The organism is Acinetobacter sp. 12966 (assembly GCF_031196995.1).
GTDB lineage: Bacteria > Pseudomonadota > Gammaproteobacteria > Pseudomonadales > Moraxellaceae > Acinetobacter > Acinetobacter geminorum.
The window spans coordinates 1-57671 of record NZ_JAVIMC010000051.1 but is presented as its reverse complement, the minus strand read 5'-3'; the positions used below and the strand labels follow the sequence as shown (position 1 = coordinate 57671).

Here is a 57671-nt window from a genome sequence, read left to right as displayed (position 1 = left end):
ACCGCATGAGCCATTGGTGCGCTTTGTTCACCACCTTCGCCGAGACCTAAAGCTAAGGGAACCATCCCCATCACCATAGCGCTTGTTGTCATCAAAATTGGACGTAAACGGGTTTTACCAGCTTGTAAAATAGCATCATAACGGCTGACACCCTGATCCATCGCTTTTTTAATAAAATCGATCAGCAAAATCGCATTTTTAGTGACAAGTCCCATCAGCATAATAATACCAATAATCGAAAACAGATTTAGGGTGCTTTGGAACAAGAATAGGGCAAGAAAAACACCAATCAATGATAAGGGTAAAGAGGCCATAATTGCTGCGGGATGAATAAAGCTATTGAACTGAGAACCTAGCACGATATAAATAAATACAATCGATAGGGTAATGGCTGTTAATGCGTATCCCGCAGATTCAGCCATATCGGCGTTTGCCCCTTGCGTATCGAATGTATAACCTGCAGGTAACTTAAATGACTTTTGCATTTTATCGATATCTTGACCAATATCGCCACTAGGGCGACCTGAGGTATTTGCCTCAATAAGAACCTCACGTTCAAGATCACGTCGGTTAATTTGCGAAGCCCCAAGCTTTTCTTCGGTCGTTGCGACGGCACTCAATGGAACTAATATATTTTGTCCAGCTGCATTGGTTTTATTAGAGTTGATATATAAATTTTGCACATCTTGCGGAAGCATACGTTTATTTTCATTTAAACGTAAATTCACATCATAAGTTTCACCATCACGGTCTTCCCAAGTGGTGACATTATCGCCCGCAATTAATGGTCGAATGGCATTCGCAATTTGGGAAACAGATAAGCCCAAATCACTTGCCAGTACGCGATTAATATGAACACCCAAAGTAGGTTTAGGTTCTTTCAATGAACTTTCTAAATCAACTACGCCTTTAATTTTTTCCATTTCTGCAATAAAGCGATCTGAAATTTTTTGTAGTTCATTTAGGTCAGATCCTTTAATCGAAATCATGATTGGTTTCTGACCGCCAGATACAGAGTCTTGTGCTGCGGCAACAGAAGTCACTCGAATACCGGCTACAGTTTGCAAACGATCACGGAACTCATTATTGAGTGTATTTAGATCTGAGCTACGTTCTTGTTTTGGCTTTAAGGTCACTCCTAAACCGGCATGGTTTTTACCAGAGTCTACTTCACTGTTCACTACACCATAAGTAGAAACGACATCAGGGAATTGTCTAATAATTTGATCGACCTGATGTAATTTTGCTTGGGTATATTCTAAAGAAGAATCTACAGGAGTCTCGAACTGAATGCGCACTTCACCCTTATCTGGTGTAGGTACAAATTCGGTCCCAATCAGTTTCGATAGTCCTAATGCAGCAAATAATGAAGCGATTGCAACAATAACCGTGATTAAACGGAAGCGTAGAGCAAGTTTTAATAGCTTTTCATAAACATGGGTAAGCCGATCTAGTATTTTAGAAATATGGTTAAAAAACCGTTGTAGCCAATTATCTTTTTTCTTTACAGGATCTTTCCAATGAGCAGAAAGCATTGGATCGAGCGTAAAACTAATAAACATTGAAATTAGAACAGCTGTACTGACTGTTACACCGAACTGATAAAAGAAACGTCCAATCAGACCACCCATAAAGGCAACAGGTAGAAATACTGCCACAATGGTAAGTGTAGTTGCGAGTACGGCTAAACCAATTTCTTTTGTCCCTTCAAGAGCAGCAGTCACATGGTCTTTGCCAAGTTCAGTATGTCTGACGATATTTTCCCGAACTACAATTGCATCATCAATGAGTAAACCAATACTGAGCGATAGTGCTAACAGCGTCATCATGTTAATGCTAAACCCAAAAGCCCAGATAAAAGTTAAGGTTCCGAGCAAAGTAATCGGTAAGGTTAGACCGGTAATAACTGTAGAGCGGAAAGAGCCTAGAAAGAGTAAAACAATGAGAACTGCTAAAGCAGCACCTTCAATAATGGTTCGAACAACATCTTTGATTGAAGCGCGAATACCTTTAGAGCTATCAGCTACGACTTTGTAATCTAAACCCGCAGGCATTTGATCTTTTAATTTTTCTAACGTTTGATAAGTCTGATCGACGACTTTAATTACATTGGCATCGGAACTTTTTAAGATATCGACAGAGACCGCAGTTCTTCCATTATAAAAAGCACTCGATTGTAGTTCGGCTTGAGTATCTTCAACAGTTGCCACTTGCTTTAAAAAAATAGGGGAACCATTTTTATTAGCAATAACTAAATCACCAAATCCAAGAGGATGGATGACTTTTGATTGAATCTGTACAACCAGTTCAGAATTCTTTTGTTGTAAGGTTCCTGCAGGTACTTCTATGTTTTCATTTTTTAGCGTGTTAATGACCTGATCAATACCAATACCGTAGCTTTGTAATTGTTCAGGATGAACCTTAATCCGAATTTGACGTTTAGCATCACCTAGTAAATTGACATTACCTACACCAGAAACAGTTTTAAGCTGAGGTACAATTTTTTTGTCTACATAGGAGCTTAATTGAGCCAAACTCATGCTGTTTGATTCAAATACGACTGACATGATTGGGCTAGACGAGGGGTCATAGCGTTGCACAATCGGAGTATCAATTTCGTCACGGAACTGCGCTGTGACGGGTGCAATTTTGTCACGAACATCCTGAGCAGCAATCGCCGAAGAAGTATCAAGATTAAACTCGGCAATCACCATTGAAAGGCCTTCACTTGAGCGTGAAGTAATCTGTTTAATGCCCGAAATAGTATTGATTTGATCTTCAAGTTTTTTTGTTATATCTGACTCAACAGCCTCAGGCGACGCACCCGCATATTGTGTGGTGACTACTACGAATGGGAAATCTATATTTGGAAACTCTTCGACAGTCATACGTTTCCAAGACGCCAACCCGAGTACCATTAAGCTGAGCATCATCATAATGGTAAAAACGGGGTATTTCACACTGATTCGAGTAAACCACATACGCTATTTGCTACCTTATTTATTTTTGTCGGTTGTAACCGTCACTTTTTTATTAATGTCGGAATCTTCAAATTGAATACGGCTGACCAGATCTGTGCTTTGTAAACCTTCGACTAAAGCAATATTGTCGTTATAACGCTGTTCAACCACCCGAATTTTAACTTTTTGAATGGTGTGATTGCGTATCACCCATACAAACGGGTCATGTTGCATATTTTGAATGCTGTCTAAAGGAATCGTTTGGCCTTGATGAGTGTCATTGCGCAAAATATTTCCATTAATAAACGCTCCTATGCTTAACGAATCAATTTTTTCTTTAGGAGCAGCAAAAAACTCAATTTGTCGACTGTCTTGATCGGCGACAGGTGAAATGCGAGTAAGCGTTGCATTTAATTGTTTAGAATTGCCCTGAATCTGATATTGAATATTGCTACCTACTTTAAGCGCAGATTGCTGTTCAATTGGTAACTTGGCCTGTATTTCAAGCTGATCTGGATTTACGATTTCAAATAGTGTTTGTCCAACTGAAACAGTTTGACCTGGTTCTACTTGTCGTTTAGTAATCACACCTGAAATTGGACTGATAATAATTCCGTCCTGATCAGCTTTTTTAGCAATGTCGACATTTGCTTGTTGTGCTTTTACGCTTTCAAGCTGGCCTTTGTAGTCAACCTGACTTTGTTCAAACTCGACACGAGCAATAAAACCTTGATTAAATAATCTTTGTTTCCGGTTCATCAAATTACGTGCAAGTTCAGCTTGTGATTGAGCTGATGCAAGGTTGGCGCGTGCTTGTGCTAAACGTGCAACATTGTCCTGATTATTCAATCTCACCAGCACTTGACCTTTTTGTACCTGTTGACCAACATTGGCAGTGACATTCGTCGCTGTTGCATTCACTTGTGCCTGAATGGAACTTTGCTGAACCGCACGAATTGTTCCTGTAAATGCAGTTTTGGAGTCAAGTGCTCCTTCTTTAACTGCAATAAGGTCTTGAGGAATAAGCTCAATTTTTACAGGAGCTGATTCAGTAGTTTTGGTTGTTTCTTGCTGATTACATGCAGTTAAAATTAAACATAAACTAATAATACTCAGTTTAAAAAAAGTAGAAGGGGTGAGATGCATTGTGTGCATACAGCATCATCCTATAATTCAAATTTTATTTTGCCCCTATTCTTGATAAACCTTTGCCGTTATTCAAGCTTTTTTAAACGTTCGATAATATTTTCATACTCATTATTAGTTCGACTATAGATCTTGGAAAGTGTTTCAATGGTTTGTTTAACCCGATTAATATTATTTAGATTGTTTTCAATCAATGCTTTATGACGCTTAGGAATCGGTTTTCCTTTTCTGAAATACTCCATTTCCTGACGCTTAAATAAAATTTTGTCTTGTTGTAATTGGTTAAGTTGTTCCTGTTGATAATTAATTTGCTTTTTTATAGACACTAATGCCTGATCTCTTTTAATTGAAGCTGTCTTACTATTGCTATAAGCTTTTTTTAATTTGATATCTTGTTCTTTATGTCGTGCTAATAATGCGCGTTGAGTTGATTGATTTAAATCAGCTTCAGCATTATACGAATGGTTTCTTTTTATTACTTGCATATTGCGATCTAGAGCTTCATAACCATAACGAATATGGGCTGGTGTAACCGATGTACTAATATTGGCAATACCATGTTGATCATAATAACGATACCAAACCGCTTTAGGCGTATCGGCAATAGCAATACTAGAGGATAAGAAAAAAAGTGATCCGAAGGAAATAATGCCTATAGATACAGACAAACAGTTCCTGTAAAAGGCATATTTCATTCTGTCATTCATTGAAAATCCCCAAAAAAGATAGCTAAGTCGCTTATTTTTAAATATTTAATCTTCATTATATTAATTATTATTTAGCTGAATAAAAATATAGTCATTATAAAAAAAATGATAATTTTAATTAAAGTGTGATGAGGTTAAAAGTTATTGTTTATAAATGAGAAAGTAGACAAAAATGCCTCATTGAAAATAGAAGGTGAGATATGTTAAAAATGCGTATAAATGTGTAAAAACAAATTTAAGTTAAATTGCATTTATATTTTATTTTTATGGGGATGGAAGATTAAATGGAAGATGCGTTCCAAAATCTGAAAGTAATGGTGATTGATGACTCAAAAACCATTCGCCGTACAGCAGAAACCTTATTACAGCGTGAAGGCTGTGAAGTCATTACTGCTGTGGATGGATTTGAAGCTTTGTCCAAAATTGCAGAAGCAAATCCAGATATTGTTTTTGTCGACATCATGATGCCTCGTTTAGACGGTTATCAAACCTGTGCGCTGATTAAGAACTCTCAAAATTATCAGAACATTCCCGTTATTATGCTCTCTAGTAAAGATGGTCTGTTTGATCAGGCAAAAGGGCGTGTGGTAGGTTCAGATGAATACTTGACGAAACCTTTTAGCAAAGATGAATTGCTAAATGCGATTCGTAATCATGTAAGTTCATAATTAAGTAATTTAAGGGCAAAGAAATGGCACGTATTCTTATTGTAGATGATTCACCAACAGAAACTTTTCGTTTTAAAGAAATTTTAACCAAGCATGGTTATGACGTACTTGAAGCATCTAATGGTGCAGATGGTGTAACTTTGGCAAAAGCAGAGCAACCAGATCTTGTATTGATGGATGTAGTCATGCCAGGTGTAAATGGTTTTCAGGCAACACGCCAGATTACTCGTGATGAAGACACTAAACATATTCCTGTTGTAATTGTGAGTACTAAAGATCAAGCAACCGACCGAGTATGGGGCAAGCGTCAAGGTGCACTTGACTACTTGATTAAGCCAATCGAAGAAAAGCAATTGATCGATGTAATTAAACAATATCTAAATTAACTCATCCAACCATAAAAGCATAAATGGCGGGGTACGCCCGTCTTATAGGATCGAGTATGGCCGCGAACGGATTTATCGAGTTACTTCGTTTGTCTAAACGAGGTAACAAGAATTACGCTTCAGTCCAAAATGAAGCAGAACGGTGGTCAGGAATTGCTTTTGAAATGAGAGGGCAATACTTCGTCGCACCACTTGGGGAAATCTCAGAAGTTATCTATCCACCAAAATATACATCTGTTCCAAATACCCAAAGTTGGGTAAAGGGATTGGCAAATATCAGGGGAAGATTACTTTCAGTTTCTGATTTGGCGCATTTTATTTCAGGGCAACGAAGTTCATTTTCGTCTGCCCAAAAAGTATTATGTATTAGCCATCATGACCAGTATGTGGGGTTGGTTGTTGATCAAGTCTTGGGGATTCAACACTTTAATAAAAAAAGCTTTTTTTCTCAAAGTTTAAACTTGGAGGAAAATCTAAAAGAATATTGCCAAGGGTATTTTCACCAGCACAATCAGCACTGGCATGTCTTTTTATTTAGTCGATTATTGCAAAACCCACATTATATGAATGCATCGACAAAATTTATAAACTAATTTTTATGCTGTTAATAAACAGTATATTTTTCTGGGGAGAAGCTGTATGGGCTTTAAACTTAAAAAGAAAAGTGGCAATCGTAGTGTAAACGAAAAATCGAATGTCAACTTTATTGCGAAAATCCAGTCAGAAATTGAGCAATATGCCAGTTTATTTGGGGAAAGTAAAAAGTCCAAGCCTATCCTTTATGTAGCTTCTGTATGTTTAGTATTAGCTTCAACTTCGCTCACTTATTTATTTTATAGTGTACCTCGTCATAACCAATTGACACGTAGTATGGGTGAGTTGCGCTTACTATCACAAACAATTTCTAGACAGGCTACGGAAGCAACGGCTTCTGGATCGCCTGAAGCGATGAAAGCGTTAATTGAATCACGCCAACTTTTTGCCAAAAATATTAAAAATGTCGAAAACATTTATGGCACATCTTCAAAAGAATACAAAAAAGTAGCCAGTCTGTGGAAATCTTTGTCTTATGACGTTGACTTGATCTCATCACAACAGAGCGTAATTAACCAATTATATAATATGAATATCTCGATTAGTGATTCTATTCCTGAGATTCAAGCTGAATATAACTTGATGGTTGATAAGATGGTTCGCGAAAAAGTATCAAGTAATCAGGTTGTGATTGCTAAAAACCAGGTATTTATTGCGGAACGTATTTTACGATCTATTAACTCCGTTTTCGTTGGTACAGAGAACTCTGAGAACTCAGCACATGACTTTAGTATCGATATCGAGACTTTCGGCGTGTACTTAGAGGCGCAGCTAAACGGAAATGCTGAATTAGGCGTAGCTAAAGTTGATTCTCCTGAAATTCGTGAATCCTTGGAAGGTATTAAAAGTGAGTATGATAAAGTTTTAAAATCTGCGGCGACATCAGTACTTAAAAATACAAACCAGATTGTAAACGTACGTCAATCGTCTAGTGAGATCTTCTCACAGTCTGATGCAATGTTAACTGCATTAGGTGATCTTTCAGAGCAAACACAATATGGTTGGAAGGCTTTTGCATTAGTTGCATTACTCACATTATCACTGCTTGGTTTGATTGGTTCTGTCTTAAAACTTTTATCCCTTCGTAGTAAAGCAGATAAACAACGTGTAGCTACATTACAAGAAGAGTATGATCGTAACCAGAATGCAATTTTACGTTTACTTGACGAAATTGCCGATCTTGCAGATGGTGACTTGCGCTCATATGCAACGGTATCTGAAGACTTTACTGGTGCGATTGCCGACTCGATTAACTTTGCGATTGACCAATTACGAGACCTCGTATCTCGAATTCATGAAACTTCACAAGAAGTTGCTCGTTATACACATAATACTCAGAATATTACTAACCAGTTGGCAGAGGCATCTGAACACCAAGCACAAGAAATTGCAGGTGCATCAACAGCAATGAACGAAATGGCATTGTCTATTGACCAAGTATCATCTAATGCATCTGAATCCGCTAACGTAGCACAACGTTCGGTATATATTGCATCTAATGGTGCACAAGTCGTAAACCGTTCTATTGAGGGTATGGATACGATTCGTGAACAGATTCAGGAAACATCTAAGCGTATTAAACGTTTGGGTGAATCTTCACAAGAAATTGGTAATATCGTATCACTTATTAACGATATTGCAGACCAAACAAACATTCTTGCATTAAATGCAGCAATCCAAGCATCTATGGCCGGTGAAGCGGGGCGTGGTTTCGCCGTGGTTGCCGATGAAGTCCAACGTCTTGCAGAACGTTCTGCTTCAGCGACTAAGCAGATTGAAACGCTTGTTAAGACGATTCAAACGGATACCAACGAAGCCGTTATCTCGATGGAGCAAACGACAACTGAGGTTGTACGTGGTGCTAACTTGGCGAAAGATGCGGGTATTGCACTCGATGAAATTCAAAAAGTATCGGGTGACTTGGCAAACTTAATTGCGAGCATTTCCGATGCTGCAAAACTTCAATCAGCATCTGCAAGTCATATTGCTGCAACCATGACAGTCGTACAAGAAATTACTTCACAAACAACAACGGCAACCTTCGATACTGCTCGTTCCGTGTCGGAATTGGCGAATATGTCGGAATCATTGCGTGAGTCAGTAACGGACTTTAAATTACCTGACTAAATTGGGGGATGAGAATAGCTATTCTTATAATAGCTATTCTTTTAAAAGTATGAGCAGCGCCAAACAAATATTGGGGAAATAGTTATTTTTTTGGTGTTGACTCAGTAGTTTTCCCCACTCAGGGGGTAAGCAAAAGAAGCCTTTGCTATGAAAGAAATATTAAAAACTTTAACTGAAGCAATGATGCTACCTGAAGATAGCTATTCTGAACAAGATGCTGAGTTTCTTGAGATTTTCGTCGAAGAAATTGAAGAAATTTTTGTTGATTTGCAACCATTACTAAATGAATGGATGCAGTCCGAGAATATTGCTACGCTCACTGAAATTCGCCGTCATTTCCATACCTTAAAAGGTTCTGGGAGAATGATTGGCGCTAAATCTTCAGCTGAGCTTGCTTGGACAGTTGAAGATACGCTCAATCGAGTAATCAATCAAAGCCTTAAGTTGACTCCAGCTATCCAGAGTTATGTTCAGTTAGTGTTTAAGTTCTATTTCCTTAAATTAGTAGATAACTTTAAGCAAAAAAGAGCACATGCAGTAGATTTTAGACCGCTTATTTTATTGGGACAACAATTACAACAACAGCAAAGTTTAGAACCTGCTTTAGAAGAGCTTTTACAGCTTTCAAATATGCTTACTGCCGAAACAATGACTGGGCTTGAGCTAGACTATATTGAGCAAGATTCATTGGCTGGGCCAACTGTTGAAGATGTACATACTGAACTAAATGAAACTTTAGCCTTGTTTATGGAGGAGGCAGAAGAGCATTTATCGACAATTCATCAGTTCTTAAATCAAGAACTACATCAGTATGATAGCTACAATGCTTTAATACGTGCGCTACATACTTTGCGTGGCAGTTCTGCAATGGCACAGGTCGAAACAATTTTTGAAGCCAGTACTAAAGTTGAGCACTTATTTAAAATCTTATTGCAAGAAGAACTCTCTTCTAACTCAGATGAAATTTTATTACTACAAGAATATCGTGATTTTATTAGAGAGAGCTTAGAACTGCTATCTAGCAATAGTTCAGGTGAACAGCTTGAAGCGAGATTAGCGCAGTTTAATCAGTCATGGGATGCTTACGTTGAGCAACATGGTGATCGAACAGATCCATTAACGCCTTCACATGGTTTAGTATCGCAATTATTGTTATTAGATGTTTCTGAGCTACTCGATGCAGAATTAGATTTTGAGAAAGGGATTCGTAACGAGTTTCCTGGTTATCTTGAACGTCTAAGTGAACAGGCTAATTTGTTGCTACAGCATACCCACTCTCAAGCAATGCTTGGTTTGCATGAATATACGAGCCAATTGAAAGACAGCTACAATGTATTGCTTGATAAACCTGTGTTATTGCAATCGGACTATATTTTTGAAATTTATCAAAAAGCGCATCAACAACTTATTCAATTGTTCGATGCTTTAGCTGCTGGCCAGCGAGTCGGTATTGTTAAGCAACATCAAAGTATTCTAGAAGAATTAAAACTTTATACGCTACATACACCGAGTATTCAAAACGATTTATCTCAGCAGAATTTTACTTTTGATGAGTCACTATTCAATATTGAACTAGAGTCTGAAGTTCCAGAAGTTATTAGAGTAGAGAATTTATCAGACTCTGCTGACTGGACCCTATTAAGCCAAAGTGTACAGCAAGATCGTCAATATATTTCCTCTACACAGATAAATCGAAACTTTGATCCAGATCTATTAGACATTTTCCTCGAAGAAGCTGATGAGTTGCTTGAAGGAATGGATACAGATCTTAATATTTGGATTAATGATCAAGAGAACTTTGCGGCTCTCAATAATTTGATGCGTTATTTGCACACCTTAAAAGGTGGAGCAAATATGATCCAAGCAACTTATATTGGCTTAATTGCACATGAATTGGAAAGTATTTATGAGCGCTTAATTCAAAGGCAGCTAATTGCTTCATCAGCTCTCATTGATTTTATACGTCTGGTTCAAGATGACTTGGCTGACCGTTTACAAATCATGCGTGAAAAACAGCTAGATTATGAAGCTTATTACACAATTAACGCATTGAAAAGAGCAGGTCAAAACTCTAACTTCCAATCTGTACCTGAGATTGAAGCATCTGATATTGAACGTGAGATATTCTCTGAACAAGAGGTGATATCTGAAGTATTAATAGATGAAGTACCGGCAGAAATTGAAGCTGTTATTGAAGAATTAGAAGCTCATCACGATCAAGTATTCGATGCAGTTGTTACTGAATTGGCTGCGCCAGTGGAAGCAATAGCATTAGTTGTATCGTCGCAAGAGAATGACGCTCTGGTTGATGAAGAGGACATTACTGCTGTTGTTGAGCAGACATTCCTCGAAGAAGCTGCTGAATTGTTAGAAATGGCTGATATGCTATTGAAACAATGGTTTGATCAGCGTACGAATCGTAGTATCTTGCTTCAATTACAAAGGGCCGTGCACAGCTTGAAGGGTGGTGCACGAATGGTTGGTTTAGAAGCCGTGTATGCGATTGCCTATCAACTGGAAAATACTTTTGAACAATTTGCACTACATCACTTCAACTCGAATATTTATGACCATTTGCTCGAAAGTTCAATTGCATGGCTAAAAGACGCAATTTTCAAGTACAACTACCAGCATTTCGATGGACTACAACAAAGTTTAGAAAATATTCAATTCTTTGAAACGAATATCCAAATTCCAGCTAAGTTAAGTAAAGCTGATTTGTTTAGCTCAGAACCTGTGATGACCTTTATACAAGGTGATGGTACAGAACCACCGCCAATGATGGGAGCATGGGAACAAACTCAACGGCTCGATCAAAATAATGAGATGATCCGAGTTTCGGCAGATTTAATTGAAAAAATGATTGATCTGTCGGGTGAAAATTCGATTAACCGTTCGCGAATTGAAATGGATTTAAGCCAATTTGGACATACGCTAGCGGAAATGGAATTGGCCATTCAGCGACTTGCAGATCAGTTGCGTCGAATGGAAGGTGAATTGGAAACCCAAATTATTGCAAAACACGGTATTGAGCACTCTCGCTATACGGAGTTTGATCCGTTAGAGATGGACCGATATTCGTCTTTAAATCAATTATCAAAATCTCTTGCTGAATCTGCATCGGATTTGGTCGACTTTAAAAATACATTATCTGACAAGATCAGAGATACAGAAAGCTTACTTTTACAACAGTCGAGGATTCAAGCAGAAATTCAAGAAGGTTTGATGCGAACGCGATTAGTACCTTTCTCTCGATTACTGCCGCGTTTACAGCGAATTGTCCGTCAGACATCTACAGCGTTGAATAGACCAGCAGAACTTTTTGTAAATAATACTGAAGGTGAGTTAGACCGTAATATTTTAGAACGATTAGTGACCCCGCTTGAGCATATGCTCAGAAATGCAATTGACCATGGTCTAGAAGACCGTGTGCAACGTGAACAAACACAAAAACCGGAAACTGGACGTATTGAACTCAATATCCATCGTCAAGGTACAGATGTTGTTGTCACATTTAAGGATGATGGAAGAGGGATTGATATTGAGAAGGTCCGTCAAAAGGCCTTAATGTCTGGTTTAATTAATGCTGAACAAGTATTAGAACATCACGATATTTTACAGTTAATTTTCCACCCTGGTTTAAGCACAGCTGATCAAGTCACCCAGATTTCAGGTCGTGGTGTAGGACTGGATGTAGTACAAAGTGATATTAAGGCCTTGGGTGGTCACGTGAGTGTCGACTCTGTATATGGGCAGGGAACTGTCTTTACCATACGTGTTCCAACTACAGTAGCTGTCAGTGATGCTTTAATGGTTAAAGTTGCTGATCAGCAATTTGCAATCCCATTAGCTCAAATTGATCGAATTGTACGAGTTTCACCGACATCATTAGAGCAGTATTTTGGAAGTACACAAGAATTCTTTGAATTTGAAAACAAACACTATCCATTACGCTACTTATCTGAGTTCGTTGGCAATCAGCCAATTCCACGTTTAAGTGGAATGATGTATTCATTACCTGTATTAATGATTAAAGCAAATAATGGACAAACGGTTGCGTTATTAGTTGATCAGCTTATTGGCTCACGTGCACAAATTGTGGTCAAACCAATTGGACAACAATTCTCTAGTATTGGTGCAATTGCAGGAGCAACTATTCTAGGTGATGGTCAAGTTTGTCTAATTTTAGATGGACAAAATATTGCTCGCCAAATTCAGGCTAGTCGCCGAAATAAGCTGATTAATGACACTATTTATAGACAACGAGAGTCTGATGAACGACGTCTCATCATGATTGTAGATGACTCGGTAACAGTACGTAAGGTGACGTCTCGATTACTCGAACGTCAGGGCTATGATGTAGTCACAGCTAAAGATGGGATCGATGCGATTGAGCAGCTAGAAAATATTAAACCCGATCTAATGTTACTTGATATCGAAATGCCACGAATGGATGGTTTTGAGGTACTCAACCTGGTTCGACATCATGATCTCCATCAAAATATGCCAGTGATTATGATTACATCTAGAACTGGTGAAAAACACCGTGAACGAGCATTTACTTTAGGCGTTAACCAATACATGGGCAAACCTTTCCAGGAAGAAGATTTACTTCACAATATTGATGCATTATTCATGACATGTGAAGGGGGACTTGCATAATGAAAAGTAATATAAGTACATCCTTAATTAATGAAATGGATCAGCAAGAACTCCAGCATTTAATTACTGTTTCAACAGGCTTTATTGATGCATATATTATTGAATGCGATCAGCAAGTACCAATGCTATTGCCACAAAATATAGTGTTATCAGCTATGGATGTTAAAAATGGTATAAAGTATATTGAATGGCATGATGTAAAACTCCCTGTTTATTCGGTTCATAATGAAACTGATTTACGAGCAGTAGCATTAGTAATTGAAAGTGAAGATATTAGTCAACGGTTTGCACTCATATGTAAATCGATGCCAGTCTCAGTTCGTTTGCGTATTTCTGAAGTCGTAGATGAGAATGATGATATACAAGATTCTTTGCAGCACCCTAGTGTATTTAAATATGTGCGTATGGAGAATCAACGTTTCCACGTTCCAAATTTACAATATATCCAAAACTCACTTTAGTTATAAAAAAAGGAACTCATTTTGAGTTCTTTTTTTATAAAAACTAAACAGTTTGTAAAAAAGTAAGTTAATGTTTTTTATAAATATATAAATCGTTCGATCTAGATTTTGTGTAAGAAATGCAGAATTTTTAATCCAGCTTAAGCTAATAAGGCTGTAGAAATTTTATGCTAGAGGAGAAGATAACTGAACTAATTGCATGAACCAATATATTCAAATATAATATATTTTTAAATATATTAAAAAGATGTAGTGACTATGGATATCGCCGCAATTAAAAAATTCATACAGAAAAATAAAGTTAGACATTTATCAAATAAAGTTTTGCATACTCATCCTTCACCTAAAATGTGGAAAACGGATTTAAAAGAGGAAGAAAATAACTATTTGCTAAAAAATACAGAAGCTAAGTATAAATCTATAAATTTATATTTAGGTATTCCATATTGCATTCCTACTAATCCACCTCATTGTGGATTTTGTCTTTTCCCTACTCAAGACTACAAAGGAAAAAAAGAGATCGATTATTATCTAGATTTTTTAAATAGGGAGGCGCATTTATATAAAGAATTTTATCATGGCGCTAAACTAGAGAGTCTATATGTCGGAGGAGGTACTCCTAATTTACTTCAACCTCATGATTATATAAAACTGACTAATATTGTATCTTCTCTTTTTCCTAACATAGGGTTATCTAAACCGATAGAAATGACTTTAGAAGGTATTCCTCAACTTTTTAACGAAGATAAAATAAGAGCAATTAGAGAAGCTGGTTTCAATCGTGTCAGTATGGGGGTACAACAGGTTAATGATGAGTTGATCGCTGCAAGTGGTCGAAAACAAACAAGAAAGCAGGTTTTTGATGCAATTGAATTGTTTCATAAGTATTCTCTATCTTGCAATGTTGATCTGATCTATGGCTGGCCAAACCAATCTATTGAAGCAATGCTAGGAGATTTAGAAAGTATTGTTCAATCAGGAATAAAACATATTACTCATTATGAGCTTAATATTGCTGGTCATTCTGATTTTGCGACAAAACAAAAGCAGAATACGCCATCTATTGAGAGAAAAATTGAAATGTATAACATTGCAAAACAATTCTTAATAAGTAAAGGTTATAAACAGAAAACAATGTATGACTGGGAAAAACCAAATGATAATCATCTGATCTCAGAAAAATATTTATATGAAGATAATCTCAGAGACTGTTTACATGAAAATGGTCAAAGTAAAATGACAACAATGAGCGGATTAGGTTATGCAGCGGTTAATATGAGATTACAGCCTAACTCATCAGAAATTAAGTCTGTTTCAGCAATGAACCACCGAAACCTAAATGAATATTATAATGCGATATCTTTGAATAAGCTTCCTATTGAACGTATGTTTGTTCATGATACTGAAGATGTAAAGCTAATCTGGATATTCCAAGCATTACAAGAAATGAAAATTAATACTAAAAAATATGAGAAAATTTTTAATAGTGATATTAAACTCGACTATAAGCTTATATGGGATGCTTTAGTTGAAGAAGGCTGGGTAGAGTATAGAGACGACTATATTAAACTTATTAATGAAGGTGAGTTTTATACTCCACTTATTCAGTCGTTATTAAGTCAACCTAGAATAAAGTCTTTGCAAAAGTAGAAACAGTAAATGTCAATTCATAAAGAACTACATATTTTAAAGACAGATGATCATGGCGAATTTGCTTTATGGGAAATTTCTAAAAGAAATAATTCTCCAATAAAAAAAGAAGCAATTTTCTTATCTCATGGTGCTTTTTCGGATAAAACTGTTTGCATAGGCGTTGCAGATTATTTGGCAAATCATGGTTATATTTGTTTTATTTTAGAGTGGCGAGGGCATGGTACTAGCCCAAAAACAGATATACCATTTAATTTTGAAACTATTGCATTATATGAATATAAAACTGCATTTCACTATATTCACCATCATTTTAATATAACCTCCTTGCACTGTGTAACACACAGTGGTGGAGGTTTATGCTTAACCATGTTCTTAATTAATTATCCTGAATATTTAAAAAATATTCAAAGTATTACTTTTATTGCTTGCCAAGCATTTGGAGCAGTAAATAATTCCTTTGATTTTATTAAATTGTTTTCTGCAAAATTAGTTGTAAAAGGTCTAGGTCAGATTCCTGCTAATAAATTTAAGTTGGGACGAATAAATGAAACTTACTACACGATGCGTCCATGGTTTAATTGGAACTTAAAGGAAAATTTTATAAGTGAATTTAAAGATATAGATTATAAAAAATTTATGAGCTCTATTAGAGTTCCAATATATTCTATTTGCGGGGCTGGCGATAAATTTATTGCCCCTGCTAAAGGATGCTATAAATATTTGCAAGCTTTTGAAAATGAAAATAATATATTTCGAGAATTTGGTCATTCCAATAATAACTTAGAAAATTATTCTCATAGTCGAATTGTACTTAGCCAAAATGCTGCTAAAGAAGTCTGGCCAACTATATTGCAATGGATAGATAAGAATTCAAAAGCAGCTTTTTAAGCCATTTATATTAAAACTAATTTTCTAATTTATTGAATTGAAAAAGCGCCCCAAAAAGGGCGCTTTTTCAATTCATCAGATCTTAACTTTTACTTAGCTAACAAATTTTCTAAAATTTGCTCATAAATATCAGTTAGTGGATCAAGGTCTTGTACATCAACGTGTTCGTTAATTTGATGAATTGTTGCGTTCAGAACACCTAGCTCTAATACCTGTGCGCCTGTTGGAGCAATAAAACGGCCATCAGAAGTACCACCACTTGTTGAAAGCTCAGTTTCAGTACCCGTTACGTTCAAAATAGCAGTTTGCGCTGCATTAACGAGTTCACCCACGGGTGTTAGGAATGGTAAACCAGAAAGATTCCAGATGATTTCATACTGTAAACCGTGTTTATCTAAAGTCTCATGCACACGTTGTTTAAGCTGTTCTGCGGTCACTTCTGTTGAATAACGGAAGTTAAAAGTAACTTCTAGTGCGCCCGGAATAACATTTGTTGCGCCAGTGCCAGCATGAATATTTGAAATCTGAAATGATGTTGCTGGGAAATATTCATTTCCATTATCCCAAACAGTTTGGCATAGTTCTGCTAAAGCTGGCGATGCTTCATGAATCGGATTACGCGCTAGGTGTGGGTAAGCCACATGACCTTGCTTACCTTGAACTTTTAATACGGCATTGAGTGAACCACGACGACCATTTTTAACAATGTCACCCAATTTATGAGTACTTGAAGGTTCGCCTACCAAACACCATGTCATCTTTTCGTTACGTTTTTCAAGAGTCTCAATCACTTTAACCGTACCGTTAATAGCAGGGCCTTCTTCATCAGAAGTAATTAAAAAAGCAATTGAACCTTTATGATCAGGATGTTTTGCGACAAAACGCTCAGATGCAACGACCATGGCTGCAAGTGCTGTTTTCATATCGGCCGAACCACGACCATATAATTTTCCATCACGAATTTCAGGTGCAAACGGATCTGAATTCCATGCTTCTAACTTACCTGTCGGAACTACGTCAGTATGACCGGCAAAACAAAATACAGGTTCTTCAGTTCCACGACGTGCCCAAAGATTGTCAACTTCACCAAAACGCATCGGTTCAATATGAAAACCAATTTTGGCTAAACGGTCTGCCATGATGGTTTGGCATGTATGATCAATAGGAGTAACAGAAGGTTGTTGTAACAGTTCTAAGCTAAGCGAGAGAGTATCTGAATGGTTCATACCGAAAATTGCGTGCTGATCAGGTGAAATATAGTTCGATATAATAGGCGAATCTCTATGGGATGGGTACGTAAAAATAAAAAAACCTTATCGGAACGATAAGGTTTTGACGTAATAACTCTAACTTACATTTTATCTTGTGTTTTTTCAGCAGTATTTGTTACAGCATCACCTGCTTTAGAAACATCTTGCCCAAAACCTTTAAATGTATTACACCCTGTTAAAATCACAGCAACCATTACAGACGCAGCTAAAACTTTTTTCATCATTTTCTCCGTTTAAATTTAATAATGAAGTAAATTTAGATTAAAAAACAAACGGGAAAAGAAACATGACTGTTTAATAGTAAAAACGTTATAAAATGTTTCTAGAAGCTTAAAACTTATTGTTAATTAGCTTAATTTTTGCAGGTGAGGCTTGATGTTTAAGTAGGAAGGATGTCTAAACATATAAAACAAAATCTCTTCACTATTTTTACAATATAAACCGTCTGTCCACCAATGTGCTGAATTCGAACTAGGTTGTTTATTTGGACACAACCATTCGTGTCTTTCCAATCGATAAAAAGAAGAGTGTGGAATGCTAGTGCCCCAATATCCCAATCGACGCTTTAAATTTATCCAGTCTGGTAATGATTGTTGCAAATTTAATTGTAAAGGAAGATAGAGCTGTCCTTTTAAAACAGCAAAACGTTGTTGAATCTTAAAATTTAATGCTTCAGGGAACTGAAATTGTTTGTTAGTAAAATGATAAAGTTTTTTGCTTAAAGTATCCTGACGATTCAATCCAATCCATTGTTCTAAATCTAAATTTGCTTCACCTAGATAGTATTTTAATGCGACCTCCCAATGTTCAATTTGTTGAGTTTCTTTATTCAAAATTAAAAAATCTAACTCACCTAAAGTTCTTGCCCCATCAATTTTTTGAATACTATGACCCAATAATTGGTAAGGATGATAACTATCTTCTTGTAACCAAAACCAAAGTAAATTTTCAAAACGTAAACCTAAACGTGTGCTTTTAAGTTGAGACATAAACTGAAGTAAAGGTTGAGGTGCTTCATCGAGCTGCTTTAAACGTGGTAGATAGTTCTGAAAATGTTGTTCCCAAATCTGATCAGTATGTAATTGGAAACTATGTTGAATAGATAGAGTTTGGGGAAGGTGACAAAGTAGATTCGCACTAGCAATCGTAAACGCTAATTGTCTGACCATTGGGTGGTTAAATTGCAACCATGGCTCAAAATAGGATGCTTGAACTGAGGCAATATTCATACGTTTAATACTCGCAATAATTCATCCTAATTTCATGGTTGATCAACAAAACAATACCAGAAAAACACTTTATACTATGACCAACAATAGCTTAAGGTTTCTATATGCAAACATTGTTTTGGCGAACGCTGGTCGTGATTTTTATCACGCTTGGTATTATCGGAGCAATTTTACCAGGCATGCCTACAACAGTGTTTCTTATTCTGGCTGCTTGGGCCGCATCAAAGGGATGGCCTCAGATGGATGCATGGTTGTTAAATCATCCGAAATATGGACCAACCCTACGTGACTGGCGAGCAAATGGTACAGTACCACGTAAGGCAAAGTGGATTGCAAGCATTATGATGGCTGCAAGTGGTATTTTAATGCTATTTACCTCAGCGCCGTTTTGGGTAAAAGTTTTCACTGATACTACCATGTTCATCGTTGCAGTTTGGTTATGGTTACGTCCTGAGCCAAAAATAAAAGATTGATAATCTTTTATTTTTGGTCTAATGCAAGTTTTCCCATAAATTTTCATTAAAACTCAAAAGATAGTTGAGTTCATATAATTAAGAGAAGAAATTCCATGTCCCAATTTAAACTTGAAGATGCCGATATTCTCATTGATTTAGAAAATCAAACTTTAAGCCTACCTAAACAAAATAAGTTTTATGTGGTCTCTACAGGTAAGAATGGAATTGGTGAACAAGAAAATACTGGAAAAACTCCGCGTGGCTGGCATAGGGTTGCAAAAAAAATTGGCGCACAATCTCCTCAAAATGCAGTTTTTATTGCACGTAAGCCAACAGGAGAGGTCTATAGTAATGAACTTGCAGCACAATTCCCTGAGCGAGATTGGATATTGTCACGCATTCTTTGGTTAGATGGCTTAGAAGAAGGCTTCAATAAAGGCGATGGCCACGACACCATGCAACGTTATATCTATATTCATGGGACACCTGATAAAGAACCGATGGGAGTTCCAATGTCTCATGGGTGTATTCGAATGCGTAATGAAGAAATCATTGAATTGTTTGATTTAGTCTCTGAAGATGCATTGGTTTACTTGTCTGAGCAATCTTTAACCTAAAATAAGATTTTAAATATTCCTGTTTTATTCGTCGAATGATCAAAATATTAAAATAAGTGCTTAAATAAAATACAAAAAATTGTTTTTTACTTAATAATGACTTATTTTTAATCATTCATTCGCATTTTTTTGAAAAGTTGTCGAAAAGCGTTTGACACCTGTTAAAGATTCTCTATAATGCACCTCACAAACGATGAAGACGTTAAGGGCGCTTAGCTCAGTTGGTAGAGCGTCTGCCTTACAAGCAGAATGTCGGCGGTTCGATCCCGTCAGCGCCCACCAAGCCTTTACGTTAAGCTCTCAAGTGCAGCGGTAGTTCAGTTGGTTAGAATACCGGCCTGTCACGCCGGGGGTCGCGGGTTCGAGCCCCGTCCGCTGCGCCACTTAAGACTTAACATCGTTTACCCCACAATTGCGATATTGTGAAAGTGCAGCGGTAGTTCAGTTGGTTAGAATACCGGCCTGTCACGCCGGGGGTCGCGGGTTCGAGCCCCGTCCGCTGCGCCACTTTTCAGTTCGGGTTGTGTTTGGAAGAAGATTTAAAATATAAAAGTTTTAAATCGGAAAATTAATAATTTATTAGTTTTTTCTTCTTAGGGCGCTTAGCTCAGTTGGTAGAGCGTCTGCCTTACAAGCAGAATGTCGGCGGTTCGATCCCGTCAGCGCCCACCATATATGTGACCATACTTTATTTTAAAGTATTGTAGTGCAGCGGTAGTTCAGTTGGTTAGAATACCGGCCTGTCACGCCGGGGGTCGCGGGTTCGAGCCCCGTCCGCTGCGCCATTCTCTTGATTCCCTTGTCTAGAGAATGTAGAGTATGAAGATAAGTTCGTTATCTTTTCTCATTAAGGGCGCTTAGCTCAGTTGGTAGAGCGTCTGCCTTACAAGCAGAATGTCGGCGGTTCGATCCCGTCAGCGCCCACCATAATTTATATCAGAAATTTAAAATCCCCTAAATTTATATTCATCTATAAATATCCTATACTTACATGTAAATTTATTTACTATGTGGTTCAGTATAGATACAACTTTTCTATTCTAAAATTAAAATCCTGAGATCTTTAATTTATTCTTTTTAGTGATCGCTATTTTTTTTAGTTTTTAACATTAGTGTTTCTTCAAGCTTTTGATGGGATTCCTCAACCTCATTAAATTGCGTTACTAGTGCTTAAAGATAAGAATCTAGCCTGTAATTTACTAGTTTTAGCTAATATCAGCTTTGTATCTGTACCGATCACGAATATTTTTTACAAATAAAAAAAACTGCTATTTTTTTAAATAGCAGTTTTCCGATTAAATTACTTTTAATATTCGTTTAGAAGCCATCCACTTGCATAAGCAAAATATTCACGTAACCATGCATTGTAGCGAGTAGCTAATGGGGTCTCGGCCGCTACCCCATGAACTTGGGTATAGCCCTGTTTTGTCGCAATTGCTACTGCGCGAGGAATATGAAAATCACTTGTGACAATAGCGATTGGCTGGTCTAAGGTAATGTGGTGCTGTTCTAATAAGGGTTTACTATTTTTTAAGTTAAGCTCTGTGCTGGTGCTTTTATCTTCAAGGATCATTTGATCTCTTGCGATATGATACTTTTGTTCAAGATAACGAGACATAACCAATGACTCACTTTCTTTTTCTGAAAAATCAAGACCACCTGTTAGAACAATCTGGGCTTGCTGCTGTTTTAGGGCTAAAGAGACGGCCGTATCTAAACGTTTTGCAAGAATTGTGGAGGGCTGACCATTCTCAACACCGCTTCCTAAGACAATAATTGCTTTTACAGGAGGAATATTATTTGAAGTATCTTTATTTTCTTTAATAAAGCTAAAAAAATAGCCTAAGCCAATTAACCATATCCAGAAGCATAACCATCCAAAACGCCAAAGTGTGTGCAAGCGATAGTGATAGAAGAAAAAGCGTTCTAAATGATAATAAAATAAGGAATATAAGCAGAAGAAAGCACCTAAAATTAAAGGAATAACAGTGCCTACATTAATTTTATTGAGACAAATTAGAACTAATCCATCTAGAAATAAAATCGAACCAATGATTGCTAGGAAAATACGGATCCACTTACTGACTTGCATTGTGCTTAGAGTTGCAATTTAAATTGCAGACAGTGTATGCAAAATCATTCTGAATGCAATAAAAACCGAGTAAAGCATTTAAGCTATTACTCGGTTTTTTGTTTTTATTGATCTTTAATAAACATCACGGCGGTAACGGCCTTGTTGTCTTAAATCATCTACCTGTTCTTCACCTAGAATTTCGATAAGTGCTTGATCAACTCCGCTTGCCATACCATCAATACTACCGCATACATACAGAACAGCACCGCGTTCTATCCAGCTTACTAATTCTGCTGCATTTTGACGGATTACATCCTGAACATACATGCGTTGTTCTTGATCTCTCGAAAATGCTAAATCGAGGCGTTTTAACATTCCCGTGGTTTTCCATGCTTCAATAGTTGATTCATAGAAGAAATCACATGCTCTTTGACGTTCACCAAAGATTAACCAGTTTTCAGTGTAATCATGACGTGTACGGGTGTGTAATAGGCTCATTAAACCAGCAATACCAGTTCCGTTACCAATACAAATAATAGGGCGGTTGTCATCAATAAGATGGAATGATTCATTGGTACGAATACGCAAAGCAATTTCATTATTAACTTGCGTATGTTGAGTCAGCCAACCCGAACCTAAACCTAAACTACCAGACGCATCATATTGTTGACGAACAACCAAACGAAGGACTTGCTGAGACGGAATGCTCGCAATCGAATACTCTCGTGTTGGTAAGGTAGGAAGCTGTTCTAATAAATGATCCAGATTGGCAAATGGTTCAATTTCACCAGTTAAATCTTTATTCCAAAGCGCTTTTTCGATTGAAATCTGTAATGAATCAACTTTTGAATTTTTAAGAATATGATGCTTTTGCAAAAAAGCGTGAATACGTTCAGGACTATTACCAGGCTGGATTTCAGCAATATCACCCGCTTGCCATATCGCCTCATGATTTGCTTTAAGTTCAATATTATAAGCAGGCTGACCTAAGCTATTTGGATTGAGTAAATCACGTTGCTGCAATATCCAACTGTCAAATACTTTTTCCAGATTTACAGCATGCAAATCTAATTTAGTTGCCTTCGCGAGAGATTGATTCCAATTTTGAATATCCGATGGGTTTGCATTATCAACTTCAATTGTATTGAAGAGAGCGTGGGCACCATTTGCTTTAAGCCATGCATCTACTGCATGGCCAAAACTACAATAAGTGTCTGGATATTCTTTAGAGCCTAGAGCTAGAACAGCATAGTTGATGTGCTTAAGATCCACATTCAATTTTAAAAGTTTCTTAGCAAAGCTTGTAGCGAGATCAGGAGCATCACCGGTACCATAAGTACTGATCACGAATAAAACCTGTTGATGTTGTTCTAAATCAGTTTGGGTTAGTTGCTGTACAGGTTTTACCTGAACAGGTTGATGAGCTTCTTGTAAACTTGTTGCCGTGCTCCAAGCGAGTTGTTCAGCTACGCCTGTTTGAGTTGCATAAGTAATAAGCCAAGGCTTTGCATTTGGATCAATGTATTGTCCTGCTAAAGACTGACGAGCCGCCTGTGTTAGTTTTTTCTGTTTACGGCGTTTAAGATATAGCATCCACCCAGTAACCAAGAACAAAGGCATTGCTAGAGAAGCAAGCATTGCAACGAATTGATAAATTGGTCCAAAGAAGCTACCACGGTGTACGGGTAACATGCTGCTCATAATCTTTTGATTAAGCTTTTTGTCTTCGTAAAGCTCCATCTTTTCGATGTTGCCAGTTTGATAATTATAGATGGCTTGATTGCGTGCACGTTCGTGTTGTGGGATAGCATCGACAAAGCTTAACTCAATTTTCCCATCATCTTTTTTCGGTAAGCTTAATGTTAGTGTCGAATAATCACGTCCGATTTGGCTATTGAAGCCGCTCCATGTTTGATTAAGTGCTGTAATGAGCTGAGTATTATCTAATTGAGGCTCTGATTTTTTATCATTATTACGCTCAGATTGTTTGCCTTGCTGCATTCCTCGATTTTGATTTTGAGGAGTAGCGCCATGATCTTGTCGTTTAGGCTGTTCAACGCCCATCACTTTGAACATGCCACTACGCCACCAATCATAAGACCAATATAGGCCTGTACATGCGAAAAGAAGGTAAAAAACAATGACCCATGTACCAACAACCGCATGTAGATCCCAAATAAAATTTCGGCCTTTGAGTTTTGGTTTTACGGCAAGCCATTGACGAGCAGAATGCTTCTTAGGCCAGCGTAAATACAAACCGCTAAGTACAAAGTAAATTAACATGAGTGCGCAGGCACCCGTAATTTGTTTACCAACTTCACCGGCTGTTAAATTACGATGAATTTGTTGTATGAGTAACAATAACTTTCGGCCTTTAACATCTGGAAGAACCTCAGCGTTATAGGGGTTAACCATCATATTGTAGCCACGACGTTCACCTTCTTTTTCAATGTTTACCACAGAAGAAGAGGTGGGGTCCTTAGCAATCGTAATGCTATTAATTTTGATTTCAGGCTGAGTTGTATTGAAATGCTGATAAAGCTGAGCAGGAGTTAGTTTAGGAGTATTTTCAGCTTGAACAACATAACTATCAGAATTCACCCATTTTAAAATTTGTTGATCATAAGAATAAATTGCACCTGTGACACCCATAATGGATAAGATGAGGCCAGCAGTAATTCCCAGAAACCAATGAATTTGAAATAAAATCTTTTTAAACATGGTCGAAAATGTAAATATGATGGAGATCTTGTAACGAAGTATAGCCGAAGATTGGGGAGATAATATGGATTTTGGAGATAATATTAATTTTCATTATCATTTATTTTTAGCTTAATAAAAAACCTCCGTGAGGAGGCTTTTTATAAAATCTAGAATTACAAGGTTTTTGGTTCGCCTACAGATTCTTTTAAGTGTGTGCGAATTGTGTTGAACGAGAAGTTTTTCGAATCCATGCGCTTAGGTAGAATATAAGCACCTTGTTGTTCTTGGCCTTTTGGATCTTTTACTTTGAAATTGACCAAAATAAAATCAGGTGTATTGTACCATTCGTAGATATTTTTCCATCCAATAGTACCTACGCCTTCTTGTAAGCCCATTTGTTGACGCATCACAATACCATGAGGTTGCACACCTAAACGAATACCTTTGATTTCCTGTACCGGAAATTCATTCATCTTGCGTTTAACGTACCATTCTAATCCGTATTTACGTCCTACGTAGTAAAGGACTACGCAGACAATAGCAACCCAACAAAAAATAGTAGAGTAGTTCTTGATAAAAACAAGACCTAAAATAGCTAGGGCTAAAACCACACCCATAATTACCCAGATTTTTGTGCTGATTTTATTGGTACTGCGCCAGATAAGAAGCTGTGCATGACGTTGTTCAGCTTCTGACACGTCATAGGGAACAGGCTGAAGCGTATAAGCGTATAAAGTTTTCGCGGTCATAGTGCAAATAACAAATTGTAAACTGTTTTAAGTTTAGCATTAATTGGCATAAGTCAGGAAAGGATATTATGCCAATTTCATACTAATTTCCGACTCAGATTTATAACGATGCAAGCTCACTGGCATCGTTATCAAGATCATGACTTAGGCGTTGTTTTAGCATACTGAAACGGTTTAATACACTAAGCATGAGTGATAGCTGTTGTAAGATAATGAGTGATTTTTGGTCCTCTTCATTATTTTGACTCAAACGTTGACGTATCGTTTGGAGCATATTTTGTGCTGTAAGATCAGGCATCTCATCTCTTAATAGAGCACCTTGAATGTCATCTAGCGCTTGGTCTAAGAGTTTAAGAACAGCTTGGTCTTGAATGCTTTCTCGATGTGCTCCAAGTGCGGCGATATAACTTAAAAAAGTATGGTTTAAACACAGAAATTCAAAAATATCTGATTTACGGGTTGGGTCAAAGTCAGGCTCTGTTGCTAAAGTTGAAATAAGCGAAGCAACCTCGGCATCAGTATTATGTGCAGCTCGTCTTACAATACGGTAATTCAACGCATGATTGCGGCCTTCATGATATTGTTTAACAACTTCAGCTAAGTAATTGCATTGAGCTTGTAATGAACGTCTGATGTTGCGAGGTAAGCGTCGGAATTTCCAGTCAGGCCAAATAAATGTCACCCCAAACCAAGCTAGAGCACATCCAATTAAAGTATCTACAAATCGCGGAATAGCAGCGGCCATTGCTGAACCGTCTAGATTAAAGTTAATTAATGCAAGAATAGTGATAAATGCGGTTGCTTGAGCATATTGCTTACTGCGTAACTCAAAAAACAGTACTCCGCTCAGGATTAGCATTAATAGTTGTCCTTCGACGGAAGGCACGAGAAATACAATGGTAAGACCGACAATAATTCCGACTAATGTTCCGAAAATTCGTAAGCGTAAGCGACGTTTGGTTGCGTTGAAGTTAGGCTGGCTTACAAATAGCGCTGTAAGCATAATCCAATAGCCGTACTCAATATTGGTCATTTGAATCAACACATATCCAATAAAAAGAACAATCGAGACGCGAATTGCATGGCGGAAGAGTACAGATTCGGGAGTTAGATTTTGCTTTATTCGGATGACAATATCATTCCATCCCTGTAAATCATCATCTTTAAGCTGGTTCTCTGCTTGTTTAACTTTATCAGCCTGAATGTGTTGTTCCGTTTCTAAGTTAAGTAACTGAGAGTCGATAGATTTTAAATTTTGGTATAAAGCGAAAAGAGCATTTACCCATAAAAGATCATAATGCTGATCACGTCTTAGCTTCTCTAAAGATAGTCTTAAGTTCTCAAAGCTCTGCTTGAAACGTTTGTTATGTTTATAGGGTTTACGTTGTAAAATACATTCATTTAACTCTTGGCAAGCTTTACCTTGAACTGCCAAAATTCGTTGAAATCTAAACAAAATATCGCTGTGCTGAAAAATTTTGGCTAACTTTTGATAGTCGATATGGGCTGAGTCAGCACGCTCATGAATATCTTGAGCGACAAAATAATAATGTAAGCTTCGACGTGTATCTTTTTGTCCACGGTCACCTTTTAAACGAGTCAATAAAGCTGTTTTTAAGTCATTAAAAATCGTAATTAATTTACCATTTTCTAATGACAACTCAATCATGCTTTGCTGATAGCTGGCAGGAGTCATATCTACATCAAATAAGTTTGATTTCGCAAATAGAAAATCACCTAGAGAGGCATAAGACGCTGCGAGTTTGTCTTGAAGTTGGCGAACGGGGAATAACAAAAAGCTAATCGTGGCGATGAGGCCATACCACGCAGCACCTGCAACTAAAAGAGCAGGTTGAATATACCAGTGATCGAAAAGGTGAACACCCAACATGGTATAGACCGAAACAACCAAACAACCATAAGAAATGGTGGCGTAACGACGTCCTAATGAACCTAGTAAAATCCAGCCAATACATGAGGCAATCAACCCTAAGGCGAAAGCCATTGGGTAGGGAAAAAGTAGTTGTACAGAAGCTGCAGTAACGAAGAACCCAATATAAGTATAAATTAGGTTCATGATTCGCACGGAAAAGCGATCATCAATATCACTCAAACCTGCTGCGACTACACCTAAAGTGAGTGGAATAGTTGCTAATTGATAGCCTAAAAAATAAGGCACGAAAGCAGTTCCTGAAAAGGCTATCAGCATTCGCACGTTATACATAAATGTTGTGTTATAAGTCGCTCTTTTTAGGCGTTTAAACCAAGATTTCAAATGAAGTCCTTGCTGATCAACCTGAGTGATAAAGGATTTGTGTATTTCTACACCAATGTTGCACAAATCATACGATAGACAGTGTAAGCTTGTCTGTATGCAAATGAGTGAAAAATGAAATATCGTTATGTCTGAACAAACAGCCCAGCGTCAATACTCTATTGGCTGGATTATGTTGCTCGCTTTACTTACGGCTTTAGGGCCGTTATCCATTGATATGTACTTACCTGCGCTACCACAAATGGCCCATGATTTTGGGGTAAGTACGCAAATGGTGGCAAATACACTGCCAGCTTATTTTTTTGGTTTAGCCATTGGGCAATTGGTTTATGGTCCTTTAAGCGATCGTATCGGTAGAAAGAAACCACTTTACTTTGGCCTCGCGCTTTATGCAGTCGCAAGCTTATTTTGTGTAATGGCTACTAATGAATGGAGCTTGATTGCGGCCCGTATTTTACAAGCTTTAGGTGGTTGTGTTGGCGTAGTCATGGCGCGTGCGGCAATACGCGATAGATTGGACGTACAAGGCTCTGCACAAGCTTTTTCTAGCATGATGATCGTAATGGGCTTAGCACCAATTTTGGCTCCTATGATCGGAGCATGGATTTTAATTTGGTTCCCTTGGCAGGCTATTTTTATTGCACTTTCAATTGTGGGTGCGCTGTGTTGGCTGTGTGTACATTTCTTTTTTAAGGAAACTTTGGCAAATGATAAAAGGCTTAAGCTATCGCTCTATCAAGTGGTGACTTTATATGGAGCTATTTTCAAAGATGCGAGTTTCCGCTTACCTATGTTTGCAGGGTGTTTAACAGGGGCTGCATTATTTTGCTATATCAGCTCAGCGCCTGCGGTTTTTATGGATCAGTACGGGCTTAATCAGCAAGAATTTGCCTACGTATTTGGACTAAATGCTTTTGGTATTATGTTGATGTCTTCTTTAAACAAGCATTTAACAACACGTGTTGAAATTACCAAACGCTTAAAATCAGGTTCACTTGTGCAAGTGACTGGAGCCATCATTGTATTTATTGCTGGTTTAATTCCTGCGGCGCCTTTATGGCTGGTTATGGTAGGGTTGTTTTTAGCTATTTCAGGCATTGGTTTAACAGGCCCAAATGCGATGGCGTTAGCAATGTCCAAACAAGGTGCTCGTGCTGGAACAGCAAGTGCAATTATGGGAAGTATGCAATTCGCTTGTGGCCTTTTAGGTGGCGTGCTTCTTAACTTCCTGATTTGGTCTGCATCGCTCAATATGGGGGTGATGATGGTGTTATTTACACTAAGTGGTTTTATTGTCGTCTTGAAAGCGACACAACAGGTCAAAACCAAGCCATTCTCATAGCTTTTAGAGAATGGCCACTTATAGCTTATTCGTCTAGAAAAACTGTGAAATTTTCAACAGGTTCTCTAGGTGTGATAAAGGTATTTACAATATGATTAGGGTCAGCATGGCCTAATGCAATTGCACATACTAGTTCTTCGTCATCTGATGCACCCACTATATCTAAAACAATAGGGTGAAAATGATTCCAAGCTGCTTGTGGGCATGTATCTAAGCCACGCGCCTTGGCAGCGACCATCACGTTTTGGATCATCATGGCGATATCCATTTTAGAACCGATTCCCATAGTTTTATTTACGGTAAAGAAAAGGCCGACTGGTGCATCGAACAATTTAAAATTACGTAGCTGCTGTTCAGCCATTTTTTCTTTTTCGCCCTTTTTGATTTCGAGTAAACCATAAAGGCCCCAACCATTTTCGCGGCGTCGGTCAATAAAAGGGGATATCCATTTTTCAGGGTAATAGGCAAAAGTTTCTTTATATTGTTCTGCAAGTTCAGGATTTTTTGAAACTTCAATTTGTGCAGCACAGACACGTTCAACTATTTCATCACGCTTTTTGCCTGTGACCACATAGACTTTCCATGGTTGGGTGTTCGTTCCAGAAGGTGCTCGACTTGCGACTCGTAATATATCTTTAATGACTTCTGGCTCAATTGGGGTATTTAAAAAAGCGCGGACAGAATGTCGAGAAGTGATAGCTTCATCAACGAGACGAACTTGTTCCAGATTCATGCGTACTCCTATATCTTTTCTTAAATACTTAATACTTTTTTGAAGCTTAATTTCATGTTTTGAAAGTACTTCATTTATAAGCAAAAAATATTAGAAAAGGGGTATCCTTAAAGATATGATGATGTGTTTAGTTTGGATATGATGTCTAATTAACTCTAATGTGAATATGCCACTTTAGATCTAAATAGACAAAAAAGTATGATGTTTTTGACTATAAAAATAAATCTATAGCATTAGATGGATTAAAAATCACTCAATTGAAAAAAAGGTATAATATGTTTAAAAACAGTGCAAAACAGATGGTTTTGGATAAAAAACAATCGGAAATAACATAAAATTTTAATGAAAAACATACACAAAATTTTAAATTTCTGCATAATACCGACTTTTTTACGCAGGTATGATTTCTCCATACTCATGTTAGGAAAGAAATGGCTGCATAAAAAATCCCTTTACAAAAAGGATTTGGATGTAGAAATGGAGAAATACACGAGGAATAAGGAGCTTTACATGAGTTTACCGCTCATCAACAAGCAGTTCATGAAACAAGGATTGGCGATTACCATTGCAACCATGAAAATGAACGTAACTCACGCAACTACTGAGCCACAAGAAATACAACAGCTTGGTACAGATCTAAACGCACTCTTCTCCAATCAGAGGGAAAAGGGCGCAGATAGCCGCGTTATGGCGATGGCTCGTTACAGTCTTTGAAATTCATATCCATTTTAGACATTCGCTCTCAAGTATATGTAAATATGCTTATTGGCTTAAATCCAGATTTTTATAACTCGATTAATTGATGGGAATCATTAAGCGAGCTGATTTAGCGGTGGTCATTTGTTAGTTTCCAAGTTTGTAGCCGAGTCGATGCATTCTGTTCACCCAAATGGGAATATGTTCAGTGGTGCGATGAATTCATTTTATCTGAAGGGTACTTTCTCTCATGTTACCTTCAAAGGCTTAGTGCTGGGCATTATGTTGCTTAAACTTGTGACGTTAATTGCTATTCAAGTGACATTAAAAGTTTTTTATTAAATGTACTGAAGAAGTCCCTATTTTAAGGGGCTTTTTTGTTTATTGCAGTATTTTGGCTTGTGCTAATAGCACATTAGCAAGAACGTAAGCGGACCGAGTATGAATGAACAACTCAATGCCACACTGATGTCGTGGGTACAATTTTTAAATGACCCTTTATGGGACTTTTTGGTTATCTTCTTGCTGGCTGTCGGTATTTTTTATACGGTCTTAACAGGAGCCGTGCAAATTCGCATGTTCTTGCAAAGTATCCGAGTCATGAAAAGTAGTCGTACAGCAGGTGAGGATGAACATGGCCTTACACCTTTTCAGGCATTTGTAACAGGTCTTGCGAGCCGTGTTGGGGTAGGTAATATTGCTGGTGTGGCAATCGCAATTGCCATCGGTGGTCCTGGTGCAGTGTTCTGGATGTGGGTGACCGCTCTTCTTGGTATGAGCTCTGCTTTTATTGAGTCTACGCTTGCTCAGCTATTTAAAGTTAGAGATAGTAAGACTAAACAGTTCCGTGGTGGTCCAGCTTACTATATTACTCAAGGTCTACGCAGTAAAACGTTTGGTGCGGTTTTCGCATTAGCACTCATCTTTACCTATGGTTTCGTATTTAACTCAGTTCAAATCAATGCGATTGCTAAGGCATCTTCACATGCTTGGGGGTGGGATAAAGCTAATCTCATTGCACATTTAGGTGGTGTTGATCTAGAAATTTCATGGGTTGGCCTTGCGCTTGTAGTTTTGGTGGCATTGGCAATTTTTGGTGGTATTAAACGTATTGCTAAATTTGCAGAGATGTTTGTACCTTTAAAAGCAGGTCTTTACTTATCTGTTGCTCTCTATATCGCATTAAGCAACTATGCAATTTTGCCTGATATTTTAAAGCTGATTGTGACTGAAGCTTTCCACTTCAATGCTGCGGCAGGTGGTTTCTTCGGTGCGGCAGTGTCAATGGCAATGATGCAAGGTATTAAGCGTGGTTTGTTCTCAAACGAAGCGGGTATGGGCTCTGCGCCAAACGCTGCTGCTGCATCTGATGTAAAACACCCTGTAAACCAAGGTTTAGTACAAATGCTTGGTGTATTCGTAGATACGTTCATTGTATGTACAAGTACTGCAATCATCATCTTGGTTTCTGGCGTTTACCAAGATGCAGGTTTTGTTGGTGTTGAATTAACGCAACGTGCCTTAGAAACTCAAGTTGGACATTGGGGGGCTGATTTCCTTGCAGTTTTATTATTCTTATTCTGTTATTCAGCTGTACTAGGTAACTATGCCTATGCAGAAGGTAATGTACAGTTTATTAATAACAACCCGAAAGTTATGTTCATCTTCCGTATTTTCGTATTGGTGATGGTGTACTTCGGTGCAATCGGTAGTGTTCCACTCGTTTGGTCTATGGCTGACTTATTTATGGGTATCATGGCAACCATTAACTTGATTGCGATCTTACTGTTAACGCCAATGGCACGTACTTTGTTAAAAGATTACCGTGAGCAATTGAAACGAGGCATCAAAGAGCCTGAGTTTAAAATTGACAAGTATCCGGAATTGAAGAAAAAAGTTGATTCAGATATCTGGTAAGTTTCAAAAGGCCTCTTATACATAAGGGGCCTTTTTCATATAGGCGATAAATAAAATACTTGAGTCTAAATTTTAAACATGACAAATTAAATAAATTCACTACAGCTTTTCACGAAAGTAGCAACTAAAATTGCAATCCGAACTTAAACCTCATAGTGCGAAGATGGGCCATGAAACAGCTTAAATTGTGGGTTCTCGGACTCTCTATGGTGTTGGCGGGATGCCAGACCACCACACACTTGTCTGCTGCTCTAAAACCGCAAACGACAGAAGCTTATGCTCGTCCTGTCGATCAACCTTTTGCAAGAATTAAAAAAATGCAAAAACGTCCTATTGTTGCGCTTGTATTGGGTAGCGGTGGAGCACGAGGTTATGCTCATATAGGGGTGATTGAAGTTTTAGAACAACATGGTATTCGCCCAGATTTTATTGTAGGTACGAGTGCGGGTAGTATTGTTGGGGCAATTTATGCGAGTGGTAAAACACCTGCTGAACTGCGTGATACTGCTTTAAAAATGAAAGCTGGCGATGTCCGTGATATTAGTATCGGTTTAAAAGGCTTTTTTGATGGCAAAAAAGTAGAGAACTACGTTAACCAGCAAGTAAATAATATGCCACTCGAAAAAATGAAGATTCCAATGTATGTGGTGGCAACTGAACTGAAGCATGGCACTAAGACCGTATTTAACTACGGCAATACTGGGCAGGCCGTGAGAGCCTCTGCTTCGATTCCGAGTATGTTTGTGCCGACTAAAATTGGTAAATCTGAATATGTTGATGGCGGCTTAGTGAGTCCTGTGCCAGTTGAAGTGGCTCGTGATTTAGGTGCTGATGTCATTATTGCAGTTGATATTCTGGCTCAGCCTATTTACACAGAAACTTCGAATGTCTGGGGACTGTTTAATCAGAATATTAATATCATGCAAGGTCGTTTGGCAGCAGAAGAATTGCAATATGCAGATGTTGTTATTCAGCCAGATTTAAGAGAAAAAGCACATATTTTTGATGTCAAAGGCCGTGAAGCTACTATGAAATCTGGTATAGATGCAGCTAACGCCAAGCTTTCTGATATTCAGTTTGCTATTGATGAAAAAATAGCTGAACAAAATATGTCTACGGAAGGCTTGAGTGCTCAAAGCCAATAAATAAACGTTAATATTCTGAAAATTAAATAAAAAGCCCACAAAGGGCTTTTTTTATGGAAGTTTAAATCTTCAATTTTTGGAATAAAATTTTTTGTATATTAGAGACATGTTGGATATGCTGAAAACTCTAATGGTCAATATGAAATATTGTTGCCGTTTTTTTTAAATAATTGATTTGTAGTGTATTGAGGCTGACTGGATAAATGATACAGCAACAGGTTAAAAATGGCTTTCCAACATTAGACGATGTTCATGCTGCCGCAGAGCGTTTGGAAGGTTTAGTTGTAAAAACTCCCTTTGTTTTCTCAGAAACCATTTCTAAAACCTTAGGGGCTGAGATGTGGTTGAAATTTGAAAACTTACAATTTACAGCTTCATTTAAAGAGCGGGGTGCTCTAAATAAACTGTTGTGTTTATCTGAGCAAGAAAAGCAACATGGTGTTATTGCAGCTTCGGCAGGCAACCACGCCCAAGGTGTAGCCTACCACGCTCAGCGGACAGGTGTGACCGCGACTATTGTAATGCCGAAATCGACACCAAACGTTAAGGTACAACGAGTACGTGAGTATGGTGCACGCGTTATTTTGCATGGGCAGGACTTTTCAGAAGCTGCTGCTGAAATGCACCGTGTTGCACAAGAAGAATCTTTAACGATTATCCACCCATTTGATGATGCTGAAATTATTGCAGGTCAGGGAACCATTGCACTCGAAATGCTTGCAGCTGTGCCTGATCTGGATATTCTAGTTGTGCCAATTGGTGGTGGTGGTTTAATTTCTGGTATTGCAATTGCTGCTAAAGCGATCAATCCAAAAATTAAAATTATTGGGGTGCAATCAGTTGTATACCCAAGTATGGCAAAACTACTTTGTAATTATCAACATGCCGTTTCAATGGGCTCTACAGTTGCTGAAGGTATTGCGGTAAAAACTCCAGGTGAGCTTACGACCCAAGTTGCTAAAGAATATGTTGATGACATTGTCGTTGTCACTGAAGACATGATTGAAGAGGCTATTGCACTATTACTTAATATTGAAAAAACAGTATGTGAAGGAGCAGGGGCGACAGGTATTGCTGCAATTATGTCGCGTCCCGATCTGTTTTTAGGTCATAAATTAGGTGTGGTTCTGTCAGGTGGCAATATTGATACACGTGTTATGGTCTCTGTATTACAACGCCATTTAACCCGTACAGGCCGTATGGTTCGTATTCGTGTTGAATTACCTGATAATCCAGGCGCCTTAGCTCGTTTAACAGCCATTATTGCTGAGCAGGGCGGTAATATTTATGAGCTGCGTCATGAACGCTTTGCGGCAACAAGTCGTGCCAAAGAAAGCGCTGTAAGCGTTGATGTCGAATTAAAAAGTGCCTCGGACCTAGATTTGCTTATTCAAGCAATGCAATTAGAAGGCTATATTGTTCGTAAGGAAGAGATTTAATCTCTGATATCACTGTGTTATAAAAGCCGTATATGACTCTATCAAGAGTCATATACAAGGTAATTTAAATGGATTAAATTGCCAAAAAAGGGATTAATTTACAAAAAAACGATCAAATCCTTCAATGGAATAGGAAAAACTGACAATTCTCTAAACTTTACCCTTCACAATTTTAAGGTTTAGGTTTTAGTATTCCTTTCATTGTAAATTTGAAGAAATATAGGGATATCCACGCTCAATGTTCAAATCATTTTTTCCATCACCACGGTATTTTTTTATATCTGCGGTCATTTGGATCGCACTCAATATGATGCTTTGGTATTCAGGTGGAAACACGTGGGGAACTTTTATCGGGTTTCCTCAAGGCTATCATGATGCTCAACTACCAGTGGGTGTGAGCCGTTTTTGGTCTCCAACTTTCTTATGGTTTTATGTCTGGTTTTTAGTCTCTACTGCGCTCTTTGCTGGATTTTGGAAAATTGTTTCTAATAATCCATGGCAGGGTTGGTCAGTGTGGGGTTCCGCATTTATTTTGTTTAATATTTGGTTTGGTGTTCAAGTCAGTGTTGCGATTAATGCATGGTATGTACCATTTTGGGATTTAATTCAAAAAATGCTTTCGGATGGCGGAGGAGACCTCTCAGCATTATATAGTGAGACAATGGTCTTTCTTTATATTGCTATGGTGGCTGTGACTCTTGCTGTGATTAATGCCTTTTTTACAAGCCATTATGTATTTCGCTGGCGTACAGCAATGAATGAATATTACACAGAACATTGGGAAAAGCTTCGTCATATCGAGGGGGCTTCACAGCGTGTGCAAGAAGACACTATGCGCTTTGCAACCATTATGGAAGACTTAGGCGTTGAACTGGTGAAAGCTGTTATGATCTTAATTGCCTTTTTACCTATTTTATTTCAACTGTCTAAACATGTTCCTGTTTTACCAATTGTTGGTGAACTAGAACATTCTCTAGTATGGGCTGCAATTGTATGGGCTGCTTTTGGTACTGTTCTTTTAATGGTAGTTGGTATTAAATTACCTGGACTCCAATTTAATAATCAAAAAGTAGAAGCGGCTTATCGTAAAGAATTAGTTTATGGTGAAGATCATGTAGAGCGTGCAAGACCAGCTACTTTAAAAGAACTATTTAGCAGAGTTCGTAAAAACTACTTCCGCCTCTATTTTCATTATGCCTACTTTAACTTGGTAGCAACTTGGTATAAGCAATTAGATATTTTATATAGTCTAGTTGTTTTATTTCCTGCAATTGCAAGTGGGAAGATGACGTTAGGCTTGATTAACCAAATTGGTGGTGTATTCGATAAAGTTCGTGAATCCTTCCAATATTTAATTAGTTCATGGAAAACAATTATTGAACTGCTTTCAATTTATAAACGTTTAAAAGCTTTTGAATCGATATTGCATAAATAAATGAAAACCCGCGAAAGCGGGTTTTTTTTATAAGTATCGGATTAGTGCGTTGCATTATAAAAATTGAAGATAGGGCCAACTAAAGACTGCTGCGATTTATCTAAGGTGACTTGAATCTCTTTATAGTTAAAAGTGTCTTCATCATCATATTTGGCAATGCCATGGGTTTTATTGTTCACTTGTGGAATTTGATAACTAAAAAAAGCCACTTTTTTAGAAGGGTGAACAATATTGATGAGTTTTTTAGGATCTTTAAATCCGCCAAATTCATTTTCCAGACTTTCTTTTAATAGTTCGGGAAAATAAAGCGTTGCATTGGGTAAGCCACATCCAACGCAAAATGAAGAGTCGTAAAGTTCTATTGCTTGCTTCTGATCTGGACTCATTATTAGAGCAAAACCAGTTCCATTCGCACCTGCATTTGCATGCACATCTTGCCAGTTTCTTGGAACGAGCACTAAACCTGTTTCAGGTAATGCAAGAAGCTTGAGTTGCTTGGCATGTTGAGCCTCGAGTTTGAAATTAAAACGGCAGCTTTTAGGAGTACAGGTTTCAAAGTCTTTAAGTAAACCATTCTCTGTTGGGCTTTGTGCCGTCACACCATAAAAAGGGATGGCAATGCCGTTTAAAAATTTTGCCTCTCCAAGAGCGTAGAACTGATTGTCTGCTTTGCGGGTCGCAGCAGAGCTATAAAATTTGGGGAAATGGGGTGTAAAGCTTTTTACTTCTGCATAAGCAGATGAAGTTAAACTGGTAAATGCAGTAAATAATAAAAAATTCAGTTTTTTCATTTTTAGTAAGTAATCAATTTAAATTTTATATAAATCTAGCATATTCTTTTAAACTAGAAGGTAACTCAAAATTTAAACTGTTTTAACCTAATAAGAAAAACAGACCTATCGAGATATGAAATAATGAAAAATATGCTTTCAATCTGCTGTTTAGCGGTAATGAGTTCTTATAGTTTTGCTCAAGAAATCAAAGGTATTTCATTTTCACACCAAGAGTGGGAGGTTTCTTGCAGTAATACGGGAACATGTAAGGCTGCAGGTTATCAAAATGAAGAAAATGGTGACAATCCAGCTTCAATTTTATTAACACGTAAAGCAGGCCCAAAACAACCTGTGCAAGTTGAATTTGCTTTGTCAGACTATGAACAAAGCATGCCCGAAAACCAGCTTAAAAATATCCATTTTTATATAAATGGAAAAGACTTAGGCGTTGTGACTGTAGATGGTACTGAGCTGCCAATTATGGGTAAGCTAAACAGCTCGCAAGTCAATGCTCTACTAGAGCAGTCGAAACAGAAGACTGAAATAGTATTTAAAAATGCACAGCATAAATGGAAAATTTCTGATGCTGGAATGACTGCTGTGTTATTAAAAATGGATGATTTTCAGAAGCGTATCGGAACTGTTGGGGCTTTGGTTAAAAAGGGCAGCGCCAATGAAACCAAAGTGCTTATGCCTGAGCCAAAACTACTTGTTAAACGTATTAAGACTTCAAACAAACCTTATTTAACTTTACAGCCTAAAAATAAACAGTACCAGGCAATACACCATAGTTTAATGGCTGCTAAACCGGATCTGAAAGAATATGGCTTTTGTGAAGGCGTTTATGGCAGTAATAGCGATGGAGCTGAACCACAGAAAATTGAGCTATATAAACTAACCAATAAGAAAGTTCTGGCAACTACGTTGTGCTGGAGAGGCGCCTATAACGAAGGGTATGGCGCTTGGGTACTCGATGAGTCCTTAAATGGTAAGGCCGCGTTTGTGACTGAATCCGCCTCAGATTTTGATAGCGGTATGATTAGCAGTGCTCAAAAGGGCAGAGGCATTGGAGATTGCTGGGTAAGTGAGGAATGGGTGTGGGATGGCAAGAGTTTTGTACATACTAAGGATATGTGGACAGGTATGTGCAAAGGCTTGGCAGCAGGTGGGGTGTGGGAGCTTGATCGAATAGAGTCTGTAGTGAAATAAGTATTTTGCGGTTACAGAGTCATAACAGGTAACTTTGGTGACTCTGTGATAAAAAGAACAGATTGTTTATTGGAGCTAGACCTATGTCACATCATCTTTACGCTATTGCTCGCCGTAAGTTTTCACATCTGAGCCGTTCAGTATGTGTAGCGGCTGCTGTATTGGGGACTACTCAAATTGCGATGGCTGGCCCAACGGTTGATCAGTTAAGTGACTGTCTGGTTAAAGCAACAACTGCCTCTGACAAAACTACTGTACTTCAATGGACATTTACGGCTTTAGCTGCCCATCCCGATTTAAAAGCATTTAGTAATGTAACACCTGAGCAAAAGGATCAGTTAGATCAAAAACTGGCACAGGTTTTACAACGTGTGATTGTTGAGCAATGTTCAACCCAAACTAAAGCTGTGATTCAGGCTGAAGGCGTGAAAGCAGTTGGAGAAGCTTTTCAACAGTTAGGTCAAAGTGCGGGTGAAGATATTGTTAAAGACCCGGCTGTTAAACAGCAGTTGCAGGGCACATTACGCTATATTGACTTAAATAAATTAGTGACGACGTTTTTAACGCCAGAAATTTGGAATAAATTAGGAATTACAAGATAAAAATCTAATTTTCTATTTTAGTAATAAAGCCTGCTATCTAAATGCAGGCTTTATTGTTTCTGGGATGAAGAGATCTCTTAGATCGTAATTGTAGCCCCTAAAACTTTCACAAATTGAGCTAACCAAGCTGGATGTGCAGGCCAAGCTGGTGCTGTCACTAAATGTCCATCTGTAACGGCTTCAGTCACGGCAATGTCTGCATATTGTCCACCTGCCAGTTTTACTTCGGCCGCACATGCTGGGTAAGCTGAGCAAAGGCGGTCTTTTAACACATCTGCCGCAGCAAGTAGCTGAGCACCATGGCATACAGCTGCAATTGGTTTTTTCACTCTATCGAACTCACGTACAATTTCGACAACGCGATCATTCATACGTAAATATTCTGGTGCACGACCACCCGGAATGACTAGGCCTACATACTCTTCGGTATTAACGGCATCAAAATCATAGTTAATCGCGAAGTTATGGCCCCGTTTTTCGCTATAAGTTTGCTCGCCTTCAAAATCATGAATAGCAGTCGCAATATGGTCGCCGTTCTTTTTATTTGGGCAAACAGCATGTACGGTATAACCTAAACCAGTTAAAAACTGAAAAGGAACCATAGTTTCATAGTCTTCGGCATAGTCACCGACTAGCATTAGAATCTTTTTAGACATGATTTATCTCTTTTATTTAAAATATATGTGATTTCAATTTGTAATTTAAATTAGCACAATGAAAGTATGATTTTTAGCAAAAAGTGCATTCTTTAGTTGAAGGGTGGCTGAAGTTAGAGGGTGAGAATAACAAATACAGTTTTTGATAATTCACTGGTATTAGTTACGTGATAGGCGACATGGATGTCGCCGTTAGGCAGAGGTATCAGGGATGTGCCTTCTGCCTAACAGATGGTTTTGTTACTTTTGCCAAAACAAAAGTAAAGCTATTTTTTTTAACCAAATTTCTGATTATCTAGGAAAGTAATTAAATCTTTATTTGAGTTAATTTCATCGGCTTTTATTTTTGATATTATTTTTATTATACTCATAGCTAAGTAGTATCTTATTTGCTTTAACTCTTTGGTTTCAATATTTATGTTTTCACCATGTGCAATACCACTACGTTTTGCATATAAATTGCACATAGTGTTGTAAACTAGTTTTCTACTTTCAATGTCATCTTTAGCTATTAAAAAAGCAGTGTTTTCAGCTAATACTTTTGTAATGGAGTCTCTACCTGTAGTTAATAATGATTCCATTCCAATAGCACAGAATAAAAAGCTCTCATTTAAACTTTCCGAATTAATGGATACACTATACCAATTTATAGAAACACGCAATTTCTCTAATAAGTCATTGTTAAAGCTATTAGTTAGTATAGGAAAGCATAATTCTTTAAATTTAGAACCAATATTACTTAGACTATCTATATTATTCCTTTGTGAAAAGCTAAAATCGACATTGTAAATAATTTCATCACTTAATGCGCTAGTACTTAATTCGTCATAATTTACGCATAATGGTTGAATTCTATCTTTAACTTCATAAGTATGTACTTGAATGTGGAATTTATAACTTTTTGATATATGAGTGATGAAAATAATTTGATTTATGAACTCTTTAGCATCATTTTTACTTTTTTCTTTGGCCATTAATGGGTCGCCAAGATTAGAAACCTCAATAACTGTTTTATTTTTATATTTTTTTATTGTATTTTTTAGCTCTTTTAAAAATATATCTTTGGGATTAAATGTCCCATTTCTTTTTCGCTCATCTATGACTAGTTTTATATTTTTATTTATTTTTTCTGAGAAGGAAATGTTGTTTGAGTTTTTTTCATTAAAATTTCCAAGAGTTATATTTTCAAATGAATATATTTTATCGCAGTTTAATCCTTGGATAATGAAATAGAAGAAATTAGTTTGTTGACTATAAGTTTTCAGTTCTGAAATAACTTTATTAAACTCAGAAAATATATCTAAACTACTATTCTGAACATATTCTTTGAATAGTTTTTTTATTTTTTTATCTATAGTTTCCAAAGCTATTAAATCAATTAGATTGGTTGTTTTTAATATAGAGGTAAGAAATACAGTCCAATTAAGAGATGTTTCTATTGAGAAACCGTAACTTATATCACTTAAAGTAGCAAAGCCGCCTGAAGCCATGGCTGTATGAAAATCAAGCATATTGTCTTTAAAATAATCGAAATATGTAATTATAGATCTTGGTCTATCTATTTTTATTTTATTAAAATCCATAAAAAACCCCACTTTAAGTGAGGTTTTTATCGCATAAAAACAATGAATTAGTCAATAAATCAACCAATCAATTTTTTCATTAATTCATTTACTTGCGCAGGGTTAGCTTTACCCTTAGATGCTTTCATGACTTGACCAACAAGACCGTTAAAGGCTTTCTCTTTACCAGACTTGTATTCTTCAACCATTTTTTCATTGGCTGCAAGTACTTCTTTAATGATTGCTTCAATTGCACCTGTGTCAGTTTCTTGCTTTAAGCCTTTTTCCGCAATAATGTCATCGGCAGATTTACCTTCCGATTCCCACATAAAGCCAAAGACTTGTTTTGCAATCTTACCGCTAATGGTGTTATCAACAATACGAGCAATCATGCCGCCAAGCTGTTCAGCAGAAACAGGAGAGTCTGCTAAGTCTAGGCCTGCTTTGTTTAAAGCACCAGAGAACTCACCCATTACCCAGTTTGCCGATACTTTACCTTGCTTCGCACCGCCAGCAGCAGCCACAACAGCTTCATAGAAGTCTGCCATTTCGCGTGAGAGCGTAAGTACATGTGCATCGTACTCAGTTACACCAAAGTCTGCGATAAAGCGTGTACGGCGTGCAGCAGGGAGCTCTGGAAGTGCAGCGCGAGCAGCTTCAATTTGCTCATCAGCAATAATCACAGGTAACAAATCTGGATCGGGGAAGTAGCGGTAGTCATTCGCTTCTTCTTTAGAACGCATAGAGCGCGTTTCCATTTTGTTTGGATCGAACAAACGAGTTTCTTGGTCGATACTTCCGCCGTATTCCAAAATTTCCATTTGGCGTTCAATTTCAACATTGATCGCTTGCTCAATGAAACGGAATGAATTGAGGTTTTTAAGTTCACAGCGCGTACCAAAAGGTTGGCCCGGGCGACGTAAAGATACGTTACAGTCCGCACGGAATGAACCTTCTGCCATGTTACCGTCAGAAATACCTAACCAACGTACTAGCGTGTGAATCGCTTTGATATAAGCAACAGCCTCTTCAACCGAACGCATGTCAGGTTCAGAAACGATTTCAAGCAAAGGTGTACCAGCACGGTTTAAGTCAATGCCAGACATACCTTCAAATTGGTCGTGTACAGATTTACCAGCATCTTCTTCAAGGTGAGCACGAGTTACGCCAATACGTTTAGTCGTACCATCTTCAAGTTGGATGTCAATGTGACCCAAGCCCACAATCGGGTTGTCCATTTGGCTAATTTGGTAGCCTTTTGGAGAGTCAGGGTAGAAGTAGTTTTTACGCGCAAACACAGATGCTTGATCGATATAGGCATCAATCCCTAAACCAAAGCGAATAGCAAGATCAACTACTTTTTCATTTAAAACAGGGAGTACACCCGGCATAGCCAAATCTACTAGGCTCGCTTGTGTATTTGGGTCTTGACCAAATTCAGTTGATGAACCTGAGAAAATTTTAGAATTGGTTGCAAGCTGAGTGTGAATCTCGATACCAATAACGACTTCCCAACCGTCAATCAGTTTCAACTTTTGAGCTTCAGTCATTATGCATTCTCCTCAGCAATTGCCGCACGTTGAGTATGGAAATCGGTGTTTTGTTGGTATTGATGAACAATCGACAATAATTGCGATTCCGACCAGTAGTTACCAATCAACTGTAAGCCAATAGGCAAGCTATCTTTATCAAAACCAACAGGAGCATTAATCGCTGGTAAGCCTGCTAAGTTCACTGCAAGCGTATAGATATCACCTAAATACATTTCAGTTGGAGTTAAGTTCGCACCAATTTTATAAGCAGTTGTTGGTGCAGAAGGAGCAGCAATCACGTCTACATTTTCAAATGCTTTTAAAAAGTCTTGCTGAATTAAACGACGTACTTTTTGTGCTTTCACATAGTAAGCATCGTAATAACCTGCAGAAAGTGCGTATGTACCAATTAAGATACGACGTTGAACTTCTGGACCAAAACCTTCTGAGCGAGAACGCTTATAAAGATCCATTAAGTCAGCTGGGTTCTCACAGCGGTAACCGTAGCGAACACCGTCATAACGTGACAAGTTGGAAGATGCTTCTGCTGGCGCGATGAGGTAGTACGTTGGTACGTAAGCTTCAGTCATGTTGAGGTCAATCTCAACAAGCGTTGCACCCATTTCTTCAAGCTTTTTCAAAGATTCTTCAACACGTGCTTTAACGTCTGCATCTAAGCCTGCAACGTTAAAGTACTGCTTAGGAATACCAATGCGTAAGCCTTTTACAGATGTGTTATTCAGGTTTGCAACGTAGTCATCAACTTCTTTTTTAACCGAAGTCGAGTCTTTAGCATCATGGCCTGCAATTACATTCATCAGGTAAGCACAGTCTTCAGCAGAGCGTGCCATTGGACCTGCTTGGTCTAATGATGATGCATAAGCAATGATCCCGAAACGAGATACACGACCATAGGTTGGTTTTAAGCCTGTTAAGCCACAGAATGACGCAGGTTGACGAATTGAGCCGCCTGTATCAGTACCTGTAGCGAAAGGCGCTAAATCAGCCGCTACAGCCGCAGCAGAACCACCTGATGAACCACCAGGAACATGGTCAAGTGCCCATGGATTGCTCGTTGCGCCAACATATGAACTTTCAGAAGTTGAGCCCATGGCAAACTCGTCCATGTTCACTTTACCTAAAGTGACAAGACCAGCTGCTTTAGTTTTTTCAACAACAGTTGCATCGTAAGGAGAGATGAAGTTATCTAGTATTTTTGAACCAGCAGTCGTTTTAATGCCTTTGGTACAAAATATATCTTTATGAGCAAGAGGAATACCCGTTAAAGCTGTTGCATTACCTGCTTTTAAAGCTGCATCGGCAGCGTTGGCTTCAGCAAGAGCTTGTTCAGGCGTAACCGTCACGTAGCTTTTTACCAGTGGGTCAATTTTAGCAATACGTTTTAAATAGTGTTCAGTCAGTTCGCGAGATGAAAACTTCGCTTGGCTTAAGCCCTCAGCAAGTTCACGAATTGATAAGCGATGTAAATCAGTCATGAGTAAAATTTCTTTACATTCAAAATAGGGAAGATGGATTAATTGACTAAAAGTTATTCAATCACGCGAGGAACAAGATACAAACCATCTTGAGTTGCTGGTGCAACTGCTTGGTATTCATCTCGATGATTGCTTTCAGTTACCACATCAGCACGTAAAGGTTGAGGATTGTCAAAAGGACTTTTCAAAGGTTCTACGCCTTCCGTATCAATGCCTTTTAAGGTTTCCATCATGCCTAAAATTTTATTTAGACTTTGAGCATATTCAGCAGATTGCGTATCATTGAGCGACAATCGAGCAAGATTGGCGATTGCTGAAACTGTTTGTGCATTTAAATCTGCTGAATGCTGTGCATCCGATGTAGACATAACATCACCTAATCAGTATTAAAAATTTTCAAAATATCGTGCGTTATAATAAGCGATTGACTTGTTCAAATCATCACATTTAGTTTAAAGTTGCCACCTTGCATCCACATGAAAGTTTAACTGAGAACGAACCGTGATTCTAAAACGACTAATTGGCTTGTTTTCGCCGGATCTAGCCATTGATTTAGGTACAGCAAATACACTTATTTATGCACCAGGCCGCGGCATTATATTAAATGAACCAACAGTTGTGGCAATTCGTCACAGTGGTTCACAAAAAATTGTTGCTGCTGTAGGTTTAGATGCTAAGCAAATGCTGGGCCGTACGCCTGCGAATATTTCTGCAATTCGTCCAATGAAAGACGGTGTAATTGCGGATTTTGAAGTGACTGAAACCATGTTAAATCAGTTTATTGGTAAAGTTCACGAAAAACGTTTGTTCCCACCTGCACCTCGTGTAGTTGTATGTGTACCATGTAAATCAACTTTGGTCGAGCGTCGTGCGATTCGCGAAGCAGTATTTAATGCTGGTGCCCGTGATGTTCGTTTGATTGAAGAGCCTATGGCGGCAGCAATTGGCGCAGGTATGCCAGTTGAACAAGCATGTGGTTCTATGGTTGTGGATGTTGGTGGCGGTACAACAGAAATTGCAATTATTTCATTGCAAGGTTGTGTCTATGCTGACTCTTTACGCATCGGCGGCGATGTTTTTGATGAGCAAATCATCAATTATGTTCGTAAAGCTCACGGTTGTGTGATTGGTGAAACTACTGCTGAAATTATTAAAAAAGAAGTAGGTATGGCTGTTTCTGATGGTACAACATTAGAAATTGAAGTACGTGGCCGTAACCTTGCAGAAGGTGTGCCTCGTGCAATTACCGTAACTTCTGACGAAATTACTCAAGCTATTTCTGATCCGTTACAAAGCATTGTAAGCGCTGTGAAATCTGCTCTTGAGCAAACTCCTCCTGAACTTTCTTCTGATATTGCTGAGCGCGGTATTGTGTTGACAGGTGGTGGTGCGCTACTTCGTAATCTTGACAAGTTATTGGCTCAAGAAACTGGTTTACCAGTTGTTGTTGCTGAAGATCCTCTTACTTGTGTAACCCGTGGTGGTGGTAAAGTATTAGAATTCTTCGACAACCCGAACCATGACATGCTTTTCGTCGGTTAAGTTTAAGGATTAGGCGGTGCAACCGAATATTTTTTCAAGACAGCCGCCATCTTTCCGCTCGTTCATTATTGCGGTCATTACATGTTTGGTTGTGCTATTCTTTGATTGGCGCATGCCTTATGTAATTCAGCCAGCAAGGGATGTCTTGTACGCTGCATATAACCCAATTTATGCATTGGCTAGTTATCCGGTACTGTCGAGAGAATGGCTGAATCAACAAACAAAATCTGAAGCACAACTGCGTCGTGAAAATACCGCGATGCAGGCTGAGCTTTTACAAGCTCAAGTCCGCTTACAGAAGCTTTCTGAACTGTCAGCTGAAAATACCCGTTTACGAGGACTTCTTGATACCCCATTAATTATTGATGGTCGTATGGAAATTGCCGAAGTGATTGGAACAGATGCAGACCCATTACGTCATATCATCATTATTAACCGCGGCTCTATGGACCATCTAAAGGTCGGTCAAACGGTTTTGGATGATAAAGGTATTATGGGGCAGATCATTAGTGTATATCCTCATAGCTCACGCGTGATGTTGTTATCAGATAAAGAGCATTCACTGTCGGTACGTCTTGAGCGTACAGGAATGCGGGCGATTGTTTCTGGTACAGGTGATTTGGGCCGTTTAAAAATGGAATATGTCCCGACCAGTGCGAATATTCAGGTGGGTGATAAAGTGTTTAGCTCAGGCTTGGGTGAACATTTCCCAGCAGGTTACGCAGTGGGTACAGTTGCCAAAATAAGACGCCATAATTCAGGTGAGTTTGCTGAAATTGATGTAACACCATCAGCACAATTAGCAACAGGCCATCATGTAGTTGTACTTTTCTCTGAATCATTAGCGAAGGAGCAGCCATATGCCGATCGCTAAACTTAAACGAGAAAAGCGTAAAGATCCATTATGGGGAATTATTCTCTCCGTTATTGTGGGTTCTGTACTCATGGTTTATCCGCTATCCTATGATATTTCAGGATGGCGGCCACTGTTCATGTTAATGATCATGCTATTTTGGGTGGTATGTCAGCCAACATGGTGTGGGGTCTGGTTTGCATTTGGGATGGGGATTTTTACAGATTTACTGCTTGATGCACCTTTAGGACTCAATGCCTTAAGTTTTGTAATTGTGACTTTTCTTACCCGTTTTTTAATTCGGGAACGCCGTATTTTAACTTTTGTTAATTTATGGACGATAGCAACGTTGGTCATTATTGCCCATTTAGCATTTATGTGGGTAACACAGACGATGGGTGGAATTCATTTTTCAATTGCTAGACATTGGCAGCCTTTGATGACAAGTATCATCACATGGCTGGTCGTCTATTATTGTTTGGCAAAATGGCGCATATAGTTTTAGCATCTAGCTCTCCTCGTCGGAAGGAGCTGTTGCAACAGCTAGGCTTGGATTTTGAAATCTATAGTCCTGACATTGATGAGTCTGTTCATGAAAATGAGCTGGTTCATCACTATGTTGAACGGTTGGCTAGAGAAAAAGCTCAAACTGTATTGAAGCTTTTTCCAGAAGCTATTGTTATTGCTGCCGATACAAGTCTGGGACTTGACGGTCAAATTATTGGTAAGCCTGAATCGAAAAATCATGCCTTTGAAATCTGGAAACAATTATCTGGACGTTGGCATGATGTGTTTTCGGGACTGTGCGTTGCGACTCAACAACAGATGTTAAGTCAGGTAGTGCAAACACAAGTTGAGTTTCAGCGCCTGACTACACAGGATATGGAAGATTATTGGACCACGGGTGAGCCTGTTGGAAAAGCGGGTGGATATGCAATTCAAGGAATTGCCTCGCAATATATTCCCCAAATTCAAGGAAGTTATAGTAATGTGGTAGGACTTCCTTTATACGAATTTGCACAGTTATTCAAAAGAGTAAAGACATAAGGGGTTGTTATCATTCTTCATTGAATAGCATTGTCGATGAACACTAGACAACGTTAAAGTTAACAGCTTCTCTGACTCTTTAATAAAAAATTTTATAATGCTTTGAGTTTATGTATGTCAGAAGAACTACTTATTAATGTCACGCCTATGGAGTGTCGGGTGGCATTAATCGAAAATGGAACTGTTAATGAACTGTATGTCGAGCGTACAGTTAAACGCGGTTTAGTCGGCAATATCTACAAGGGTAAAGTTGTACGAGTGCTTCCGGGCATGCAAGCTGCCTTTGTTGATATTGGTTTGTCTCGAACAGCCTTTTTACATATCAATGATATGGTTTGGCCTCGTTCACAACCTACCCCGAATGTTTTTGAGCTATTACATCCTGGGCAAACCCTTACTGTCCAAGTAATGAAAGATATGTTGGGCACAAAAGGCGCACGCCTCAGTACAGATCTTTCAATCCCTTCTCGCTATTTGGTTTTAATGCCGTATGGCAACCATATTGGTGTTTCACAGCGTATAGAGTCTGAAGAAGAGCGAGATCGTCTGCGTAATATTATTGAAGGTATTCAATCTGAGCATAATTTACCCGGTAGTGTGATTGTCCGTACGGCTGCAGAAGGTGTGGACGAGGCAGAAATTGCACAGGACATGTGTTATCTGAGCAAATTGTGGGAGTACATCCAGCGCAAGCAGACGGATGTTGCTGTTCCTTCTTTAATTTTTGAAGAACTTCCATTACCTCAACGTATTATTCGCGACTTAGCAAGCGAAGAAACCGCAAAGATTTATGTAGATTCGCGAGAGATTCATGCAAAACTGCTTGAGTTTGTAGATGAGTTTGTCCCGAATATGAAGAGTCGTCTCATCCATTATCCGGGGGAGAGACCACTATTTGATCTTTATAATGTTGAAGAAGATATTCAAAAAGCCTTACAAACTCGGGTAGCTTTGAAGTCGGGCGGTTATCTGATGATCGACCAGACTGAAGCCATGACAACGATTGACGTTAATACAGGTTCATATGTAGGTGGTCGTAGTCTTGAAGACACTGTTTTTAAAACCAATATGGAGGCGACTCAAGTTATCGCGCGTCAACTTAGACTGCGTAATTTGGGTGGTATTCTGATTATTGATTTTATTGACATGCAAGAAGCAACTCACCGTGAAGAGGTGATGCGTCAGTTTGAGAAAATGCTTGAGCGAGATCACGCGAAGACCAAAATTACTCAAGTGTCAGAACTTGGTCTGGTCGAAATGACGCGTAAACGAACTCGTGAATCATTAGAACACTTGTTATGTGAATCATGTCCAACATGTCAAGGACGTGGTTTTGTCAAAACAGCGGAGACAGTATGTTACGAAATATTTCGTGAGATATTACGATATACCCGCGCATTTGAGTCAACGAGTGGCTTTACTGTTGTTGCCCATCCTTCTGTGATTGACCGATTATTAACAGCAGAAGCACCAGCAGTAGCCGATTTAGAGCATTTTATTAACCGTGTTATTAAATTTCAGGTCGAAAATTTATATACGCAAGAGCAATACGATATCATTTTAAGTTAAAGTTGTAACAAGATATCGCTTAATCCTTGTTACAACTGAAATTTTACTTTCATTCATGAATTTTAAATACTACTTACATACAGTAGCCCTAGACGTTCTCCCTATTAAACGTCTTAGCAAACAATAAGAGGTATAACCCATGAATGTAAGTGAAAACTTAATTAGCAACGGTCTTAAACATGTTTTAGAAAGCACGCCAGTAAATAGCTGCTATATGTTGAATGACCAAGGTAAAGAAGTACCGATTACAACTGCAATGATTCGTTCAGTATGTCATCAGTTGCTTAACCAGTGCCGCACAATCAAAAAATAAGGGGCCAATTCAAAGCCCCTTAATTTTCTAACTTGTTGAATAATGTTTCAGCTGTTTCTCTGCAATAATTTCTTCAAAACGTTGAATCTCATCTTCTAAATGAGTCAAAAGGTTTTGCATTTTCGGCAAAGCATTTCGACAAGCTGTTAATCCAACTTCAAGCTTATCTAAATAACTGGTCATGGTAATGTTTAGAGCTTGTCCATCCATGACAATTGAAGCAGGGTAGAGCGCATCTAATTTCGCGCCATTCCAATAAAGCGGCTCACGTGGTCCTGGTACATTAGAAATTACTAAATTGAACGCCTGACGCTTAGGAAGCATTCCTGACATGATATTTAATCCTGCCGGACCATAAACAACTGCACTATAGTTTAAAATTTCATTCGCAGTCATACGGCTAAAGCGTTGCTTTGAATTCTGCATGCTACGGCGAATGATTTCTAGACGTTCTAACGGTTGATCTTTGTGCGTCCCTAGATTTGCCAAAATCATGGTAATTCGATTACTCATGTCAGAATCATCTGTACGTAATGAAGCTGGAACCATGGCAATAAGTGGCTTTTTAGGTAAGCTGTTTTGGCTAATCAAATATTCACGTAAAGCGCCTGAACATACAGCTAGAACAACATCATTAATTGTCACGCCTAATGCTTTTGAAATTTTTCTAAGGCGGCTTAATTCAAATGATTGGGCCGCAAAACGACGTGAAGCACTGACTCTTTGGTTCAAAATAGAAACTGGTGCCTGAAAAGTAGAAACATAATCAGGATTTTTACCCATTTCTTTAAATATAGTCTGAGATAACTCGTGCATGACTTTTGGAGCTATGTCGAGTTGAGATTTAATACCGCCTAAAATACTCTTAATTTTACTAGTACTTGGAGTTGGTACTTTTAGACGCTTAGCTCTTTTGCTCTCAACACACCATAAAGGAACAACATGTTTCTCTTCTGGTGTTTTTGATAGAGATTTCTCAATCAAACGCATACCCGCAACACCATCTACCATGGCATGATGGATTTTAAAATACATGGCAAAACGATTGCCTTCGATTCCTTCAATAATGTCACAAGTCCAAAGTGGCTTTGCACGATCAATTAGTGAGCTATGCTGCTGTGAAATATAAACCAGTAGTTCACGAATACGGCCCGGGTGAGGCAAAGCAATGTGGTGAAAGTGATGATCGATATCGAACTCTTCATCTTCATCCCAAAATAGACCACTTAAACGGTTATTGAAGGGCGGAATAGGAATGCTCTTTGAGCGTTTAATATCTTCTACTAAATCATGTACAAAGGTTTCTGGTGCATTTTCAGGAATTTCAAATAAAAATAATCCACCGACATGCATGGGTTGCTGTCTTTTTTCAAGTGACAGAAAAATGAAATCAATTGGGTGTAATGGACGCATAAATCATTGTGCCTCATGCATTTTTCTAAGAAGCCCTTATATGAGCTCTTATTAGAATTATAGAACCGTAAAATTAAGTATATAGCGTTTAGAGTAGAGAAAATATGACTTTGTGTACGGAACATGACATAAAAAAAACCACTGATTTGCCAGTGGTTTTTTGATATCCAATTACTTTTTCATATTACCTGCGTGTAAGCCACACTCTTTTTGAGTGGCTTCTTCCCACCACCAGCGTCCTTCACGCTCATGTTGATTTGGTAATACAGGTCGCGTACATGGTTCACATCCAATAGAAACAAAACCACGCTCATGAAGAGGGTTATATGGAATTTCCATCATACGGATGTAGCTCCATACCTCAGCACTTGTCCAGTTCGCTAGAGGGTTATATTTAATGAGTTGCTTACCTGGGCCAGAGAAACCTGCATCAGCTTGTACTACGGGAATCTCTGTACGCGTACCAGGGCTTTGATCTTTACGTTGACCCGTAATCCAGCCATCTAAAGTCGCAAGTTTTTTACGCAAAGGCTGAACTTTTCGAATACCGCAACATTCCTGATGCCCATCTGTAAAAAAGCTGAATAAACCTTTTCCGTTTACCATGTTTTGAACAGCTTCAGATTCAGGGAAACAAATTTCGATATTGATATTGTAGTGTTTACGGACAGTTTCAATAAATTGATAAGTTTCGGCATGCAGGCGGCCCGTATCGAGACTAAATACACGGAAAGGTTTGCCTAAGCGTGAAGCAATATCAATTAACACAACATCTTCTGCTCCCGAAAATGAAATTGCAATTTCACCTTGTTGGCTTAAGGCAAGTTCTAAAATTTCTCGAGGGCTTTTGGTTGCATATTCAGCAGCAAGAGCATCTACGATATCAATAGTCGGAATAACGGTCATGTGTGTTCCTGGCAAAAGGCTTGGGCGCATTGAGTTATGAAAAATATTCTAAAGGATAGTTGATAAAGTGCTTAGCACTTTAATTTCGATCCTTATGAATAAAATTGATTTGATCAATAACAACGCAAAACTGAAAATCTTAATGGTATGATACAGCAATTTTTAACCAACATTGGAAGCATTCATGGAAATCGTATGCCTAGATCTTGAAGGGGTTTTAGTTCCTGAAATCTGGATCAATTTCGCTAAAAAAACAGGGATTAAAGAACTCGAAGCAACAACTCGTGATATTCCGGATTATGATGTTTTAATGACTCAGCGCCTTAATATCTTAAAACAACACGGTTTAGGCTTAAATGACATTCAAGAAGTTATTGCTGAGATGGGACCATTACCAGGTGCAAAAGAGTTTGTTGAATGGGTAAGTACTCATTTCCAACTTGTGATCTTGTCAGATACTTTCTATGAATTTGCACATCCTTTAATGAAGCAATTAGGATGGCCAACAATTTTCTGTCATAAGTTAGAGACAGATGAAGAAGGTATGATTACCGCTTATAAACTACGTCAACCAGATCAAAAACGTGAGTCGGTTAAAGCATTACATGGTTTAAATTTCCGTGTAATTGCTGCTGGTGACTCGTATAACGATACAACCATGCTTGGTGAAGCAGATCATGGCTTTTTATTTGATGCCCCTGCAAACGTGATTGCTGAGTTTCCTCAGTTTCCAGCTATTCACGGATATGATGCATTAAAAGAAGCAATCCGTTCAGTTTCACAGCGTACAATACCAGCTTAAGAATAAATAATAAAAAAGGCGCTTTAAGCGCCTTTTTTATTGAATGAGTCTTGAAACTTAGAATTTATAACCAAGTTTTAAACCATAAGCGATAGCGTTGTTGTCAGAGAATTCTGCAACATAGTAGTCATCGCTACCAGCTTGGGCACCAGTTTGAGCTTTGGCATCACCCAACCAGAAATATTTTACACCGCCAGCAATAAAGGTTTGTGGAGTAGGGCTGTATTGAACACCTACGCCTACGTTCCAGTAACCTTCAGTTGGACCTAAAGTTGTTACAGGGTTGCCTGCGCCAGAGTCCCAACCTACAGAAACGTTACCCGCCCACTTGTCGTTAAGTTTACGACCTACACCGGCGTTAACAGACCACTGGTCATCAGAATATTCCACTAAATTAAAGCCATTTGGGCGGCTAGGAGTTGCTATTGGACCTACAGCTTCTGATACTTTGCCAAATTTATATGGACGAATTGCGAAATCTTTCCAATTTACCCAGCGTACATTAGCGAATGCAACTGTATTTGCCATAATCCCTGTCTGGAAATCAAGGTTTACAGACTGAGGTGTAGTAATTGTAGTTTTTCCTTCTAATTGGTTAGCAGCAATAGCCTTGCCAATTGTTTGTTGAATTGCTCCAGCTTGGGCAGGAGTTAACTGACCAGCTGCAACTAATTGTCCAATAGTTGATCCAAGTGCTCCAGCATTGGCTGTAATTGAATCTGCAAGTGCAATTGTTTCATCTGCATTAATTTTATGGTCAATTTCTGAGCGGTATGTAATCGATGCCTTAAGTGCAATTTCCGGAATTTGGAAAGCGGCCCCAGCTAACCAGCCAGCTGCTCCATCTTCAGGAATTGAAGCGTCATAGCCATTATATAGGCTATATGCAGAACCTCTTAAATGAACATTTCCTTTAATCGTTTGGTATACACCGCCACCATAAAAGTTAAAATTTTCAGTGGGTTGGAATCCAAAGATCATCGAAATATTTTGGGTGTCAACCTCAACAGAAGTAGCACCTTGAGTTCCGCCTAAAGCACCTGTTGTAATTGGTAAAGTGCCAAGAATTGGATCTGATGGGCTTGCTACAAAAGCATTATTACCAGAATATTGTGCATCGGCTCCAAATGGTTGATCGTATAGTAAACCAAAAGAGAATTTATCAGTAAGTTGTAGTTTTAAGGCTGCGCTTGGGAAGTAATAATCTTCTCCCATATCACCAATATTACGACCTGTTTTGATTGTACCGGCTTCCTTACCAGCTACATCTGGGTCTAAAACAGAAATTCCAGCTTCAAAGTAATTACCAGGCTGCAAAAATGCAGAGATAGATTGTCCAGAGCGATCCAATGCTGCTGCAAAAACCCCAGTTGCAGGCAGCGTTGCTAAAATCATTGCAGTGCTCAGATGTTTTAATTTCATTTTAATCTTTCCTTGAACTTCAAGACATTTTTTTAAAAGTAACAGAGTTAAACCGTTTAAACTGTGTTGCCTTCAAAGCTCCTAATTACAAGTAATAGAAGCTTTGATAACTCCATGTAACAAAAATAGCATAATTACAATAAGAGTAAATCTGTTATATGAACTGAGGAGTACTCACTTTTTATACAAATAATGTCAATAATGGATGAAATATGAAGGAATATTTCTATTGTTTAATTAATTTAATTAATTGATATTTATATTTTTTATCTATTATTGGAGTGGTTTTATTTAATGACATTTTTGTCACAAATCCAAGAAAAATGGTCAAAGATTTTTTTGTAAAAATATGATTTAAGTGATTATGAAATGAGTATTCGTAGTCATTTTTAGTTGATAAGTTTAGTTTATCTACATCTGTATATTATTGATTCAGTTTTATATTCTTAGCCTTATAAAAAAATTTACCTTAATTTTTTTACCATTTGATCTATTTTTTTTGAGCGAATTTGGATTCTATATTTGAAAGTTATATGCAATAAAAAAACGAAAATAGTAATCTAAATTCGGTTATTTAACTTTTAGAGCTAAAACATAGCATTAGAGTGGATATAGTTTTTCATCAAATTGCTCAAGCTTTGGAAATATTAATGACTCAAGCTGGTCCAAATGAGTAAGGTAGATTACATAGTCTTCAAGAAGGGTTTCTCGTGCTTCTTGGCTAATATAAGGTACATGGTAAGCAATGAATGGAGGCAGGACTTCAAAACCAGCATATGCCAAAGTACCACGTTGAATCGGGGATAAATAATTTTCAATTGGACCATGAATAGAGTTTTCTCCAAACATGTGTGTTCTACCACCGAGTGTTAAACACAACATCGCTTTTTTACCTACCATGCCGCCGTGGTTGTAAAACCGTTTGCCTCCATAAAAAAGCCCTGAGACAAATACGCGATCAATCCAACCTTTTAAAATTGCTGGCACAGATGTCCAATAAAGTGGGAAATTTAAAATGACTAGATCTGCTTTTTTAACTTTTTCAATTTCTGCTTGAATATCTGGAGCTAGAAGTTGATTTTTGCTGGCATTTCTTTGTTCTAGTGCATAGTTAAAATACTCAGGCTGATTAAGCTCTAAGAAATCCTCTTTGGATGCAATAGGGTTAAATTGCATCGCATATAAATCTGAAATTTCTACACTGTGCCCCAATTTTTCTAAGGTTTGCTTAGCTGTATTTTTTAGAGCAGTGGTGAAAGACTGTGGTTCTGGATGAGCATGGACAATAAGAATGTTCATAAGGTGAGACCTGTATTCTTTTCAGAAATTATGCTGTCTGGTGCAATTCAGCGGATTTTGTTTTGAATAACTATGCATCAATTTAAAAGGATGGCATAGTTCATGAACTGACAGTTTTTACCATTTCGCGCCATTTTATTTTGCTCATCGGCTTGCTTATGAACCCAGAATTACCCGGAACGTATATTAATTTAATTGTCGAGACTATTAAGCGGTGGGGTGTCTCTGGTGAGCAGCTTTTAGATGGAAGTGGAATAACCTTAGACCAATTAGAAAAGCCTTACTGGTATGTTGAGTTCAACACCTTAAATCAGCTTATTGAACGGGCGATTGAGTTATGCAAAGAGCCAGCACTAGGAGGGTATTTAGCTTTAAACATGACAGCTTCATGTTATGGTTCAGTTGGAATGGCTGCCATGGTTTCTCCAAATTTAAGAGAAGCGCTGAAAATACTTGAACAATTCATTGGTTCACGTTGTAAGGTTTTTAAACCAGAATTAAAACAAGAAAATAATGAAGCATATTGGTCCATTCATCAGCCCGTCAATGCATTTCAGCTGAGCTCAAATGCCAACATTTTTTTGTTAGTCGGTTTTGTTCAAATTGCGAAAAAATTAACAGGGCTTTCTCATTTGGGAAAAGTTGAATTACAAATGCCAGAGCCGATAGGTTTTGACCAAATCAGTCATCAACTGGCTGTGACTTGTTTATTTAATCAAAAGTTTAACCGTTGGATATTCCCAAAAGAGTATTTAGCACAGCCTGTATTAACAGCAGACCCAATGCTAGCGCCGTTGTTAAATGCACAATGTAAGCGGGATATAGAGAAATTAAACTTAAAAAGTGGTTGGAAAGGGCAAGTCAAACAAGTTGCCGAAAAATTGCTTTTAAATGGGAATACTGACGCATTAAAAGTTGGGCAAGTGGCTCATATCATGAATATGTCGGAGCGAACTTTGCAACGCTATTTAGCTCTTGATCATACTAGTTTTACCCTCTTGGTAGACTCACTGAAAAAGGAGCATGCCCAGAAACTTTTAGCTCAAAATAACATGTCGATCGAAAAAGTCGCTTTAATGCTAGGTTATGCCGAGACTTCTCACTTCACTCGTGCGTTTAAGCGCTGGATGGGGATGACGCCTAAATATTTCCGAACCCAGCATAAAATGGCGGATTCAAATTAAAGGGCCATAAATTTAACTTCATGGCCTTTCATTTATCATATGAATTAATTAAGTAGATTGTTCTGGCTTAGATGAGAGTGATTCAATCACTTTAAAATAGCTAGGTGGTGCCGGAACATGGCCACGCTCTCTCAATAAACGATGCATACGCGGCAATTTGAAGTAGGGCACCGAAGCCATTAAATGATGTTCCATATGGTAATTGACATGAATAGGCGCCACAAAACTTCTAGCAATCCAACCTGCACGTGTTGTTCGTGTATTGGTTAAAGCTGTATTACTCGTTTGCATACCTGCATGTTCGGCCATTGAGCGAATTCTTAAAAATAAAGGAAAGGGTGTTAAATAAGCTAGGGGCCATAACCAATAAAATCGTTGTTGACCAAAAGCTTTTAAAACACAATAAAGAGCAACATTGGTAGCAATGGCGCCGCTACTGTTTTTTATAAGACTTTTGGCATAGTCAACGAAATCTTTATTGCTTCGATCTAACCAGACTTGATCATTTGCAACGGTCCATTTCATTAGATCTAGATCCATTAATACTCGGCCAAAGCTAAACTTTAATCCTGTCATACCTGTTAAGTCGCGTAAAAATTTACGAGTAAGCGATTTTTTGTTTACAGGAAAACCAGAAACTAACGAAAGATCGGGGTCATCTGGAGTAGAGGTTTTTGCATGATGACGGACATGATGTACGCGGTATTTTTGTAGATCATTCCAGATTGGACGGGCGCATAGCCATTCGCCTACAAAGTCATTTATTTTTTTATTTTTGAATAAGCTCTTATGAGATGCATCATGCATCAAAATTGCTAGGCATAACTGGCGACCTGCCAATATAGCTAAAGCTAGCATACAAGCGAGTAATTTTCCCCAGTTAGGTAAGTAATCCCACATCATGATTAAGCTAGCAAATGTTCCGCCAATAACGGCCCACGTACTAGCAACGGCCCAAGCACCGTATATATCTGAGGGTTGTGTGAGTTCCTGTATTTCTTCTCTGCTAAATAGATCGGTCACACTCACTTGTGCATTCATTTTTATTCTCCCAAAACAGATTTTTGGTATTCATATTTAATATTACAAATATAATTATAAAATTTTAAAAAGTGAAATATTTGTTTGTAAAAAAATAGGCTCTACGGAATATCTAGTG

49 protein-coding genes and 6 tRNA genes (1 of these 55 running past the window's edge) are annotated in these 57671 nt (G+C 38.1%); 33 read left to right on the top strand and 22 right to left on the bottom strand.

Going from position 1 to position 57671, the window contains the following annotated elements; translation table 11 throughout:
* The 3 genes from RFW85_RS07165 to RFW85_RS07155 all read right to left on the bottom strand — a co-directional run.
* A protein-coding gene (locus RFW85_RS07165) for an efflux RND transporter permease subunit (RefSeq protein ID WP_309171309.1) crosses the window boundary here: on the bottom strand, positions 1 to 2981 show its 5' portion. 118 nt of this gene lie to the left of the window's left edge; 2981 of the gene's 3099 nt are visible here — the first part of the coding sequence; it begins with the start codon at positions 2979 to 2981; its stop codon lies beyond the left edge, outside the window.
* Positions 2982 to 2996: 15 nt separating this feature from the next.
* Positions 2997 to 4106, bottom strand: a complete 1110-nt coding sequence (locus RFW85_RS07160) for an efflux RND transporter periplasmic adaptor subunit (protein WP_309171374.1) — start codon at positions 4104 to 4106, stop codon at positions 2997 to 2999.
* A 68-nt stretch (positions 4107 to 4174) separates the two neighbouring features.
* Complete coding sequence (locus tag RFW85_RS07155) at positions 4175 to 4813, bottom strand: hypothetical protein (protein ID WP_216076525.1); 639 nt, start codon at positions 4811 to 4813, stop codon at positions 4175 to 4177.
* A gap of 284 nt (positions 4814 to 5097) precedes the next feature.
* On the opposite strand from RFW85_RS07155, the gene pilG reads away from it, so the two are divergent.
* The 8 genes from pilG (at position 5098) to RFW85_RS07115 (ending at position 16252) form a co-directional block, all read left to right on the top strand.
* On the top strand, positions 5098 to 5481 hold the full coding sequence (gene pilG, locus RFW85_RS07150; RefSeq protein ID WP_000389061.1) for a twitching motility response regulator PilG: 384 nt from the start codon (positions 5098 to 5100) through the stop codon (positions 5479 to 5481).
* A 23-nt stretch (positions 5482 to 5504) separates the two neighbouring features.
* Positions 5505 to 5867 carry a PleD family two-component system response regulator gene (locus RFW85_RS07145; protein ID WP_046811934.1) on the top strand — a complete coding sequence of 121 codons (363 nt, stop codon included), beginning with the start codon at positions 5505 to 5507 and terminating at the stop codon, positions 5865 to 5867.
* 56 nt (positions 5868 to 5923) lie between these two features.
* Positions 5924 to 6460 carry a chemotaxis protein CheW gene (locus tag RFW85_RS07140; RefSeq protein ID WP_046811935.1) on the top strand — a complete coding sequence of 179 codons (537 nt, stop codon included), beginning with the start codon at positions 5924 to 5926 and terminating at the stop codon, positions 6458 to 6460.
* Between the two features lie 46 nt (positions 6461 to 6506).
* A complete protein-coding gene (locus tag RFW85_RS07135; RefSeq protein ID WP_170248289.1) occupies positions 6507 to 8588 on the top strand; it encodes a methyl-accepting chemotaxis protein in 2082 nt (693 codons plus the stop codon).
* A gap of 147 nt (positions 8589 to 8735) precedes the next feature.
* A complete protein-coding gene (locus RFW85_RS07130; protein ID WP_309171308.1) occupies positions 8736 to 13250 on the top strand; it encodes an Hpt domain-containing protein in 4515 nt (1504 codons plus the stop codon).
* Positions 13250 to 13711 carry a hypothetical protein gene (locus tag RFW85_RS07125; protein ID WP_199992958.1) on the top strand — a complete coding sequence of 154 codons (462 nt, stop codon included), beginning with the start codon at positions 13250 to 13252 and terminating at the stop codon, positions 13709 to 13711. The genes RFW85_RS07130 and RFW85_RS07125 overlap by 1 nt, the downstream gene beginning before the upstream one ends.
* A 258-nt stretch (positions 13712 to 13969) precedes the next feature.
* Positions 13970 to 15361 (top strand): radical SAM protein, encoded by a 1392-nt coding sequence (locus RFW85_RS07120; protein ID WP_309171307.1) that lies wholly within the window; start codon positions 13970 to 13972, stop codon positions 15359 to 15361.
* 9 nt (positions 15362 to 15370) lie between these two features.
* Positions 15371 to 16252 (top strand): alpha/beta fold hydrolase, encoded by an 882-nt coding sequence (locus tag RFW85_RS07115; protein WP_309171306.1) that lies wholly within the window; start codon positions 15371 to 15373, stop codon positions 16250 to 16252.
* Positions 16253 to 16341: 89 nt separating this feature from the next.
* Here the strand turns inward: RFW85_RS07115 and dapE are convergent, their stop codons facing one another.
* The 3 genes from dapE to RFW85_RS07100 form a co-directional block, all read right to left on the bottom strand.
* Positions 16342 to 17478: a succinyl-diaminopimelate desuccinylase gene (dapE, locus tag RFW85_RS07110; protein ID WP_108009095.1), complete on the bottom strand. Its 1137-nt coding sequence runs from the start codon at positions 17476 to 17478 to the stop codon at positions 16342 to 16344.
* Positions 17479 to 17603: 125 nt separating this feature from the next.
* On the bottom strand, positions 17604 to 17747 hold the full coding sequence (locus tag RFW85_RS07105; RefSeq protein ID WP_014207555.1) for an entericidin A/B family lipoprotein: 144 nt from the start codon (positions 17745 to 17747) through the stop codon (positions 17604 to 17606).
* A gap of 123 nt (positions 17748 to 17870) precedes the next feature.
* Entirely contained in the window at positions 17871 to 18752 is an 882-nt protein-coding gene (locus RFW85_RS07100; RefSeq protein ID WP_309171305.1) for a DUF1853 family protein, read from the bottom strand.
* Between the two features lie 104 nt (positions 18753 to 18856).
* Here RFW85_RS07100 and RFW85_RS07095 point away from each other — a divergent pair, with 104 nt between their 5' ends.
* The 8 genes from RFW85_RS07095 to RFW85_RS07060 all read left to right on the top strand — a co-directional run bounded on the left by RFW85_RS07095 (position 18857) and on the right by RFW85_RS07060 (position 20751).
* Positions 18857 to 19225: a YbaN family protein gene (locus tag RFW85_RS07095; RefSeq protein WP_086265171.1), complete on the top strand. Its 369-nt coding sequence runs from the start codon at positions 18857 to 18859 to the stop codon at positions 19223 to 19225.
* Between the two features lie 95 nt (positions 19226 to 19320).
* Complete coding sequence (gene elsL / locus RFW85_RS07090; RefSeq protein WP_086265170.1) at positions 19321 to 19824, top strand: cell wall-recycling L,D-carboxypeptidase ElsL; 504 nt, start codon at positions 19321 to 19323, stop codon at positions 19822 to 19824.
* Between the two features lie 206 nt (positions 19825 to 20030).
* Positions 20031 to 20106: transfer RNA gene (locus RFW85_RS07085), tRNA-Val, on the top strand.
* A gap of 24 nt (positions 20107 to 20130) precedes the next feature.
* Positions 20131 to 20207: transfer RNA gene (locus tag RFW85_RS07080), tRNA-Asp, on the top strand.
* 47 nt (positions 20208 to 20254) lie between these two features.
* Positions 20255 to 20331 (top strand) — tRNA-Asp (locus RFW85_RS07075).
* 89 nt (positions 20332 to 20420) lie between these two features.
* Positions 20421 to 20496, top strand: a tRNA-Val gene (locus RFW85_RS07070).
* A gap of 36 nt (positions 20497 to 20532) precedes the next feature.
* Positions 20533 to 20609: transfer RNA gene (locus tag RFW85_RS07065), tRNA-Asp, on the top strand.
* A 66-nt stretch (positions 20610 to 20675) separates the two neighbouring features.
* A tRNA-Val gene (locus RFW85_RS07060) sits at positions 20676 to 20751 on the top strand.
* Between the two features lie 379 nt (positions 20752 to 21130).
* On the opposite strand, the gene RFW85_RS07055 is transcribed toward RFW85_RS07060, so the two are convergent.
* The 4 genes from RFW85_RS07055 to yccS form a co-directional block, all read right to left on the bottom strand.
* The gene (locus tag RFW85_RS07055) at positions 21131 to 21916 is read right to left on the bottom strand and encodes a YdcF family protein (RefSeq protein ID WP_170248284.1); all 786 of its coding nucleotides are present in this window, start codon (positions 21914 to 21916) and stop codon (positions 21131 to 21133) included.
* A gap of 114 nt (positions 21917 to 22030) precedes the next feature.
* On the bottom strand, positions 22031 to 24619 hold the full coding sequence (locus tag RFW85_RS07050; RefSeq protein WP_170248283.1) for a sulfite reductase flavoprotein subunit alpha: 2589 nt from the start codon (positions 24617 to 24619) through the stop codon (positions 22031 to 22033).
* A 155-nt stretch (positions 24620 to 24774) separates the two neighbouring features.
* Positions 24775 to 25350 (bottom strand): SdpI family protein, encoded by a 576-nt coding sequence (locus tag RFW85_RS07045; RefSeq protein ID WP_086265167.1) that lies wholly within the window; start codon positions 25348 to 25350, stop codon positions 24775 to 24777.
* Between the two features lie 100 nt (positions 25351 to 25450).
* Complete coding sequence (gene yccS, locus RFW85_RS07040) at positions 25451 to 27625, bottom strand: YccS family putative transporter (RefSeq protein ID WP_170248282.1); 2175 nt, start codon at positions 27623 to 27625, stop codon at positions 25451 to 25453.
* 127 nt (positions 27626 to 27752) lie between these two features.
* On the opposite strand from yccS, the gene RFW85_RS07035 reads away from it, so the two are divergent.
* The gene (locus RFW85_RS07035; protein ID WP_086265165.1) at positions 27753 to 28967 is read left to right on the top strand and encodes a multidrug effflux MFS transporter; all 1215 of its coding nucleotides are present in this window, start codon (positions 27753 to 27755) and stop codon (positions 28965 to 28967) included.
* 25 nt (positions 28968 to 28992) lie between these two features.
* On the opposite strand, the gene RFW85_RS07030 is transcribed toward RFW85_RS07035, so the two are convergent.
* Positions 28993 to 29700: a nitroreductase gene (locus RFW85_RS07030; RefSeq protein ID WP_199113913.1), complete on the bottom strand. Its 708-nt coding sequence runs from the start codon at positions 29698 to 29700 to the stop codon at positions 28993 to 28995.
* Positions 29701 to 30210: 510 nt separating this feature from the next.
* Here RFW85_RS07030 and RFW85_RS07025 point away from each other — a divergent pair.
* From RFW85_RS07025 to sbmA, 6 genes are all read left to right on the top strand, one after another.
* Positions 30211 to 30414 carry a hypothetical protein gene (locus RFW85_RS07025; protein ID WP_005064392.1) on the top strand — a complete coding sequence of 68 codons (204 nt, stop codon included), beginning with the start codon at positions 30211 to 30213 and terminating at the stop codon, positions 30412 to 30414.
* Positions 30415 to 30597: 183 nt separating this feature from the next.
* On the top strand, positions 30598 to 30738 hold the full coding sequence (locus RFW85_RS07020; RefSeq protein WP_309171373.1) for a hypothetical protein: 141 nt from the start codon (positions 30598 to 30600) through the stop codon (positions 30736 to 30738).
* 99 nt (positions 30739 to 30837) lie between these two features.
* Positions 30838 to 32313, top strand: a complete 1476-nt coding sequence (locus tag RFW85_RS07015) for an alanine/glycine:cation symporter family protein (protein WP_309171304.1) — start codon at positions 30838 to 30840, stop codon at positions 32311 to 32313.
* A gap of 170 nt (positions 32314 to 32483) precedes the next feature.
* Positions 32484 to 33458 (top strand): patatin-like phospholipase family protein, encoded by a 975-nt coding sequence (locus tag RFW85_RS07010; RefSeq protein ID WP_309171303.1) that lies wholly within the window; start codon positions 32484 to 32486, stop codon positions 33456 to 33458.
* Between the two features lie 203 nt (positions 33459 to 33661).
* Positions 33662 to 34897, top strand: a complete 1236-nt coding sequence (locus RFW85_RS07005; RefSeq protein ID WP_005064397.1) for a threonine ammonia-lyase — start codon at positions 33662 to 33664, stop codon at positions 34895 to 34897.
* A gap of 238 nt (positions 34898 to 35135) precedes the next feature.
* A complete protein-coding gene (gene sbmA / locus RFW85_RS07000; protein ID WP_309171302.1) occupies positions 35136 to 36332 on the top strand; it encodes a peptide antibiotic transporter SbmA in 1197 nt (398 codons plus the stop codon).
* A 41-nt stretch (positions 36333 to 36373) separates the two neighbouring features.
* Here the strand turns inward: sbmA and RFW85_RS06995 are convergent, their stop codons facing one another.
* Complete coding sequence (locus tag RFW85_RS06995; protein ID WP_309171301.1) at positions 36374 to 37123, bottom strand: DUF4850 domain-containing protein; 750 nt, start codon at positions 37121 to 37123, stop codon at positions 36374 to 36376.
* A 123-nt stretch (positions 37124 to 37246) separates the two neighbouring features.
* Here RFW85_RS06995 and RFW85_RS06990 point away from each other — a divergent pair, with 123 nt between their 5' ends.
* The gene (locus tag RFW85_RS06990) at positions 37247 to 38314 is read left to right on the top strand and encodes a DUF1176 domain-containing protein (protein WP_309171300.1); all 1068 of its coding nucleotides are present in this window, start codon (positions 37247 to 37249) and stop codon (positions 38312 to 38314) included.
* A gap of 83 nt (positions 38315 to 38397) precedes the next feature.
* Positions 38398 to 38916 carry a hypothetical protein gene (locus RFW85_RS06985; RefSeq protein WP_309171299.1) on the top strand — a complete coding sequence of 173 codons (519 nt, stop codon included), beginning with the start codon at positions 38398 to 38400 and terminating at the stop codon, positions 38914 to 38916.
* Positions 38917 to 38993: 77 nt separating this feature from the next.
* Here the strand turns inward: RFW85_RS06985 and RFW85_RS06980 are convergent, their stop codons facing one another.
* From RFW85_RS06980 to gatC, 5 genes are all read right to left on the bottom strand, one after another.
* Positions 38994 to 39572, bottom strand: a complete 579-nt coding sequence (locus RFW85_RS06980) for a DJ-1/PfpI family protein (protein ID WP_309171298.1) — start codon at positions 39570 to 39572, stop codon at positions 38994 to 38996.
* 275 nt (positions 39573 to 39847) lie between these two features.
* Positions 39848 to 41155 carry a HEPN domain-containing protein gene (locus RFW85_RS06975; RefSeq protein WP_309171297.1) on the bottom strand — a complete coding sequence of 436 codons (1308 nt, stop codon included), beginning with the start codon at positions 41153 to 41155 and terminating at the stop codon, positions 39848 to 39850.
* 59 nt (positions 41156 to 41214) lie between these two features.
* Positions 41215 to 42684: an Asp-tRNA(Asn)/Glu-tRNA(Gln) amidotransferase subunit GatB gene (gatB, locus tag RFW85_RS06970; protein ID WP_309171296.1), complete on the bottom strand. Its 1470-nt coding sequence runs from the start codon at positions 42682 to 42684 to the stop codon at positions 41215 to 41217.
* A complete protein-coding gene (gene gatA, locus RFW85_RS06965) occupies positions 42684 to 44162 on the bottom strand; it encodes an Asp-tRNA(Asn)/Glu-tRNA(Gln) amidotransferase subunit GatA (RefSeq protein WP_309171295.1) in 1479 nt (492 codons plus the stop codon). Before gatA ends, gatB begins: the two co-directional genes overlap by 1 nt.
* 53 nt (positions 44163 to 44215) lie before the next feature.
* The gene (gatC, locus tag RFW85_RS06960; protein WP_000107699.1) at positions 44216 to 44530 is read right to left on the bottom strand and encodes an Asp-tRNA(Asn)/Glu-tRNA(Gln) amidotransferase subunit GatC; all 315 of its coding nucleotides are present in this window, start codon (positions 44528 to 44530) and stop codon (positions 44216 to 44218) included.
* A gap of 133 nt (positions 44531 to 44663) precedes the next feature.
* On the opposite strand from gatC, the gene RFW85_RS06955 reads away from it, so the two are divergent.
* From RFW85_RS06955 to RFW85_RS06930, 6 genes are all read left to right on the top strand, one after another.
* A complete protein-coding gene (locus RFW85_RS06955; protein ID WP_000601379.1) occupies positions 44664 to 45704 on the top strand; it encodes a rod shape-determining protein in 1041 nt (346 codons plus the stop codon).
* A 16-nt stretch (positions 45705 to 45720) separates the two neighbouring features.
* Entirely contained in the window at positions 45721 to 46578 is an 858-nt protein-coding gene (gene mreC, locus RFW85_RS06950; protein ID WP_309171294.1) for a rod shape-determining protein MreC, read from the top strand.
* A complete protein-coding gene (mreD, locus tag RFW85_RS06945) occupies positions 46565 to 47056 on the top strand; it encodes a rod shape-determining protein MreD (RefSeq protein ID WP_309171293.1) in 492 nt (163 codons plus the stop codon). Before mreC ends, mreD begins: the two co-directional genes overlap by 14 nt.
* Positions 47044 to 47604, top strand: a complete 561-nt coding sequence (locus tag RFW85_RS06940; protein ID WP_025465969.1) for a Maf-like protein — start codon at positions 47044 to 47046, stop codon at positions 47602 to 47604. The genes mreD and RFW85_RS06940 overlap by 13 nt, the downstream gene beginning before the upstream one ends.
* Positions 47605 to 47718: 114 nt before the next feature.
* On the top strand, positions 47719 to 49173 hold the full coding sequence (gene rng / locus RFW85_RS06935) for a ribonuclease G (protein WP_005064412.1): 1455 nt from the start codon (positions 47719 to 47721) through the stop codon (positions 49171 to 49173).
* A gap of 139 nt (positions 49174 to 49312) precedes the next feature.
* Positions 49313 to 49486, top strand: coding sequence for a PA1571 family protein (locus RFW85_RS06930; RefSeq protein ID WP_002116397.1), 174 nt, complete (start codon positions 49313 to 49315; stop codon positions 49484 to 49486).
* A gap of 27 nt (positions 49487 to 49513) precedes the next feature.
* Here RFW85_RS06930 and RFW85_RS06925 read toward each other — a convergent pair whose 3' ends face one another.
* Positions 49514 to 50899 carry a wax ester/triacylglycerol synthase family O-acyltransferase gene (locus RFW85_RS06925; protein WP_309171292.1) on the bottom strand — a complete coding sequence of 462 codons (1386 nt, stop codon included), beginning with the start codon at positions 50897 to 50899 and terminating at the stop codon, positions 49514 to 49516.
* 171 nt (positions 50900 to 51070) lie between these two features.
* Positions 51071 to 51805 carry a phosphoadenylyl-sulfate reductase gene (locus tag RFW85_RS06920; protein ID WP_309164982.1) on the bottom strand — a complete coding sequence of 245 codons (735 nt, stop codon included), beginning with the start codon at positions 51803 to 51805 and terminating at the stop codon, positions 51071 to 51073.
* A gap of 184 nt (positions 51806 to 51989) precedes the next feature.
* Here RFW85_RS06920 and thrH point away from each other — a divergent pair, with 184 nt between their 5' ends.
* The gene (thrH, locus tag RFW85_RS06915; RefSeq protein ID WP_002116438.1) at positions 51990 to 52607 is read left to right on the top strand and encodes a bifunctional phosphoserine phosphatase/homoserine phosphotransferase ThrH; all 618 of its coding nucleotides are present in this window, start codon (positions 51990 to 51992) and stop codon (positions 52605 to 52607) included.
* A 57-nt stretch (positions 52608 to 52664) separates the two neighbouring features.
* Here thrH and RFW85_RS06910 read toward each other — a convergent pair whose 3' ends face one another.
* Together RFW85_RS06910 and RFW85_RS06905 are read right to left on the bottom strand one after the other, a co-directional pair.
* A complete protein-coding gene (locus RFW85_RS06910; RefSeq protein WP_060466062.1) occupies positions 52665 to 54029 on the bottom strand; it encodes an outer membrane protein transport protein in 1365 nt (454 codons plus the stop codon).
* 600 nt (positions 54030 to 54629) lie between these two features.
* Positions 54630 to 55328: an NAD(P)H-dependent oxidoreductase gene (locus RFW85_RS06905; protein WP_309171291.1), complete on the bottom strand. Its 699-nt coding sequence runs from the start codon at positions 55326 to 55328 to the stop codon at positions 54630 to 54632.
* A 158-nt stretch (positions 55329 to 55486) separates the two neighbouring features.
* Between RFW85_RS06905 and RFW85_RS06900 the strand changes: the two genes are divergently transcribed.
* Positions 55487 to 56512 carry an AraC family transcriptional regulator ligand-binding domain-containing protein gene (locus RFW85_RS06900; protein ID WP_309171290.1) on the top strand — a complete coding sequence of 342 codons (1026 nt, stop codon included), beginning with the start codon at positions 55487 to 55489 and terminating at the stop codon, positions 56510 to 56512.
* A gap of 48 nt (positions 56513 to 56560) precedes the next feature.
* On the opposite strand, the gene RFW85_RS06895 is transcribed toward RFW85_RS06900, so the two are convergent.
* A complete protein-coding gene (locus RFW85_RS06895) occupies positions 56561 to 57553 on the bottom strand; it encodes a fatty acid desaturase family protein (protein WP_309171289.1) in 993 nt (330 codons plus the stop codon).
* Positions 57554 to 57671 lie beyond the last annotated feature (118 nt).

Bases quoted from the DNA above. Each gene is read 5' to 3' on its own strand.
- RFW85_RS06980 (WP_309171298.1), bottom strand. From the start codon at position 39,572: ATGTCTAAAAAGATTCTAATGCTAGTCGGTGACTATGCCGAAGACTAT.
- RFW85_RS07095 (WP_086265171.1), top strand. From the start codon at position 18,857: ATGCAAACATTGTTTTGGCGAACGCTGGTCGTGATTTTTATCACGCTT.
- RFW85_RS07020 (WP_309171373.1), top strand. From the start codon at position 30,598: ATGTTCAGTGGTGCGATGAATTCATTTTATCTGAAGGGTACTTTCTCT.
- RFW85_RS07015 (WP_309171304.1), top strand. From the start codon at position 30,838: ATGAATGAACAACTCAATGCCACACTGATGTCGTGGGTACAATTTTTA.
- RFW85_RS07140 (WP_046811935.1), top strand. From the start codon at position 5,924: ATGGCCGCGAACGGATTTATCGAGTTACTTCGTTTGTCTAAACGAGGT.
- RFW85_RS07030 (WP_199113913.1), bottom strand. From the start codon at position 29,700: ATGAATCTGGAACAAGTTCGTCTCGTTGATGAAGCTATCACTTCTCGA.
- RFW85_RS07035 (WP_086265165.1), top strand. From the start codon at position 27,753: ATGTCTGAACAAACAGCCCAGCGTCAATACTCTATTGGCTGGATTATG.
- RFW85_RS06930 (WP_002116397.1), top strand. From the start codon at position 49,313: ATGAATGTAAGTGAAAACTTAATTAGCAACGGTCTTAAACATGTTTTA.
- pilG (WP_000389061.1), top strand. From the start codon at position 5,098: ATGGAAGATGCGTTCCAAAATCTGAAAGTAATGGTGATTGATGACTCA.
- RFW85_RS07145 (WP_046811934.1), top strand. From the start codon at position 5,505: ATGGCACGTATTCTTATTGTAGATGATTCACCAACAGAAACTTTTCGT.
- RFW85_RS07005 (WP_005064397.1), top strand. From the start codon at position 33,662: ATGATACAGCAACAGGTTAAAAATGGCTTTCCAACATTAGACGATGTT.
- RFW85_RS07160 (WP_309171374.1), bottom strand. From the start codon at position 4,106: ATGCATCTCACCCCTTCTACTTTTTTTAAACTGAGTATTATTAGTTTA.
- RFW85_RS07050 (WP_170248283.1), bottom strand. From the start codon at position 24,619: ATGTTTAAAAAGATTTTATTTCAAATTCATTGGTTTCTGGGAATTACT.
- dapE (WP_108009095.1), bottom strand. From the start codon at position 17,478: ATGAACCATTCAGATACTCTCTCGCTTAGCTTAGAACTGTTACAACAA.
- RFW85_RS07135 (WP_170248289.1), top strand. From the start codon at position 6,507: ATGGGCTTTAAACTTAAAAAGAAAAGTGGCAATCGTAGTGTAAACGAA.
- RFW85_RS07055 (WP_170248284.1), bottom strand. From the start codon at position 21,916: ATGCAAGTCAGTAAGTGGATCCGTATTTTCCTAGCAATCATTGGTTCG.
- RFW85_RS06925 (WP_309171292.1), bottom strand. From the start codon at position 50,899: ATGCGTCCATTACACCCAATTGATTTCATTTTTCTGTCACTTGAAAAA.
- RFW85_RS06905 (WP_309171291.1), bottom strand. From the start codon at position 55,328: ATGAACATTCTTATTGTCCATGCTCATCCAGAACCACAGTCTTTCACC.
- elsL (WP_086265170.1), top strand. From the start codon at position 19,321: ATGTCCCAATTTAAACTTGAAGATGCCGATATTCTCATTGATTTAGAA.
- RFW85_RS07125 (WP_199992958.1), top strand. From the start codon at position 13,250: ATGAAAAGTAATATAAGTACATCCTTAATTAATGAAATGGATCAGCAA.
- thrH (WP_002116438.1), top strand. From the start codon at position 51,990: ATGGAAATCGTATGCCTAGATCTTGAAGGGGTTTTAGTTCCTGAAATC.
- RFW85_RS06940 (WP_025465969.1), top strand. From the start codon at position 47,044: ATGGCGCATATAGTTTTAGCATCTAGCTCTCCTCGTCGGAAGGAGCTG.
- RFW85_RS07120 (WP_309171307.1), top strand. From the start codon at position 13,970: ATGGATATCGCCGCAATTAAAAAATTCATACAGAAAAATAAAGTTAGA.
- RFW85_RS07105 (WP_014207555.1), bottom strand. From the start codon at position 17,747: ATGATGAAAAAAGTTTTAGCTGCGTCTGTAATGGTTGCTGTGATTTTA.
- RFW85_RS06995 (WP_309171301.1), bottom strand. From the start codon at position 37,123: ATGAAAAAACTGAATTTTTTATTATTTACTGCATTTACCAGTTTAACT.
- gatA (WP_309171295.1), bottom strand. From the start codon at position 44,162: ATGACTGATTTACATCGCTTATCAATTCGTGAACTTGCTGAGGGCTTA.
- RFW85_RS07115 (WP_309171306.1), top strand. From the start codon at position 15,371: ATGTCAATTCATAAAGAACTACATATTTTAAAGACAGATGATCATGGC.
- RFW85_RS06990 (WP_309171300.1), top strand. From the start codon at position 37,247: ATGAAAAATATGCTTTCAATCTGCTGTTTAGCGGTAATGAGTTCTTAT.
- RFW85_RS06975 (WP_309171297.1), bottom strand. From the start codon at position 41,155: ATGGATTTTAATAAAATAAAAATAGATAGACCAAGATCTATAATTACA.
- RFW85_RS07025 (WP_005064392.1), top strand. From the start codon at position 30,211: ATGAGTTTACCGCTCATCAACAAGCAGTTCATGAAACAAGGATTGGCG.
- RFW85_RS07045 (WP_086265167.1), bottom strand. From the start codon at position 25,350: ATGACCGCGAAAACTTTATACGCTTATACGCTTCAGCCTGTTCCCTAT.
- RFW85_RS07010 (WP_309171303.1), top strand. From the start codon at position 32,484: ATGAAACAGCTTAAATTGTGGGTTCTCGGACTCTCTATGGTGTTGGCG.
- gatB (WP_309171296.1), bottom strand. From the start codon at position 42,684: ATGACTGAAGCTCAAAAGTTGAAACTGATTGACGGTTGGGAAGTCGTT.
- RFW85_RS06985 (WP_309171299.1), top strand. From the start codon at position 38,398: ATGTCACATCATCTTTACGCTATTGCTCGCCGTAAGTTTTCACATCTG.
- sbmA (WP_309171302.1), top strand. From the start codon at position 35,136: ATGTTCAAATCATTTTTTCCATCACCACGGTATTTTTTTATATCTGCG.
- RFW85_RS06900 (WP_309171290.1), top strand. From the start codon at position 55,487: ATGAACCCAGAATTACCCGGAACGTATATTAATTTAATTGTCGAGACT.
- gatC (WP_000107699.1), bottom strand. From the start codon at position 44,530: ATGTCTACATCGGATGCACAGCATTCAGCAGATTTAAATGCACAAACA.
- RFW85_RS07155 (WP_216076525.1), bottom strand. From the start codon at position 4,813: ATGAATGACAGAATGAAATATGCCTTTTACAGGAACTGTTTGTCTGTA.
- RFW85_RS07130 (WP_309171308.1), top strand. From the start codon at position 8,736: ATGAAAGAAATATTAAAAACTTTAACTGAAGCAATGATGCTACCTGAA.
- RFW85_RS06920 (WP_309164982.1), bottom strand. From the start codon at position 51,805: ATGACCGTTATTCCGACTATTGATATCGTAGATGCTCTTGCTGCTGAA.
- RFW85_RS07100 (WP_309171305.1), bottom strand. From the start codon at position 18,752: ATGAATATTGCCTCAGTTCAAGCATCCTATTTTGAGCCATGGTTGCAA.
- RFW85_RS06895 (WP_309171289.1), bottom strand. From the start codon at position 57,553: ATGAATGCACAAGTGAGTGTGACCGATCTATTTAGCAGAGAAGAAATA.
- rng (WP_005064412.1), top strand. From the start codon at position 47,719: ATGTCAGAAGAACTACTTATTAATGTCACGCCTATGGAGTGTCGGGTG.
- mreD (WP_309171293.1), top strand. From the start codon at position 46,565: ATGCCGATCGCTAAACTTAAACGAGAAAAGCGTAAAGATCCATTATGG.
- RFW85_RS06910 (WP_060466062.1), bottom strand. From the start codon at position 54,029: ATGAAATTAAAACATCTGAGCACTGCAATGATTTTAGCAACGCTGCCT.